54 protein-coding genes and 3 pseudogenes (1 of these 57 cut by a window edge) are annotated in these 55,417 nt (G+C 70.0%); 20 read left to right on the top strand and 37 right to left on the bottom strand.

The genetic code is table 11. From position 1 onward, the window contains the following. Positions 1-37: 37 nt before the first annotated feature. Positions 38-1,555, bottom strand: coding sequence for an RICIN domain-containing protein (locus ACIP93_RS19430; protein ID WP_401760558.1), 1,518 nt, complete (start codon positions 1,553-1,555; stop codon positions 38-40). 363 nt (positions 1,556-1,918) lie between these two features. Next, a complete protein-coding gene (locus ACIP93_RS19425; protein WP_401760556.1) occupies positions 1,919-2,620 on the bottom strand; it encodes a hypothetical protein in 702 nt (233 codons plus the stop codon). A gap of 254 nt (positions 2,621-2,874) precedes the next feature. On the opposite strand from ACIP93_RS19425, the gene ACIP93_RS19420 reads away from it, so the two are divergent. Together ACIP93_RS19420 and ACIP93_RS19415 are read left to right on the top strand one after the other, a co-directional pair. Further along, positions 2,875-3,318, top strand: coding sequence for a hypothetical protein (locus tag ACIP93_RS19420; RefSeq protein WP_401760554.1), 444 nt, complete (start codon positions 2,875-2,877; stop codon positions 3,316-3,318). Positions 3,319-3,577: 259 nt separating this feature from the next. After that, positions 3,578-3,799: a hypothetical protein gene (locus ACIP93_RS19415; protein ID WP_401760553.1), complete on the top strand. Its 222-nt coding sequence runs from the start codon at positions 3,578-3,580 to the stop codon at positions 3,797-3,799. Between the two features lie 247 nt (positions 3,800-4,046). Here the strand turns inward: ACIP93_RS19415 and ACIP93_RS19410 are convergent. Beyond that, positions 4,047-4,166 (bottom strand): annotated as a pseudogene (locus tag ACIP93_RS19410) (transcriptional regulator); the annotation flags it as partial. A 72-nt stretch (positions 4,167-4,238) separates the two neighbouring features. Here ACIP93_RS19410 and ACIP93_RS19405 point away from each other — a divergent pair. Then, positions 4,239-4,460, top strand: coding sequence for a hypothetical protein (locus ACIP93_RS19405; RefSeq protein WP_401760551.1), 222 nt, complete (start codon positions 4,239-4,241; stop codon positions 4,458-4,460). Positions 4,461-4,594: 134 nt separating this feature from the next. Here the strand turns inward: ACIP93_RS19405 and ACIP93_RS19400 are convergent, their stop codons facing one another. Beyond that, a complete protein-coding gene (locus ACIP93_RS19400) occupies positions 4,595-5,185 on the bottom strand; it encodes a lytic polysaccharide monooxygenase auxiliary activity family 9 protein (protein WP_345219807.1) in 591 nt (196 codons plus the stop codon). Between the two features lie 210 nt (positions 5,186-5,395). Here ACIP93_RS19400 and ACIP93_RS19395 point away from each other — a divergent pair, with 210 nt between their 5' ends. Next, positions 5,396-5,860 carry a transposase gene (locus tag ACIP93_RS19395; RefSeq protein WP_401760549.1) on the top strand — a complete coding sequence of 155 codons (465 nt, stop codon included), beginning with the start codon at positions 5,396-5,398 and terminating at the stop codon, positions 5,858-5,860. A gap of 114 nt (positions 5,861-5,974) precedes the next feature. Here the strand turns inward: ACIP93_RS19395 and ACIP93_RS19390 are convergent. Next, positions 5,975-7,183: pseudogene (locus ACIP93_RS19390) on the bottom strand (IS701 family transposase). 354 nt (positions 7,184-7,537) lie between these two features. Between ACIP93_RS19390 and ACIP93_RS19385 the strand changes: the two are divergent. Both ACIP93_RS19385 and ACIP93_RS19380 read left to right on the top strand, forming a co-directional pair. Next, positions 7,538-7,618: a tryptorubin family RiPP precursor gene (locus tag ACIP93_RS19385; protein WP_380837501.1), complete on the top strand. Its 81-nt coding sequence runs from the start codon at positions 7,538-7,540 to the stop codon at positions 7,616-7,618. Positions 7,619-7,709: 91 nt separating this feature from the next. Further along, the gene (locus ACIP93_RS19380; protein ID WP_401760547.1) at positions 7,710-8,888 is read left to right on the top strand and encodes a cytochrome P450; all 1,179 of its coding nucleotides are present in this window, start codon (positions 7,710-7,712) and stop codon (positions 8,886-8,888) included. Positions 8,889-8,965: 77 nt separating this feature from the next. Here ACIP93_RS19380 and ACIP93_RS19375 read toward each other — a convergent pair whose 3' ends face one another. Genes ACIP93_RS19375 through ACIP93_RS19355 form a run of 5 tightly spaced genes read right to left on the bottom strand, consistent with a single transcriptional unit; the run spans position 8,966 to position 12,905 of the window. Then, positions 8,966-9,334, bottom strand: coding sequence for an EamA family transporter (locus ACIP93_RS19375; protein WP_401760544.1), 369 nt, complete (start codon positions 9,332-9,334; stop codon positions 8,966-8,968). A 55-nt stretch (positions 9,335-9,389) separates the two neighbouring features. Continuing rightward, positions 9,390-10,610, bottom strand: a complete 1,221-nt coding sequence (locus ACIP93_RS19370) for an ABC transporter permease (protein WP_401760541.1) — start codon at positions 10,608-10,610, stop codon at positions 9,390-9,392. Beyond that, positions 10,610-11,344, bottom strand: coding sequence for an ABC transporter ATP-binding protein (locus tag ACIP93_RS19365; RefSeq protein WP_345219803.1), 735 nt, complete (start codon positions 11,342-11,344; stop codon positions 10,610-10,612). The genes ACIP93_RS19370 and ACIP93_RS19365 overlap by 1 nt, the downstream gene beginning before the upstream one ends. Then, complete coding sequence (locus ACIP93_RS19360) at positions 11,341-12,399, bottom strand: peptidoglycan-binding protein (protein ID WP_401760538.1); 1,059 nt, start codon at positions 12,397-12,399, stop codon at positions 11,341-11,343. Before ACIP93_RS19360 ends, ACIP93_RS19365 begins: the two co-directional genes overlap by 4 nt. Beyond that, the gene (locus tag ACIP93_RS19355) at positions 12,396-12,905 is read right to left on the bottom strand and encodes a hypothetical protein (protein ID WP_401760536.1); all 510 of its coding nucleotides are present in this window, start codon (positions 12,903-12,905) and stop codon (positions 12,396-12,398) included. The genes ACIP93_RS19360 and ACIP93_RS19355 overlap by 4 nt, the downstream gene beginning before the upstream one ends. Before the next feature lie 87 nt (positions 12,906-12,992). Here ACIP93_RS19355 and ACIP93_RS19350 point away from each other — a divergent pair, with 87 nt between their 5' ends. From ACIP93_RS19350 to ACIP93_RS19305, 10 genes and pseudogenes are all read left to right on the top strand, one after another. Further along, a complete protein-coding gene (locus ACIP93_RS19350) occupies positions 12,993-13,661 on the top strand; it encodes a response regulator transcription factor (RefSeq protein ID WP_401760533.1) in 669 nt (222 codons plus the stop codon). Positions 13,662-13,702: 41 nt separating this feature from the next. Next, entirely contained in the window at positions 13,703-14,944 is a 1,242-nt protein-coding gene (locus ACIP93_RS19345) for an ATP-binding protein (protein ID WP_401760632.1), read from the top strand. Positions 14,945-15,080: 136 nt separating this feature from the next. Then, positions 15,081-15,898, top strand: a protein-coding gene (locus ACIP93_RS19340) for an IS5 family transposase (RefSeq protein WP_401760530.1) whose coding sequence is annotated in 2 segments (ribosomal slippage) — positions 15,081-15,423 and positions 15,423-15,898 — 819 coding nt in all. Because the reading frame shifts where the segments join, the coding sequence is not laid out codon by codon here. Between the two features lie 281 nt (positions 15,899-16,179). After that, positions 16,180-17,457, top strand: a complete 1,278-nt coding sequence (locus ACIP93_RS19335; protein ID WP_401760527.1) for a radical SAM protein — start codon at positions 16,180-16,182, stop codon at positions 17,455-17,457. Further along, positions 17,454-18,374, top strand: coding sequence for a phosphotransferase family protein (locus ACIP93_RS19330; protein ID WP_401760524.1), 921 nt, complete (start codon positions 17,454-17,456; stop codon positions 18,372-18,374). The genes ACIP93_RS19335 and ACIP93_RS19330 overlap by 4 nt, the downstream gene beginning before the upstream one ends. Then, positions 18,353-19,453, top strand: a complete 1,101-nt coding sequence (locus ACIP93_RS19325; RefSeq protein ID WP_401760521.1) for a GNAT family N-acetyltransferase — start codon at positions 18,353-18,355, stop codon at positions 19,451-19,453. Before ACIP93_RS19330 ends, ACIP93_RS19325 begins: the two co-directional genes overlap by 22 nt. After that, a complete protein-coding gene (locus ACIP93_RS19320; protein WP_401760519.1) occupies positions 19,450-20,676 on the top strand; it encodes an MFS transporter in 1,227 nt (408 codons plus the stop codon). The genes ACIP93_RS19325 and ACIP93_RS19320 overlap by 4 nt, the downstream gene beginning before the upstream one ends. A 31-nt stretch (positions 20,677-20,707) precedes the next feature. After that, positions 20,708-21,928, top strand: a complete 1,221-nt coding sequence (locus tag ACIP93_RS19315; protein WP_401760517.1) for a hypothetical protein — start codon at positions 20,708-20,710, stop codon at positions 21,926-21,928. A gap of 11 nt (positions 21,929-21,939) precedes the next feature. Beyond that, a complete protein-coding gene (locus ACIP93_RS19310) occupies positions 21,940-22,620 on the top strand; it encodes an HAD family hydrolase (RefSeq protein ID WP_401760515.1) in 681 nt (226 codons plus the stop codon). A gap of 132 nt (positions 22,621-22,752) precedes the next feature. Beyond that, positions 22,753-23,305: pseudogene (locus tag ACIP93_RS19305) on the top strand (transposase family protein); the annotation flags it as partial. A gap of 1,231 nt (positions 23,306-24,536) precedes the next feature. Here ACIP93_RS19305 and ACIP93_RS19300 read toward each other — a convergent pair. From ACIP93_RS19300 to ACIP93_RS19265, 8 genes are all read right to left on the bottom strand, one after another. Next, positions 24,537-25,268: a restriction endonuclease gene (locus ACIP93_RS19300; RefSeq protein ID WP_401760512.1), complete on the bottom strand. Its 732-nt coding sequence runs from the start codon at positions 25,266-25,268 to the stop codon at positions 24,537-24,539. Next, entirely contained in the window at positions 25,265-25,474 is a 210-nt protein-coding gene (locus ACIP93_RS19295) for a hypothetical protein (RefSeq protein WP_345219868.1), read from the bottom strand. The genes ACIP93_RS19300 and ACIP93_RS19295 overlap by 4 nt, the downstream gene beginning before the upstream one ends. A 247-nt stretch (positions 25,475-25,721) precedes the next feature. Continuing rightward, positions 25,722-26,792, bottom strand: coding sequence for a medium chain dehydrogenase/reductase family protein (locus tag ACIP93_RS19290; protein ID WP_401760509.1), 1,071 nt, complete (start codon positions 26,790-26,792; stop codon positions 25,722-25,724). A 149-nt stretch (positions 26,793-26,941) separates the two neighbouring features. Further along, entirely contained in the window at positions 26,942-28,294 is a 1,353-nt protein-coding gene (locus tag ACIP93_RS19285; RefSeq protein WP_401760507.1) for a carotenoid oxygenase family protein, read from the bottom strand. 125 nt (positions 28,295-28,419) lie between these two features. After that, complete coding sequence (locus ACIP93_RS19280) at positions 28,420-28,983, bottom strand: TetR/AcrR family transcriptional regulator (RefSeq protein ID WP_345219770.1); 564 nt, start codon at positions 28,981-28,983, stop codon at positions 28,420-28,422. 855 nt (positions 28,984-29,838) lie between these two features. Then, on the bottom strand, positions 29,839-30,066 hold the full coding sequence (locus ACIP93_RS19275; RefSeq protein ID WP_401760504.1) for a hypothetical protein: 228 nt from the start codon (positions 30,064-30,066) through the stop codon (positions 29,839-29,841). Between the two features lie 222 nt (positions 30,067-30,288). Beyond that, positions 30,289-30,792: a peptidase inhibitor family I36 protein gene (locus tag ACIP93_RS19270; RefSeq protein ID WP_345219768.1), complete on the bottom strand. Its 504-nt coding sequence runs from the start codon at positions 30,790-30,792 to the stop codon at positions 30,289-30,291. 214 nt (positions 30,793-31,006) lie between these two features. Continuing rightward, a complete protein-coding gene (locus ACIP93_RS19265) occupies positions 31,007-31,585 on the bottom strand; it encodes an NIPSNAP family protein (RefSeq protein ID WP_401760501.1) in 579 nt (192 codons plus the stop codon). Positions 31,586-31,688: 103 nt separating this feature from the next. Between ACIP93_RS19265 and ACIP93_RS19260 the strand changes: the two genes are divergently transcribed. Continuing rightward, on the top strand, positions 31,689-32,618 hold the full coding sequence (locus ACIP93_RS19260) for a helix-turn-helix transcriptional regulator (RefSeq protein ID WP_401760498.1): 930 nt from the start codon (positions 31,689-31,691) through the stop codon (positions 32,616-32,618). Positions 32,619-32,695: 77 nt separating this feature from the next. Here ACIP93_RS19260 and ACIP93_RS19255 read toward each other — a convergent pair whose 3' ends face one another. Next, a complete protein-coding gene (locus tag ACIP93_RS19255) occupies positions 32,696-33,424 on the bottom strand; it encodes an ArsR/SmtB family transcription factor (RefSeq protein ID WP_401760495.1) in 729 nt (242 codons plus the stop codon). A gap of 56 nt (positions 33,425-33,480) precedes the next feature. Here ACIP93_RS19255 and ACIP93_RS19250 point away from each other — a divergent pair, with 56 nt between their 5' ends. Continuing rightward, the gene (locus tag ACIP93_RS19250; protein WP_401760492.1) at positions 33,481-34,167 is read left to right on the top strand and encodes a flavin reductase family protein; all 687 of its coding nucleotides are present in this window, start codon (positions 33,481-33,483) and stop codon (positions 34,165-34,167) included. Between the two features lie 67 nt (positions 34,168-34,234). Here the strand turns inward: ACIP93_RS19250 and ACIP93_RS19245 are convergent, their stop codons facing one another. Both ACIP93_RS19245 and ACIP93_RS19240 read right to left on the bottom strand, forming a co-directional pair. Then, on the bottom strand, positions 34,235-34,534 hold the full coding sequence (locus ACIP93_RS19245) for a replication initiation protein, RepL2 (RefSeq protein WP_401760630.1): 300 nt from the start codon (positions 34,532-34,534) through the stop codon (positions 34,235-34,237). A 164-nt stretch (positions 34,535-34,698) separates the two neighbouring features. Next, on the bottom strand, positions 34,699-35,076 hold the full coding sequence (locus tag ACIP93_RS19240; RefSeq protein WP_401760489.1) for a MarR family transcriptional regulator: 378 nt from the start codon (positions 35,074-35,076) through the stop codon (positions 34,699-34,701). Positions 35,077-35,502: 426 nt separating this feature from the next. Between ACIP93_RS19240 and ACIP93_RS19235 the strand changes: the two genes are divergently transcribed. After that, entirely contained in the window at positions 35,503-36,456 is a 954-nt protein-coding gene (locus ACIP93_RS19235; RefSeq protein WP_401760486.1) for an SDR family NAD(P)-dependent oxidoreductase, read from the top strand. Between the two features lie 395 nt (positions 36,457-36,851). On the opposite strand, the gene ACIP93_RS19230 is transcribed toward ACIP93_RS19235, so the two are convergent. The 9 genes from ACIP93_RS19230 to ACIP93_RS19190 form a co-directional block, all read right to left on the bottom strand. Beyond that, entirely contained in the window at positions 36,852-37,265 is a 414-nt protein-coding gene (locus tag ACIP93_RS19230; RefSeq protein WP_401760484.1) for a hypothetical protein, read from the bottom strand. A gap of 78 nt (positions 37,266-37,343) precedes the next feature. Beyond that, positions 37,344-37,868 (bottom strand): hypothetical protein, encoded by a 525-nt coding sequence (locus ACIP93_RS19225; protein ID WP_401760481.1) that lies wholly within the window; start codon positions 37,866-37,868, stop codon positions 37,344-37,346. A 342-nt stretch (positions 37,869-38,210) separates the two neighbouring features. Beyond that, complete coding sequence (tpg, locus tag ACIP93_RS19220; protein ID WP_401760479.1) at positions 38,211-38,540, bottom strand: telomere-protecting terminal protein Tpg; 330 nt, start codon at positions 38,538-38,540, stop codon at positions 38,211-38,213. A 500-nt stretch (positions 38,541-39,040) separates the two neighbouring features. Continuing rightward, on the bottom strand, positions 39,041-39,487 hold the full coding sequence (locus ACIP93_RS19215) for a hypothetical protein (RefSeq protein WP_401760476.1): 447 nt from the start codon (positions 39,485-39,487) through the stop codon (positions 39,041-39,043). An 831-nt stretch (positions 39,488-40,318) separates the two neighbouring features. Further along, positions 40,319-40,837, bottom strand: a complete 519-nt coding sequence (locus ACIP93_RS19210; RefSeq protein WP_401760473.1) for a pyridoxamine 5'-phosphate oxidase family protein — start codon at positions 40,835-40,837, stop codon at positions 40,319-40,321. A 10-nt stretch (positions 40,838-40,847) separates the two neighbouring features. Continuing rightward, positions 40,848-41,138 (bottom strand): Imm21 family immunity protein, encoded by a 291-nt coding sequence (locus ACIP93_RS19205; protein WP_401760629.1) that lies wholly within the window; start codon positions 41,136-41,138, stop codon positions 40,848-40,850. Positions 41,139-42,537: 1,399 nt separating this feature from the next. After that, the gene (locus ACIP93_RS19200) at positions 42,538-43,587 is read right to left on the bottom strand and encodes a fatty acid desaturase family protein (RefSeq protein ID WP_401760470.1); all 1,050 of its coding nucleotides are present in this window, start codon (positions 43,585-43,587) and stop codon (positions 42,538-42,540) included. Between the two features lie 861 nt (positions 43,588-44,448). Next, positions 44,449-45,594 carry a N(5)-(carboxyethyl)ornithine synthase gene (locus tag ACIP93_RS19195; RefSeq protein ID WP_401760467.1) on the bottom strand — a complete coding sequence of 382 codons (1,146 nt, stop codon included), beginning with the start codon at positions 45,592-45,594 and terminating at the stop codon, positions 44,449-44,451. Next, positions 45,591-45,983, bottom strand: coding sequence for a hypothetical protein (locus tag ACIP93_RS19190; RefSeq protein WP_345219752.1), 393 nt, complete (start codon positions 45,981-45,983; stop codon positions 45,591-45,593). Before ACIP93_RS19190 ends, ACIP93_RS19195 begins: the two co-directional genes overlap by 4 nt. A gap of 725 nt (positions 45,984-46,708) precedes the next feature. Between ACIP93_RS19190 and ACIP93_RS19185 the strand changes: the two genes are divergently transcribed. After that, positions 46,709-47,842 carry an FAD-dependent oxidoreductase gene (locus tag ACIP93_RS19185; protein ID WP_401760463.1) on the top strand — a complete coding sequence of 378 codons (1,134 nt, stop codon included), beginning with the start codon at positions 46,709-46,711 and terminating at the stop codon, positions 47,840-47,842. A gap of 421 nt (positions 47,843-48,263) precedes the next feature. On the opposite strand, the gene tpg (ACIP93_RS19180) is transcribed toward ACIP93_RS19185, so the two are convergent. From tpg (ACIP93_RS19180) to ACIP93_RS19150, 7 genes are all read right to left on the bottom strand, one after another. Then, positions 48,264-48,821 (bottom strand): telomere-protecting terminal protein Tpg, encoded by a 558-nt coding sequence (tpg, locus tag ACIP93_RS19180; protein WP_401760460.1) that lies wholly within the window; start codon positions 48,819-48,821, stop codon positions 48,264-48,266. Positions 48,822-48,824: 3 nt separating this feature from the next. Next, positions 48,825-51,017, bottom strand: coding sequence for a telomere-associated protein Tap (gene tap / locus ACIP93_RS19175; protein ID WP_401760457.1), 2,193 nt, complete (start codon positions 51,015-51,017; stop codon positions 48,825-48,827). A 777-nt stretch (positions 51,018-51,794) separates the two neighbouring features. After that, positions 51,795-52,370, bottom strand: coding sequence for a flavin reductase family protein (locus ACIP93_RS19170; protein WP_401760454.1), 576 nt, complete (start codon positions 52,368-52,370; stop codon positions 51,795-51,797). A gap of 74 nt (positions 52,371-52,444) precedes the next feature. Continuing rightward, positions 52,445-52,858, bottom strand: coding sequence for a hypothetical protein (locus ACIP93_RS19165; RefSeq protein ID WP_401760452.1), 414 nt, complete (start codon positions 52,856-52,858; stop codon positions 52,445-52,447). Further along, a complete protein-coding gene (locus ACIP93_RS19160; RefSeq protein WP_401760449.1) occupies positions 52,855-54,453 on the bottom strand; it encodes an AMP-binding protein in 1,599 nt (532 codons plus the stop codon). Before ACIP93_RS19160 ends, ACIP93_RS19165 begins: the two co-directional genes overlap by 4 nt. Further along, positions 54,450-55,349 (bottom strand): hypothetical protein, encoded by a 900-nt coding sequence (locus tag ACIP93_RS19155; protein WP_401760446.1) that lies wholly within the window; start codon positions 55,347-55,349, stop codon positions 54,450-54,452. The genes ACIP93_RS19160 and ACIP93_RS19155 overlap by 4 nt, the downstream gene beginning before the upstream one ends. Further along, positions 55,339-55,417: the final stretch of a 4'-phosphopantetheinyl transferase family protein gene (locus tag ACIP93_RS19150; protein WP_401760443.1), read on the bottom strand. 608 nt of this gene lie beyond the right edge of the window; 79 of the gene's 687 nt are visible here — the last part of the coding sequence; the start codon falls outside the window, past its right edge; the stop codon is at positions 55,339-55,341. The genes ACIP93_RS19155 and ACIP93_RS19150 overlap by 11 nt, the downstream gene beginning before the upstream one ends.

Genomic DNA, 55,417 nt, shown 5'->3' with positions numbered 1-55,417 from the left:
GGTCAGGGGCGACAACGCCCCTGACCCCTTCGTGCGTTCACACCGGCAGCAGCTGCCACTGGCGGTCGCGGTGGTCGCCCTGCGCCCCGTACTGCTTGATCACCGTGGGGGCGTTGGTGCCCACGCGAAGGAGCAGACCGCTGTTGCGGTTCGCGAGCTCATAGACCCGCGGGGCATCGGCAGCCGATCCCACCGGGATCAGCCTCCACTGCTGGTGCCCGGCCCCGCTGCCCTCGTAGGCACGCTGCGCGACCACCGCCCCCTCCACCGTCCCTCCGCCGACGACCTCCAGGACCTTGCCGCTGCGCAGGTTCTCGACCCGGTACACGACCTCGCCCTCGTCCTCGCCCGCCACGATCAGCCGCCACCGCTGGTGCGCCCGGGGAGAGGAAAGGGACTGGTGGACCTCGGCCCCGTCCTTGGTGGACTCACGCCAGACCCCCATCCGCAGCCCGCTGCGCACGTTGGCCCAGGAGACCACCGTGCCCGACTCGGGCAGCCCGGCCATCTTCGCCGACGCGACTTTGCGGACCCGGTGGTTGGCGCTGTCGGCGATGTAGAGGGTGCCGACGCAGTCCATGGCGAGCCCGGCCGGGGTGTGCAGCTTGGCCGAACTGGCCGGGCCGTCCTCGAAACTTGCCGTGCCCGTGCCCGCGACGGTACTGATCTTCCCGTCGGCCGTGATCCTCCTGATCCGGTGGTTCTTATGGTCGCAGATGTAGAGGGTGTCGGTGCTGTCCACCACCATCTGCCCCGGGAAGTGCAACTGGGCCGAGGCCGCCGGCTCGCCGTCACCGCCGAAGGCCGGGGCGCCCGTGCCGGCGACCGTAGCGATCTTCCCGTCGGCCGTCACCTTCCGAACCCGGTGGTTGAAGCTGTCGGCGATGTAGACGGTGCCGGTGCTGTCCACCGCCACCCCGAACGGACGGTTCAGCAAGGTTTCGGTGGCGAGCCTGCCGTCAGGGGTGAAGCCCTCGGTGCCCGTCCCGGCGACCGTAGCGATCTTCCCGTCGGCCGTCACCTTCCGGACCCGGTGGCCTGTGTATTCGGCGATGTAGAGGGTGCCGGTACTGTCCACCGCCAGTCCGAAGGGACCGTTCAGCAGGGCTTCGGTGGCGAGCCTGCCGTCAGGAGTGAAGCCCGCGGTGCCCGTCCCGGCGACCGTAGCGATCTTCCCGTCGGCCGTCACCTTCCTAACCCGGTGGTTCACCTGGTCAGCGATGTAGAGATTGCCCGCGCTATCCACCGCTACCCCGCGAGGGAGATTCAGCTGGGCCGCGACGGCACGATCCCCGCTTCCCCCGCGTCCCGCCACCCCCGTCCCCGCGACCGTAGCGATCTTCCCGTCGGTCGTCACCTTCCGGACCCGGTGGCCGCTGCTTTCGGAGATGTAAAGGGTCCCGTCCCGGTCCACCGCGACGCCGTACGGAAGATTCAGCTGAGCCGTGACGGCCGCCTCGCCGTCTCCCGTGCTCCCCGCAACCCCGGTCCCCGCAACCGTGCTGACACCGGGGTCGAAACTCCCGTCACCGGCTTCCGTCTGAGCAGTACTCATCGCCATCTCCTCACCGTTCACCGACAACCCCCTACAGGGGGCTGTCCGCTGATCTCACCAAGCCATGAGGGCGCCCCGGGCGGAAAGTCACTTCTGAGTGCCTTATTCGCACGCCGTTGACGAGGCGCGGACCTGGACCGGCTACCGCCCGGACGGTACCGGGGGGACGGACGGACGCCGCGAACCGTGTCGGTCCGTGCGCGCGGTACCGTCAGCCGTGCTGCCGGTACGGGGACGGGGCCAACAGCCTCTGCGTCACGTGCCACGCCCCGGTCGAGGCTGCCCGGAAGAAGCCGAGCCCCCGGCAGTAGCCCGCGCTGCGCCGCTGCTCCCCGGCGGCGCGCGCCCCGGGGTGGGCGGCGGTCACCGCTCCCGTGCGGCTTGGAGGGCGGTGCGGGCGGTGAGCGGCGGATACCCCAGACGTGCCGTGACGTCCTCGGCGGTGGTGTCCGGGTCGGTGGCCAGCAGCTCCGCGACGGCGTCCGCGCGGACGGCGGCGAGGGCCCTGGTCGCGGTGTTGTGGTGCACGCCGAGGGCCTCGGCGACGGCCTGGGCGGTCACGGCCGGGTCGGCGGCGAGCAGTGCGGCGGCGCGGGGACGGATCTCTTCGCGGGGCAGCAGGTCGCCGGTGCCGCGCGGCCGGCCTCCGCGCGCCCGTTTTCCCGCGTCTCCCGGCCGGGCCGCCTGCCACTTCTCGATCACGTCCCCAGGCCAGTGCTCCACTCCCCCCACCACCCGGCACGCAGCCCGCAGGTCCTGGTCCGCGCGGGCGTACTGGTCCCAGGAGCGGGGGGCCACGCCGAGGACGGCCGCGGCCTCCTGGCGGTCGAGGAGGTCGCCCGGGTCATCCGTCGTCGGAAGGGCGGGGACGGGTTTCCCGGCGGCCCACGCGTCTTGCTGCCGGGCGTCCCAGAGCAGGGTGCGCGCGCCCTCGCTGCTGACCGGCTTCGGCCGGCCGGGGGCCTGCGCCGCCTTCTTCGTCCGCCATGTCCCCAGCGTCATGCCCTCCCGCGCGGCAAAGTCGGCGGACGTGAGGACGTAGGGCTCGCGCCCGGAACGGATCATCAGACAACTTCGGATGTGGGAAGGGGGGTTCGCGAGGAAACCGCGCTCAGGAAAACAGTACGGCACATGCCTTATGCGCGGGGGTTCGTGGCACATTGTGTCCAGAGCAGCTCCCTGGTGGGTCGTCTTGGGAAGGCCGGCGCCCTATGCCACCCGCTTCGGCGGAATGGGTGCCGGCCGCTTTCGTCGCCGTACCACCGCCGCCCCCTTTGCAGGTCTGCAACCATGGGCGGCCGCGGCATGTCTTCACCGGCATGACAGCCACCCCGAAACGACGATCAGCCCCCGACGGCCGGGAGTTGCGACTGTGGAAGGTCGGCCGGACGCTGCTCCTAACCTTCACCGCCGCCGTGCTCGTCGCGGGCTCCATCTTCACCGTGCTGGTCGTGCTGCTCGACTTCCGGGCACTCGATACCGGCACCAAGCTCGATGCGAAGACGCTCTTCGACCTGGTGAAGCTCTCCTTCGGGGTGGTCGCAGGAGCCGGTGCGCTCGTCGCCCTGGTCGTCGCCTACCGCCGCCAGCGCGTCGACGAGGCCGGCGCCCACCGCGAGTCCACCCGCCTGCACACCGAACGCTTCTCGGCGGCCGTCGACAAACTCGGCTCCAACTCCCCCGCCGTACGCCTGGGCGGCATCCACGCCCTGTCCGGACTCGCCGACGACGCCCCGCCCCGAACTGTGCCAGACCTGTATTGACGTCCTGTGCGCCTACCTCCGCCTCCCCTACCCACCCGACCCCGGCGACCTGCCCGACCTCCAGCCCGACAACACCCCGCCCACCGAGGAACAGCGCGAAGCACACCAGGTCAAGCAGGACCGGTTCCGCGAACTGCGCGAAGTACGGCACACGATCCTGCGCCTCATCGGGGACCACTACCGCCTCCCCGCCGAGGACGATCGCCGCTCCTGGCAGGGCTACGATCTCAATCTCACCGGCGTCACCATCGACGGCCCCATGGATTTCACCGGTGCACAGTTCTCCGGCGGCACCGTGAACTTCACCCGTGTGCAGTTCTCCGGCGGCACCATGAACTTCACCCGTGTGCAGTTCTCCGGCGGCACCATGAACTTCCGCAATGCGCTGGGGGCGGTTCCCCATGGGCTTCTCGACTCCCTGGGCCTTCCCGTTCCCGCGACGGTCGTTCTTCCTGCTCGCTGGCAGCCCGGGGCCCCGTAGCACGAATTTCTGGGCGCGGAGTACGCGGCGGGGAAGGCCGGCACCCCTGTGCCACCCGCCCTCGGGCGGAACGGGCGCCGGCCGCTTTCGTCAGGTCCGGCAGGTCGCGTTGGCAGAGTCCGCGCTGTACGCGTACGGGCGGCGGGACGTGGCGGCGGGCGGCTGCGCGGCCCGGCGGGCGGCGAAGTTGTCCGGGGTGTTCTGGTGTCCGTGATCCGCTTCCCGGATCGGGGGATCGTGGTGCGGATCAGGCGGCGAAGCCCACGTTGGTCACGTACTCGTACTGACCCCAGTCGGAGCCGAGGTCGCCGATGACGTCGTCCCATGCCTCTTCAAGCTCGCTGTGGTCACTGGCGGCCCAGGAGCCGGATCAGTCCCAGCGGCTGTCGGGGACGAGACCCCGTCCGTCGGGCGCGAGACCCTCGAAGTTGTCCACGTCATGCACTTCCGCAACCCCGAAGAGGAGCCCAGGATCGGCTGGTTCCTCACCGCGCGGCAACGGACGGGCGAGCCCGCCAACTTGGAGCCTCACAAGTGCGCGGGCCCGTCCTGGTATCTCCCCGACCAGCTTCCCAACACCACTGTCCCGTACAGCGCGCTGGGCATCGCCCACTGCCTCAAGGGCGAACCGTTCTCCGTGCACGGCTGGCAGGAGCCGTGAGGGCACGGGAGACCGAGGGGGAAAGACCTCTGGCCCCGCACGAAGGCGTGCGGGGCCAGGGAGACGGGTGTTCCGCCGTGGCCCGGGGGGGCGGAGCCGGTGGGCGGACCTCCCCCGGCCCGGCCGGGTGGGTGTCAGAAGCGGACGTCGGAGCAGGCGTAGAAGGCGTTGCCGGTGTCGGCGATGGTCCACACGCCCAGGATGAGGTGGCGTCCGGTCTTCTGCGGCAGGACACCGGCGTGGGTGACAGTGGCGCCAGGCTGACGCCCACCGAAGGGCACCGTGAGGAACGGCTGCGGATCCAGGTCGGCCCTGGTCAGCGGCTTGGCCGGGTTCCAGCCGTCCTTGGTGATGTAGTAGCGGAAGTCGGTGGTGGCGTGGCGCGCGGTGATCCGCCAGACAAAGTTGTGGCTCTGGCCTGCGGTGAGGGTGGTGGCCGGCCAGTTCCCGCCCCGCGGGTCGTCCAGCTCGGAGAAGCGCCCGATGCCGCCCGAGCAGATGTGCCCGTCGGCGGGCCCGCGCGTGGGGAAGCCCTTGGACCCCTCCACGCTCGGCGGCTCCCACTGGATCTGCCCGCAGTTGCGGACGGTGCCGTTGCCGCACAGCTGCTGGCGGCTGACCGGCGAGTCGGTGTAGCCGTGGCTCGACGCGCTGCCGCTGGTGGCGAGCACGGCGGAACCGGCCAGGCCGAGGCCGAGAAGTAACGAAGTGAGCTTCCTGCGCATGGCGTGCTCCCGTGGTCCGAGGGTGCGGATGGGGGGGGCGGACGCACCCCTGCGACGCACTGCCGATGTAGCGGATGGACATGGATGCAGCGGATGCAGCGGGGCCGAGCAGCGGTGAGGCGGCAGGGCGGTGGCAGTGCGGAGAAGAACCGGAGGGCATACGTCCGACGCGGTCTAGACCAAGACTGAGGCTAGCCCCGGGACTTGAGCATGTCCATACCAATGACTATGCCGCTCGCGTTCCCCGCGTCAGACAACGTCAACGACTCCACCGTCTTCGACACGGTCATGGACGAGCTGCGGGTGCCCCGGACCGGTGCCGGGCGACCTCGCCGCAGGCCCGACGCGGACATCGCGGACAAGGCTTACTCGTCCCGGGCGATCCGCCAGGTCCTGCGCAGGCGAGGCATCCAGGCCGTGACCCCAGAACGGACCGACCAGAAGGCCAACCGCCTGCGGCGAGGGAAGGCCGGTGGCAGGCAGCCGGCCTTCGACCGCGAGCTCTACAAGGCACGCAACGTGGTCGAACGCTGCTTCAACCGTCTCAAGCAGTTCCGCGCGATCGCCACCCGATTCGACGAACTCGCCACCCGCTGCAAGGCCGGAGTCCATCTCGCCGCACTCATCCTCTGGCTCCGCGAACCCACCCAAGATCCTTTGTCAGACAGGCCCTAGTAGTGCTTTGTCAGGTGGTGTCGTAAGGCTGCCAGGTGGGTTGTCGGCAGGTGGGGCAGGTGCCGGTCCAGGTGGCGATGAGGTGCTGAAGGAGGTCCAGGGCCTGGCAGAGGGTCAGGCCCTGGCAGGGGCTTTTGGGCTGGTCCGCTGTTCGGTCAGGAACAGGTGGGCGGCGGTGACGAGGGTGACGTGGCGGTGCCGGCCGGTGAACGAGCGGCCCTCGAAATGGTCCAGGCCCAGGGCGGTCTTGAGCTCGCGATAGTCGTGCTCGATGCGCCAGCGTGCTTTCGCCAGGCGGACGAGGTCCTAGGCGGGAAGGTCGGCGGGCAGGTTCGAGATCCAGTACTTCACCGGCTCGCTCCCGCCTTCGGGCCACTGGGCGATCAGCCAGACCAATGGGATCGTGCCATCCTCACAGGGCTTGGGCCGGCGCCCGGCGAGCCTCACCCGCAGGAACACGAAGTGCGAACTCATCGCCGCCTTCGAGCCCTTGCGCCAGGTCACGGTTCGGCCGCCGCGACGGCCCACGGCCAGCACGTGATCTCGCAGGGGAACCGGGGTGGTGCGATAACGGGGCAGCGGCCGCGGTCCCAGACCGCCGTAAGCCGGCTGGTGAGGTGCGGCTTCCTCGCCATGGGCGGTCATCTCGCCCTTGGTCTGCAGGACGTAGGTCAGGCCGCGGTCTTCCAGGCTGCGGCGGAAGTCGGCGTTGGCACCGTAGCCGGTGTCCGCGACCACGACAGCGGGCCGCAGACCGGTGGCGGCGAGTTCGTCGAGCATGTCCAGGGCAAGCTGCCCCTTGGGCGGATGATGTTCCCTCTCGGGTATCCGGCAGGCCCGCCGACGGCCTGCGGCCTCGTCCCCGCCCCAGGCCGCGGGCAGGAACAATCGCAAGGACAGTGGGCACGAGGCGGTGTCGGACGCGGCGTGGACACTGACGCCGATCTGGCAGTTGCCGACCTTGCCCAGGGTGCCGGAGTACTGCCGGGCCACCCCGGGCGAACGACGGCCGTCCTTGGGGAAACCGGTGTCGTCCACCACCCACACCTGCGGCCGCACCGACGCCACCGCCCGCCAGGCCAGCCGGGACCGCACGTCCTGGACCGGCCACGTCGAGGACGTCATGAACTGCTGCAGCTGCTGGTGATCGACACCGAGCCGTTCCGCCATCGGCTGCATCGACTTCCTGCGGCCGTCCAGCAGCAGGCCCCGTAGATACACGGCACCCTCTTCGCGCTGGTCCCGACGCACCAACGGCGCGAACACCTCGGACGCGAACTCCTCCAGCCGACTCCGTACCGCCGCAAGCTCCTCAGCCCTCATACAGCCGGCGAACTACCAGACCCCCAACACGACAAGACCACATAACAAAGCACTACTAGACCGGCAGCGGGACTTCCTCCGCAGTCAGAGCCACCGTCAATAAACACACGCCGCCGTCCTCTTCACGCCTCTTCGGCGATTGATTCCGGCCAGCTTCCGCCGCCGTCGTTCCCCTTCGGTCATGAGTAGTAAAAAAGCGCCCGCACGGGGTTGATCAATTGCGGCATTGATCCTACGTTCGGAAATCGTTCAGCGACTCGCGGGACATTCATACGGCCAACGGCACACCACCCCCACAAGAGGTGCCCCTGTGCCCGGAACTGCCCCATATAAAGGGGCGAGAAGGAGCAGAGAATGAAGTTTCTGTTTGCCATCAAGAACGCCGTGTCCCATCAGAAGAGCCTGAAGGCCAGCGCTTGGTACATCTGGTACTAGAAGCGCTGCTCGGGTCCGCCCCCGTCGTCCAGCGGGGGCGGACCCGAGAGGCACCGTTCGCAGCCTCGTCCGGCCCTTCGGAGTCCTTCCCATGACGCAGCCCACGCCCGCCCGCCTCCCGTCCTCACACCCGGACCCCTCGCACCCCGCCGCTGCCCGGACCACCACGTTCGCGCCCCGGCTGGCCGCACTGCTGCGGGAACACCGGGGCAAGGACGTCTTCCGGCTGGAGCCCGACACCATCGGGGTCGCCGGTCACGAACTCGCCGACCGCATCCTGTCGGCCCGGCGCGCCACGGAGGTCGAGCGGCCCACTTTCAAGCCGCTCCAGGGGCGTTCCATCCCGCCGAGCGAGGCGGCCCTGGTGATGCGGACCGTCGGCCGCGACGTACGCGAGGCGCTGAAAAGGCCACGGCCCGGAAATATCGACCTCTCCGGCCCGTGGCCGCACACCGGGCATGTATTTCTGCGCGATCTGATATTGGGCGGGGACCCTTATCGGCTGCGTATTCTGATGAGCCGGAATCTCGAATTGACGACCAAACTCACCTGGTCCGTCATCGCGGCGGGCGCCGCCCTCCCCCGCCCCCTGAGGGCCCGCCCCGGCCACGAACTCACCGCGCTGGCCCGCCGGACCGCCGAGGCCGGGAACTACCAGGACCGCCGCTACGCGATGGGCATGTACCGGCGGGCCGCCGCACCGGTCTGCTTCACCGTCTCCACCCTCGTCGCGAACGCGCTGTGGCTGGGCTCGCCCTTCGACCCGTCCGTCCCGAACCGCAACATCCTGTATGAAGCCATGCGGCTGCTGCCGCCCTCGTGGAACATGCTGCGCAACGCCTCCCCCGAGTACCCCGAACTCGATCCGGCGATCGGCGCGGGCGACGACATCCTCGTCCTGCCGCTGCTCTCGCAGCGCGATCCGGCACTGTGGGAGCACCCAGACGAGTTCCGCCCCGAGCGCTGGGACGCGCTCGACCCGGACACCGCGCCCGGCTACCTCGCCTTCGGCCACGGCTCGGAACGCTGCTGGGGCCGCCACGCGGTGATGCCGCTCGCGGAACTCCTGCTCGACCTGCTGCGCAACGAGGGCCTCGCGGTCAGCCCGAAGCAGCGCTCGGCGAAGGTTCCCCTGGCGGGGCTCCTCGGGGTGGACGAGGTGCAAGTGACGCGGGAAGGGCACTGCCGCTCACGGTGTCGTCCACTCTCAAACGGTGGGCTCCACCGCGCTTTCTCCCCCTGTCGTTGTTCGAGAACGGGTGACGAGTAGGAGCGTCTGTCATCTGCCCCGGTGCAGTTCCCTCCTTGTGCCGCGAGGGCCCGGTGGCGGGACATTCGGCGGAGTGATCACCCCAAGGACAGGAGGACGATCGCGGCGCCCGCACTGAGCAAGCCCGCCATCTGCTTCCCGGTCACCTTCTCGTGCAGAAGCACCAGCCCCAGAACGGTAGGGATGGCCGGGTACAGGGAGGCCAGAACGACGACGATGGCGAGCATCTGCTGATGAGCGGCCAGGAGGTAGAGCGACAGGCCCAGTGCTGCATCCGCGCCGATGACGGCCGCCTGCATCAGCATTCCCGGCGGTTGCCGGAAATGAGAGGCGTGGCGCCAGGTGTGCGGCAGGAGGAGGAGCACTGCGGCGAGGCGGCCGGCAGCGACGGGCCACAGGCCGCTTGCCGGATCGGCCTGAGCAAGCCCGATGCACTGGACCGCCACGCCCACACTGGCGGTCAGACCGTCGACGGCCGCCCCTCCCCCGGCCGTACGGCCGTTAGGCCTGGAGCGCGAGCGTCGGGGACAGCCGGGAGGCCCGGACCGCCGGATAGAGCCCGGCCACCGTGCCGATCACCAGCGTCGCGCCGAAACCACCGCCCACCGCCCACGACGGAACCACCCAGGGCAGCGCGGCGACGTACGCGTAGGCGGCCGTCGCCGCCGCGCCCAGGGCGACGCCCGCCAGTCCGCCGAGGCCGGAGAGCATCAGGGACTCGGTCACGAACTGGATCCTGATCTGGCCCCGGGTCGCACCGAGGGAGCGGCGCAGACCGATCTCGTGGCGGCGTTCCAGAACCGAGATGATCATGGTGTTGGCGACGCCGACACCGCCCACCAGCAGCGCGATCGCACCGAGCCCGAGGAGCAGGGACGAGAAGGCCCCTTCGGTCGCGGCCTTGGCCCGAAGCGCCGAGGACGGGTCCCCGACCGCCACGTTGTGCGGGCTGCGCGGGTCGATGGTCGGGGCGAGCAGTTTCTGCACGGAGGCTACGGACGCGTCCGTGGACCGTTCGTAGACCGCCGTCGGGTGTCCGTCGAAACCGAGCAGTTGTTGTGCGGCTTCCCAGCCCACCAGAGCCGCGCGTTCGATCTCCGGTGCGAGCGGCAGCGGGCCCAGGATGCCGACAACGGTGAAGTACCGGTTGTCGATCCAGACCTGCTGTCCCGCCCCGGTGATGCCGAGCCGGGCTGCCGTCACATGGCCGAGTACGACGGAGGGATAACGGCCGTTGGCGGCGTTCAGCCAGGTGCCGGTGGCCGTGGCGCCGCGCAGCACGTCCAGCATCCCCTCGGTCGCGGCCTTCACCGCGATACCTCCGGTCTCGTCCTCGGGGATCTTCTGTGAGCGCCGGACGGAGTGCGGGAGGTCACCGGTCGCGCCGACGTCCTCGACGCCCGCGATCCGGCCGACCATGCCCACCGCATCCTTCGGCAGCCTGACCTTCTCACCGCTGAACATCCCTTCGCCCGGCTTGGCGACCAGCATGTTCGTGCCGAGCGCGTCGAGCTGCCGCAGCAACTGCGCCTGGCTGGAGGCCGAGATGCCGACCACCGCGATCATCGTGGCGATGCCGATCGCGATCCCGAGCGCGGAGAGCACCACCCGAACCGGGCGGCTGCGCAGTCCGGCCGAGCCGACATGCAGAACGTCCCGTGGCCCGAGCCGGGCAGCCCGCGGTGTTCTGCTCCCTCGGCGGGTCCTGTTCGCGCGTCCCATCAGGCAGCGACCTTTCCGAGCGCGGTGTCCGCCGCGATCCGGCCGTCGCGGATGCGGACCTGGCGGGGCAACCCCTGTGCGATCTGCGTGTCGTGGGTGATGACCGCGATCGTCGTGCCCTGTGCGTTGAGGTCGCGCAGCAGTTCCATCACCGTCTCACCGGACTTCGAGTCCAGCGCGCCGGTCGGCTCGTCGGCGAGCAGCAGGTCCGGTTCGCCGACCACCGCCCGGGCGATGGCGACCCGCTGCTTCTGCCCGCCGGACAGCTCGTGCGGCCGGTGCTTCATGCGGTCGGCGAGTCCGACCCGGGCGAGCGCGTCGGCGGCCAGCTCGCGCCGCCGGGCCCGGGGCAGCCCGGAGTACAGCAGCCCTTCGGCGACGTTCTCCAGCGCGCCGACCCCGGGCACCAGGTGGAAGGCCTGGAAGACGAAGCCGATGTGCCGGGCGCGCAGCGCCGACAGTCTTCGGTCCGCCAGTGCGGCCACGTCGTGGCCGGCGATCTCCACCGACCCGGTGGTGGGTTGGTCCAGGGTGCCGACGATGTGCAGCAGGGTGGACTTGCCGGAGCCGGACGGGCCGGCGATGGCGAGGAGTTCTCCCCGTTCGACGTGCAGGTCGATTCCGTCGAGGGCGCGTACCCCGCCCGCGTACTCCTTGGTGACCTTGCGGAGCCGTACGACCGCGGGCGGCGGGGCCGTCGCAGTGGCCGGGGGTGTGGTGGTCGTGGTGGTCATGCGGACGGCACCCCGACCTTCATGCCCTCGCGCAGCCCGTGGCCGCTGATCTCGACGCGCCCCTGCCCGAACATCCCGAGTTCGACCGCCACGTCCCTGGCCCGGCCGTTGTCCACGACCTGGATGCCGAAGCCGCCGCCCGGCAGGGCGAGCAGGGCGTTGACGGGCACGGACAGGACGTTCCTGCGCGTCTGGCCGGTGAGGTCGACGACGACCGGCGACTGGTCGACGCCCTTGATCTTGTCCGGGTCGTCGAAGGAGACCGTGATGTCGATCTTCGGGGTGCGGTCCTGCGGGTCGTCGCCCGCCGAGGCGGTCCGGCCCACCGACGACACCCTGCCCGGCGCTCGCGTGCCGTCCGGGAGTTCCACGGAGACCCGAGTGCCCGCCTTCGCCTGTTCCGCGTCCGCGACGGCGAGCTTGAACCGTACGACGCGCTCGGACCCCGTCACGGTGAGCACCGGGCGGCCGGGTCCCGTCTGGTCCCCGGCGGCGGCGTTCGCTTGCTTGACACGCACCGCGCCCGCCGCGAAGGCGATCGTGTCGGGCCCGAGGGTGCCGGTCTGCTTCATGTCGTGCGACTTCTGCCACCGTCTGACGGCGGCGGCGGTCTTCTCCGAGTACGCGTCGTCGACGGTGAAGCCGGTGTACCCGAGCGCGGCCAGGTTCTCCTCCACCTGCCGTACGTCCTTGCCCTCGGCGCCCGTCTTGAGCGTGCGGTACATGGGCTCGGGGCCGTACATCAGGCGGACCGGTCTGCCGTCGACCTCGTAGAGACGCCCGTCCCGTCCGACGTCGGAGCCCGCCGGGGCGAGCCAGTTGAGGGTCCCGGCCGCACCCGCGTTGATCTTCCGTTCGCCGCGGTGCCCGAGGGTGCCGTCCTGCCGGGAGCTGTCGCTGAGGTCGCCCCGGGTGATCGCGGTCGTCGCGGGCGGCAGCCCCGGGTCCGCCGCCGCGGGCTGCGGCTTCGGCGCGGTCAGGGCGGTGACGGCCGCGCCCGTCCCGGCGACGGCCACGATCACGGCCAGGGAGACGACGAGCTGGCGCCGGCTCATCGCGACACGCTCTCGCAGGCCTTGTTCGCCCTGTCGAACTTCTCCTTCTCCGCACCCTGGGGCATCGGCCGCGCCGCCGACACCGCGCCGCCGCCCTCGAACTTCGGGTCGGGCATGTCGACGCCGTTCTTCCGCATGCACTGGGCGTACGTGATCATCTTGTCCTTGTCGGCCTGGGTCAGCTCCTTGCCCATGCCGGCCCCGCCCTTGCTGCGGCAGGCCTTGAACGCCTTCTCCATTTTCTCCTTGGACATCCCGTCACCACCGATGGTCAGGCCCACGCCCTGCTCGCCCGGCTTGGGCTCGGGCACGTCCAGCCCCTGTTCACGCAGGCACTTGCGGTGCTCCAGCGCCTGATCGGCCTTCTTGCCCTCGTCGCTGGTCGTCCCGCTTCCGGCGACGGCCGTGCCGCCGTCGGTGGCGCAGGCGCTCATGAGCAGGCAGAGGGCGGTCAGGCCGGTCACGAGGGCCGGAGTGGTGTTGCGTGGAGTCGTTCGTGTCGTCATGGGCGCAGCGTGCCGGGGCGGGATGTTTCGTTTCTCTCAGCGGATGGGTTAACACCGACGAAAGCCCCCGTCGGGTACACAGGGCTCATGCGCGTACTGGTGGTGGAGGACGAGGCGTTCCTCGCCGAGATGATTGCCGAGGGGCTGCGCCGGGACGCGCTCGCCGTGGACGTCGCCGGTGACGGCCCGGAGGCACTGCGGAAACTGCGGTTCGGGGAGTACGACGTGCTCGTCCTGGACCGCGACCTCCCCGGAATGCACGGGGACGACGTGTGCCGCCGGGTCGTCGAGCAGCGGCTGCTCACGCGGATCCTGATGCTGACGGCGGCGGGAACGGTGCGCGACCGGGTCGACGGCCTCGGCCTGGGCGCCGACGACTACCTGGCCAAGCCGTTCGCGTACGACGAACTGCTCGCCCGCGTCCTGGCCCTCGGCCGGCGTGCCCGGCCGGCGTTGCCCCCCGTCCTGGAACGGGCCGGAATCGCCCTGGACACGGCCCGCCGCCAGGCCAGCCGCGACGGACGCCACCTGCACCTGTCCCGCAAGGAGTTCGCGGTCCTGGAGGCGCTGCTGCGCGCGGAGGGAGCCGTCGTGAGCGGCGAGGACCTCATCGAGCAGGTGTGGGAGGAGCACACCAGTTACCGCACGAGCGCGGTACGGGTGACCTTGAGCAAGCTCCGCGCCAAACTGGGTGAGCCACCGGTGGTCGAGACGGTGCCCGGCGAGGGCTACCGCATCACGCCGGGAACCTCGTGAACACCCGCGGTCTCCGGCGCCCAACGACCTTCAGGGGCACGCTGGGCGGTGAGCGGGCCAAGCTGACGGCGCTGTACGGCGGCTTGCTGCTCCTGGCCGGCGCACTGCTGACGGGGGTGGTGTACCTCCTGGTCAGGGAGGGTCTGTACGCCACGATCAGCGTGGCGGTCAACGGTGCCGTACCCGCGAAGCGGCTGAACGAGGCGCCCTCCGCCACACCCGCGCCGTTCGACTCCCCTCACCCGCTACCGACCTGGCAGGACGCCCAGCCCGCGAGTCCCGGCCCGCTGCCGCCCGGGGTGAGCCGCGGCATGGCGGTGACCAGCCGGGTGAGCGACGCGGTGGAGAACGCCGCACTGGAACGGCTGCTGACGGTGTCGCTGCTCGTTCTTCTCGTGTACGCCGTCCTCTCCGTCGTCCTCGCCTGGTGGGTGGCCGGCCGGGTGCTGCGGCCCGTCGCCGTGATCACCGAGACGGCCCGCCGGCTCTCCGGCGACGACCTGCTCGGGGCGCCGCCCCGGCACAGCCCCTGGGGCAGGATCGACCTGGACGCCCCGCCGGGAGAGCTGAAGAAGCTCGCCGACACCTTCGACTCCATGCTCGGCCGCATGGAACGGCTGGTGTCGGCGCAGCAACGGTTCGCCGCGAACGCCGCGCACGAGCTGCGCACCCCGGTCGCGGTGCAGCGGGCCGCCGCCGAGATCGGACTGGCCGGAACACCGGACCCGGAGCGGGTCGCCCGGATCCGTACGAAACTGATCGACGTCGCCGACACGAGCGAGAGGATCATCGAAGGGCTGCTGCTCCTGGCCTCCTCCGACCAGGGCCTGGCCGAACTCCGGCCCGTGACGGTGCACGAGGCGGCCCGCCGCACGGCGGACGAGCTGGCGGCCGAGGCCGCGGAACACGCGGTGACGGTCACGGTCGACGCACGACCGCTGACGGTGTCCGGAGACGCGGTGCTCCTGGACCAGCTCCTGCACAACCTGCTCGCGAACGCCGTACGTCACAACGTCCCCGGCGGCCGGGTGGCGGTCCGCACCGGGCCCGACGGCATCGAGGTGGCGAACACCGGCCCGGTGGTGCCGGACGCCACTGTCCCCCTCCTCTTCGAACCCTTCCGCCGCCTGACCGAGCGCACGCACGCCTCCGGGGAGGGCGCCGGCCTGGGCCTGTCGATCGTCGACTCCATCGCACGCGCCCACGGCGCGACGGCGACGGCCACGGCGAACACGGAGGGCGGGGGTCTGACAATCCGGGTGTGCTTCGACACGAACACCTGAAGGAGTACGTCCCCGGCCGACCTCCATCAGGCGGACTCGCCCAGCGGGTTAGTACTCCAGCAGCGGATCGTGTCCTGAGGTGCTGCTGGAGTACTAAGACCGTGTTCTATGTGTTCCGACGGCCGTTGAGCCGGTCATGGGGCGGGGTACGTGGAGTTGGATTGTTCCGGACGGGTTGTGGGAGATCGCGGAGCCGCTGATCCCGGCGTCGAGGGTGCGGCCGCAGGGTGGCGGGACGCAGGACACGCCTGATGAGACGCTGTTCGCGGCGATCATCTACGTGCTGGTCAGCGGCTGTGCCTGGCGATCGCTGCCGCCCTGCTTCGGGATGTCGAAGTCGACAGCCCATCGCCGGTTTCTGATCTGGTCGAGAGCCGGCGTATGGGGCCGGCTGCACGAGGAGATCCTGCACCGGCTCGACGACGTCGGCCTCCTCGACCTCTCCCGTGCAGTCCTCGACTCCGCCCACGTCCGGGCTGAAAAGGGGGCGAACTCACAGGTCCAAGCCCCGTGGACCGGGGTAAGCAGGGTTCCAAGATGCACGTCCTGTCGGACGCGAACGGGCTGCCCCTCCTCGTCGGCATCTCGGCCGCCAACACCCACGACAGCCAAGCGCTGAAGCCGATGGTGCTCGGTCACCAAACGAGACACGATCCCCGCCGCGGCCGTCACTTCAAGCCCCAACGCCTCCACGCAGACAAGGCTTACGACATACCTGAACTGCGAAAATGGCTACGCGGCAAGCGAATCGGCGTCCGCATCGCCCGTGAGGGCAACGAGTCATCAGAGCGGCTCGGCCGCCGTCGGTGGGTGATCGAGCGGACCATGTCATGGCTGACCGGCTACCGCCGGCTCAACCACCGCTACGAGCGCCATCTCCGCAACTACCTGGCCTTTCTCGGCCTCGCCGCCGCCATCTGCTGCTACAAGCGACTCGTCCGCCGGACCACATAGGACACGGTCTAAGCCAGGCAGTCCTGGAGGCTCTCACCCGGCCCGCGACCGCTCAGCCCGTCAGGCTCGTCTGGGATGCCGTCTCAGCGAACTTCTGCGCGACTTCGACCCCGCAGAAGTCGTAGCGGCTGCCGCAAAACGCTGGCGCAACGAGACACCGGAACCCTGATGTGTGCACTCCCCGTTGATTCCTCTGGCCACACCTACGCCATTGCTCTGGTTGTGACCCATAGCTAGCATGACCTGTCCGTGTCCAGCGTGTGATCGGCGGGGGGGAAACCATGTCCGTGCCCATCCCAACAGTCGGCATCAGAAGAGGAATTCTCCCTTCCGGTGAGAGGGCAGTGTCCCGAGCCGTCCTGGTCCAGTTCAGCGACCTCTTGCTGACCGAGGACAGCACCATGAGGGACTACTACAGGCGTTCATACGCCCGCATGCGTGGCTACTACATGCCACAACACTTCATGGAAATCCCATACTGGATACCCATCGTCGCCTCCATGCTCCCCGACGAGCATTTCCGCAAAGAGCTTATGGTCGTCGACGATCTCGACGTCGCGCACAGCAGGCTCGCGGAGGCGGCCGAGGGTGACGTGTTCTTCTTCTCGGCGCTGGACGCCAATGTGGAGCAGCTGCTCCATCTGGCCTCCACTGGCGCGACGATGGTCGTCGGGGGCTATGTCGACCCGGAGGTGTTCCTGGGGCACCCCCACGTGAGCTTTCTCCACGACGTCGCGAACCTGCCCGACTTTCTGCCCGGGGCACGCCCTCGGACCACGCTCGACTACCGGCTCTTCGACGGGCTCCAGTGCATTCCTCGGTTCAGCATGAGCAGCGGATGCTCGTTCCGCTGCAACTTCTGCACTGTCCCCACACAGGTCGTTCCTGCCGACCCCGCAGGCTACGAGGCAGAGATAGCCGCCTTCGCGCCCCTGGACTTCCGGCTCGCCTTCATCGACGACAAGTCGTTCGGCGATCCGGCGGCGAACAACTGGCAGGACCTGGGAAAGGTCCGGGACATTTTCGCCGCCCTTCATCACGGATTCGAGGGGTTCATCATCCAGACCCCTCCGTCCCTGGCGGCCAGGCCCGGGTTCCTCGCAGACTGCCGTGACATGGGCGTGCGCTACGTCGAGTTCGGGGTCGAGACCGCGCACGACGGTCTCCTCAAATACCTCCGCAAGCCATTTCGCACCAAGCACCTCTACAAGGCGAGCGAAACCATCCGTGAGTTAGGGCTCTATGTGATCCCCAACTTCATCATGGGTATACCTGGGGACGACTACAAAGGAACGGTTCAATGGGTCAGGGAATTCGTGGACATCATGCCCGCCGTCAACATCAACTGGCTCGCCGCGCACTACGGCAATGAACGCGGGCATCTCGACCTGCCCGTCGAGACGTTCGGAGACCGGGACCAGAACACCGTCACCAAGAGCTGGCTCGACCAGGAGGAGATCGCCGCCGGGCTGGGCGCGGTCCAGGAGATATACGCCGTCACGGAGGCGTACTGGCGCGACCGCGCGACCTACCCGGGGGAACAGGTGTCGGCACAGTGACGACAGAGAAGGCCACGGCCCGGACCACCGTTCTGGAAGCGGAAGTCGGCCGCGCCCTCGGTGACCCAGGCATCCGCGTCGCTCCATGGCGGGAAGGAGTGGACTACTTCGCCGACCTCGCCCGTCACCCCGACGGCAGGATCGCCGGGGTCGTGCGCTCCCCCCGCCACGAGGTCCTGCAGACCGACTACGAGGGCGCCGTCGACTTCGCCGACGTACTCGCCAAGGAGGTGAACGTCCTCGGACTGCTGGGCGTGGCGGGCGTACCGGCTCCTCACGTCCTTGACTGGCGGCGGCGCGATGCCCCGGACGGCATCTCCTGGATGCTGTGCGAGCACATCGAACACCAGCCGACGGAGGAGCTGAACGAGGACCAGCAACAGGAGCTGGGAGGCATCACCCGTGCGATCCACTCCATCCGCCCGGGCAGGACGGTGGGGCGCCCGCCGGGACCATGGCCGTCCTACGTTCTCGGGCGCCTCACCGACCGGCTGCGCGCCGCCGAGAAGTACTGCCCTGGGCTCTCCACCGACACGGTGCTGTCCCGGTGCGCGGCCGATGTGCCCGCTGACGCGGACCGGACGGGAGCCCTGCTGCACCTCGACCTGCGGGCGCCCAACATCTGCGTGCGGCAGGGGAGCATCGCGGCGGTCATCGACGTCGCCAACGCGATCACCGGCGACCCCTGGCTCGAGCTCGCACGGATCCGCTTCTGCGGGCTTTTCACCGAGGCATTCCGGGCCGGGTACGGGCTCGACGACGCCGACGTCGAACACCACCGAAGGATCCTGGACTTCTACGAACTGGACATCGCGGCGCTGCTGACCGTCGTGGCGGTAGAGGAAATCGATGACCAGGAACTGCTGGCATCGTCCCGAGAACGTCTGGAGCACCTGTGCGCGCAGATCGTTCGCTGAGGCCACCGCTCTGCGCCGCCCAGACGTTCCCGTCCTTCGACCAGGCCCCGACGCAGGAGCTGGCTCTCGCCAGAACGCTCTACTCCAGCGCCGCCTGGTTCAGGCTCCTGGAACGGCACGGGCACGAGTACACCTATGCGTTGCTGCGTCAGGACCGTGATCTGGCGCTTTGCGCCGTCACCGAGGGAACCGGTACACAGGCACGCCGCTACCACCCGGAGTTCCTCCTCGCGGATCACGTCCCCGCCAAGGACTGCGTCGTCATCGGACCACGTACGGGATACCGCAACGAACTGCTCTTCGGCGCGAGCCCCCTCGCGGCCGACGCCCTCATCGCCGGACTCCAGGACGTCGCACAGGGGCGTACGGTCCTTCTGCCGTACCTCTGCGGCGTCGACGCCGCACGGTTCACCGCCGCGGGGCACCCGGCGGGGCTGGTGGCGTGGGAGGCATGGCTCGACGTCCCCGACCGCGGATTCGACGGCTACCTCGACTCGGTCGGCCACAGCCGCAGGCGCCAGATCAGGGCGGACCTGAGGCAGGTCACCGACAACGGTCTGCGCTTCGAGACCGCCCCCCTGGACCGGAACGCGCCGCTTGACGAGATCGCACGTCTCCTTGTTCTCCACGAGAAGAAGTACGACCCCTCCTACGCCCGCCCGCCCGCCGATTTCCTTCCCTACCTCGCCCTGTGCGCGCAGATACCCGGCGCCCACGTAATCCTCGCCCGCCTGAACGGGCGAGCCGTGGGATGCCATGTCATCTTCCACCACGCGGACGTGCTGTGGGTGCGTCTCTTCGGCGTCGACGAATCCCTGAGGGAAACGCGGAGTTCCTACTTCAGCCTCATGTTCTACGAACCTCTCAGGCTCGCCCACCGCCTCGGCGCCGCGGCGGTGCATCTGGGGATCGCCGCATCGGAGACGAAACTGCGGCGTGGAGCGCGCCTAGAACCCCTGTGGACCGTCGCGCTCGCCGGCGAGGGCACCCGAGGCCGGGCACGCCAAGGCCTGCGTGCACGCTCGATCGACCTCCCCGACCCGCTGCCCGCGTCGATGCGCCCTCCGGAGGCGCCGTGACGGTCACCGCCGAACAAGCCGGATACCGCGCCCTGTTCGCCGCCGGGCCCTTCCGCCGGTTCTTCGCCTCGCGCGCCGTCTCCCTGATCGGTGACGCCGTGGTTCCCACTGCGCTTGCCCTGGCCATGACTGAACTCGGCTATTCCTCGGGCTGGTTGGGGGGCATGCTGGCCGCGGCCATCCTCCCCAAGATCGTCTTTCTGGTCTTCGGTGGCATCGCCGCCGACCGCATGGCCAAGCGGCCCCTCATGGTCGCCTCGTCGATCGTCTGCGGATCGGCGCAGTTCATCACCGTGATCGTGCTGGTCAGCGGGGCCGACCCGTGGTGGGCCGTCCTCTGCCAGGGCGCCTACGGCATCTCGGTGGCCGCCGGTTACCCCGCCGCCTTCGGCTACCTGCCACACTGCGTCCCGGCTCAACACCTCAGACCCGCGAACGCGTTGATCGGTGCGTGGACCGGGGCGGCCGCGCTGCTCGGCCCCGTGATCACCGCCGTCTGCTTCGCCCTGGGGAACGCGGTCTGGGCTCTCGCGCTCGACGGCTTGTCCTTCCTGCTGGCGGCCGTACTCCTGTGGGGCCTGCCCCGCGGTGCCGCGGCGGTGGGGGAGGGCGTGGGGCAAGGTGTGTCCGCGATGCGCGAGGGCTGGCGCGCCATGCGGGGTCTTCCCTGGCTGCTGCGCATGACCCTCGTCGACAGCACCATTCTTCTGCTGGTGTCCGCGCCGTTCATGGTCCTTGGCCCAGGCCTGGTGACGCAGCGCATGTCGGCGAACGCCTGGGTGCTGCTCATGCTGCTCTTCGCGGCTGGTGAACTTCTCGGCAGCTTGGTCGCCGGCCGGGTGGCGCTGCCCCGGCCGGTCTTCACGGCCGCTCTGAGCCTGCTTGCCATGGGCCTTCCGCCGCTGCTTCTGGCCGCCGGGTCCGGGCTCGCCCCGCTGGCGGTTGTGCAGGTCCTCGCAGGAGCCTCAGTAGGGGCCTACAGCGTACTGGTCACGACGGCCGTCCAACGTTCCGTGCCCCAGGAGCACCTCTCCATGGTCGGCGCCCTGGCATCCGTCGGGTCCTTCGCCTTCCTTCCCGCCGGCTATGTGCTGGCGCCGCTGATCGCTTCGTGGACCGGGCCCACGCCAGTGCTCTGGGCGGCCGCGGCGTGGACCGCCGCGTCGGTCACCACATTGGCCACCGACCGTCGGCTGCGCGAGTTCCGGGGGCAGAACGCGTGAGCTTCGAGGGCGAAGGAGCACTGACGCACTGATGCGTGCGACGGCCTGGACGTCCTGGACGTCCATACGCGAAGCCATGGCGCACGGCGCCGACGTACAAGGCGGCGACAGCGGGCTGCACAGGTCGCTGCCATGGCTGGCGGCTGAGGAAGGCCGCGTCAGTCGCGACCAGTACTACCTCTGTGCGGGTGGAGCGCTCGCCAGCTGTTACCCCCTGCCGCACACCGCTGCCCACCGCACCTACGCGACCTGGGAGATCGTCTGTGGTTCCCCCGTGGAGGAGTTGATAAAGCAAACGGCTCAGCCGCGGCGCGAGTCCGCCGGGGCGGAGCTCGCCCACGTGCGCTCGCAACTGCCTGCCCCGGCGACGGACACGCTGGCCGTGGTCACGCCCGGTTGTGTGTTCTCCGGAGTGACCCTCAGCCCGGAGACGAGCGCCGACAGCCTGAACACCTTGGTCGACGGCGTGGAGGCGCAGGCCGGGGAGCTGGGGCTGCCGGTGGTCCAGTTCGGCAATCTCCGGGAGGACAACGCCGCGGAGCAAGCACTGCACCAGGTGCTGCGGGCCCGCGGTTACAGTGCCGTCACCGTGGGGGCGGACGCCGTCCTGGACACCTCCGCGTACGCGGACCTGGAGGCGTACTTCGGCAGCTTCCGCGCCCACCGCCGCAAAGTCCTTCGCAAGGAGCGCAGCCTCTTCGAAGGCGAACGTGCCACGGTCCGTGTCGAAGGCCCCGAGGGTCTGACAGAGGATCTCGCCGCACTCCAACTGGCCCGCTACCGTCGCTATGGCCATCAGGCCGACACCCGCGCGGTACAGGACCGCTTCACCCGCGCCGCCACCATCCCCGGGCTCAAGGTCCTGCGCGCCGACGCCGAGGAGACGTCGCCGTCCGCAGGTTCACCGACGTCGTCTCCTCTGGGGTTCATCGCCTTCTACGAGGACCACAGGACCCACAGAATTCTGACGCGTCTTGGTGCTTTCCGCGCGGGAAAGGCGGCCTACTTCAACATTGCCTATTACGAGCTGATCGCCCACGCCACCCAAGTGGGCGGTATGCGCATCCACTACGGTGACTCCACCTACCTGGCGAAGATCCTCCGGGGCTGCAGCCTGACCCGTCTCACCTCCTACTTCCGTGCCACCGACCCCTCGCTCCACCGCGCGCTCGCGCGTGCGGGACGGTTGCGAACTGCCCTGGAAGAACTGCAGCTCGGCCAGGCCGCCTCTGAAAGGGGGAAGCGCTGTTGAAGCCTGACGGTGTGTTGTTCGACGCTGCGGGAACCCTCTTCGACCTGACGCCGCCCATCCACGACGTCATCGCCTCGACTGCGGCGGATCACGGTCGTGTGTGCGCCACGGACCGCGTGGAACAGGCCCTCGGCCACGTGGGCAGCACCCTCGGGTGGCCTGATGATGCACCGGACTCCTTCAGCCGCGTACGCGAGTGGGCAGTCTTCGTGCGCAGGATCATCGAGGCGGCCGACCTGCACGCCTGCGAAACGGATCGACTGCGGATCGCCGAAGCGGCCGCCAAGACGATCCTGCAACCGGCGAACTACGCTGTGTTTCCCGATGTCGCACCCGTCATCGAGCGTCTCGCAGCCGAACGCATACCGGTGGCGATCGTCTCCAACTTCGACGACCTGCTCTTCGACATCCTCGGACACACCGGGCTCGACACGGTCTTCGACACCGTGCTGACCTCCTACCGCACAGGGATCAGCAAGCCGGACCCCCGCATCTTCCACCTCGCGGCCGAGGCCATCGGTAAAGACCCCACGACCCTTCACTACGTGGGCGATTCGGTCTACTCAGACATGGGCGGGGCTCGCGCGGCAGGACTGCACGGCATTCTCATCGACCGCGACGGCAAGCATCCCTCATACACGGGTGAGAAGATCGAGTCGCTGTCGGGCCTGCTCCTGCACTTGGTCCCCTAGGTGAATGAACGTTTTCAGAGTGGTCCCTGATCGGGTGACGGGGAGGTATGACGTTGGGGTACGCAACGGACAGGGCTCCCGTGCCGTTGAGGGAGGTGTTCGACATATCAACTCAGCAGCACAGGAGCCCTGTTGGCTCCATATCCTGCCGTACTCGACCTGCCTCACGCCTTGATCGAGTGGGTCACGATGCTCATCGTCACCCGCGAGGGTGACCGGCGGTGCAAACTCCCGCCGCATCGCCGCGCACTGGTCCGCACTCGTGTACCTGTGCCGTCATGACACCCTCGCCCGCATCGCAGCCGGCTTCGGGATATCCGTCGGCACTGCCCACGCCTATGTCACCGCGGTCACCGCCCTGCTCGCCGAGCAGGCACCGGGCCTGCTGAAGACGCTGCGGGTACACGCCTCGGACTTCGTCCTCCTGGACGGCACGCTCGCCGAGTGCGACCGCGTCGGCGACGGCCGGGCCGACTACTCCTCGAAACGCAAGCGGCACGGGGTGAACGTGCAGGCCGTAACCGATCCCAGCGGGGAGGTCCTCTGGCTGTCACCGGCCCTGCCGGGCCGAACCCACGGCCTGACAGCCGCCCGCACTCACAAGATCCTCCGGATCTGCGAGCGCCAGGGCGTCCCCATCCTCGCTGACATGGCCTACATCGGTGCCGGCGACTGGGTCACCACCGCCAGAGGCAACGCTGAAAAAGCTCAGTAACTGAACCACGCCAGCGCTGATGGGCGGACCGGAATCGTCAACGGCGGTGTTCCGGGTGACGAAGAAGTAGGGATTGGAGCTGTCGGGCCAGCGTTGGTGGCGCTGGAGCTCCCACGCTGTGGCCAGACGCAGGGTGAAGGCGCCGAGGTAGATGACATGACCATGCGTCCCACCCGGCGCAGGCGTAGCTGGCCCTTGCTGCGGTCGAGGTCGGTTCGCCGGAGGTGTGGTGTGCGGGCTGCCCGGGGAGGAGGGCATAGATGACCACGAGGTGGTCGCGCGGGTCGTCGAGGCGGTCCAGGAGACCGGCGATGCGGTCGGAGGGCAGCGCGGTGGGCACGGATCGGCTGCTGGCGAGGCAAACGTTGCGGGCCGGGTCTCGGAAGATGAGGCGTTCGCGTTTGAGGGCCCTGAAGAAGGAGCGCAGTGTGGTCTGCAGGCAGCGGGCCTGGTCGCCGTGGAGCGGGTCCAGGGCGTTCTCGATTCTCCAGGGCCGTCGACCCGGTGGTGTTCTCCCGGTCGGCCGGCGCGCAGGCCAGCATCCGGGCGTCCGTCACCCAGCGCATATCACCTGCCGCCACGCGGTGGCGCAGGTCGGCCAGGACATCACCCGCAGGTGCGGTCGGCCGGGCGAGGTGAGCGCGGCGCAGGAACTTCAGCAGGGCGGGGGCCCGGGGCGCTCACCGTGCCGCGTTCGAGGCAGAAGTGCAGCGGCAGGTACCAGCCGGTGAACAGCTCCCGGACCGCATGGGCCTGATGCACGTCGTACAGCCGGTCCTGTGCTGTTGCCTCGTACGGGACTCTGCCGTGCAGCAGGACCGCATTCGGGTGTCTCCGTGGTGACGGAACAAGGCGCCGTAGGCGGCCACATGGGCGGCGGCGTTCTCGGTCACCGTCATGACCGGGCGGGTGGCACCGCGCTCGGCTGCGGCGGCCAGCACCGTCACGTGCAGCCCGGCCCGCGGGTCCAGCGCCATTTCCTCCAGCCCGAGCGTCTTCAGGTTGACCCCGTGGCCGCGGGTGCGGGAGAGCACCAGCAGCGGGGGGACGTCGTGCGCGGTGTTCAGCAGGTGTGCCGGGGGCCGGGCACCGGCGGTGTGGACGTCGTCGCGGTGAGCAACGCGGGGTGTGCGGTGCGGTCGAAGAGCAGCAGGTCCCGCCGGGCCGCTGACCCGTCCGCGGCGATCGGCGTGCGCGGGGTTCAGGAGAGGGTGCCGGGTTTGCGCGGCCGGGGTACGGCGGGGAGCAGGTCCCACAGGGGGCGGGAGCCGGCGGCCCAGGCGGCGAGGGTATGGCGGTCGATGACGTGGAGCCGTTGCTGCCGGGCGAAGGTCACCGCGGGTGCGGTCACCCGTCCGTTGGTCACGATGACCGCCACGTCGGCGTGGTGGACCGGGCGGGCGGTGCCGTTGAGGACCTGGAGGTCGGGGGTGCCGACGGCGGATCCGGCGAGGCCGTCGCGGCGGTGTTTGCACTGGATGACCCACCGCCGGCCGTAGGGGTCGGTGGCCTTCACGTCGGCGCCCTGGTCCCCGCCGCCGCCCACCCGTACCGCGTCCCGGCACCCGTCGCGGAACATCAGGTCCCGGACCGCGTCCTCGAAGCGGGAGTGGTGCAGCGCGTCCAGCTGGGGCATCGCGTACCGCAGCGCCTGCGCCCGTACGGCGTCCCAGCGGGCCCGCTGCCGCCGCTGGTACAGCCAGCAGCCGCCGGCTCCCGCCGCCGCCACTCCCAGGACGACGAGAACCCACCAGTTCGCCAGGAGCCAGTTGACGGCCGGCACCACCAGGCCTACGCCCACGAGCCCGGCCACCACGACAGCGGCCAGGTGGTCGTTCTCCTGCTGCCGCCGCTTGCTGGACGTGCGCGGCCGCGGCCGTGAACCGGCCCGTCGTTTGCTTGCCGGCCGTCGGCGGCGGGCGGGGGAGCTCACTGGGCGCTCTGTGTGACGGACTGCGCGAGCTGCTTCAGGAAGTCCCCGATGCCCTGCCCGACCGGGGTGGGCGCGATCAGGATGCCCAGGGCCAGCACGATCAGAGCGGTGTTCCGTTCCTCGACCCGGCTGCGGGCCTGGGTGCGCCGTCTGAGCCGGAAGAACACGACGACAGCAAGCAGCACCGCAAGGTTGATGGTCAGAATCAACCGGCCCTCCCCCACAACCGCCCGTCTTGACCCCCTCTGTCTAGCGAGACAAGGCAGATCGTGACGGTGAGTTGTTGAGAAATGGCACAAAGTCATCTGCGGGGCGTCTCAATTCCTCCCCTCGAATGACAGAGCCCCTGCCTCGCGCGGCGTCCGCCGGACCGCGCAGGGAGGGGCGTGTCTGCCGGGCCCGGAGGCCGGCCATATGTGACGGGGAGTTCGCGGTCATGGGCTGTCGCGCGCCTTACGGCACCAGGACGACCTTGCCGACCACCGTGCCGGACTCGGCCATCTCTACGGCCTTGGCGACGTCGGCGAGGGGGATGCGGGCGGCGACCTGAGGGGTGAGACTGCCGTCGGCCAGGAGCGCGAAGACCTGCGTCAGGTCGGCGTGCAACTTGGCCCGGAAGGTGTCGAGTCGGCGCCGACCGGCCCAGATGTTGTAGAAGTGGGCGCTCTTGCAGTTCGGAGCTGCGTTCCACCACATCAGGCGGGCGAACAGTTTGAGGACGGGGGCCTTCGACGAGCCCTGGACGTCCCGGGTGGAAGCGGTGCCGTAGGAGACGAGCGTGCCCTTGGGGGCGAGCAGCCGGTAAGAGGTCACGATGCCCTCACCGCCCACGTGGTCGAAGACCGCGTCGTACCCCTTGGGGGCCAGGGCGCGCAGCTGCTCGTGCAGGCCGGGGTCCCGGTAGTCGAGGGGGGTGGCGCCCAGCGTGCGGACGGCGTCGTGGTGCTTGGGCGATGCGGTGCCCACGACCTTGGCGCCGGCGATGCGGGCGAGCTGGACGAGGGTGGAGCCCACGCCGCCGTTCGCGCCCAGCACCAGGACGGTGTCGCCGGCGCGGACCTCGGCCAGGCGGTGGAGCATCTGGTAGGCGGTGATGCCGTTGACCACGAAGGTCTCGGCGTCGGCGGAGTCCACCGGCTCGGGCACCTCGGTGAGGTCGCCGACGTCGACGCTGACATGGCTGGCCCAGGCGCCGGTCTTGGTCAGTACCGCGAAGCGCCGCCCCAGCACGCGGCCCGGCACGCCCTCGCCGGCGTCGACGGCCCGCCCGACGAGGTCGTAACCGGGCACGAAGGGGAAGGGCGGCTGGTCGTAGTACTTGCCGCGCCGCATCTGCTGCTCGGCGAAGGAGACCCCGGCGGCCTCCATCGCCAGCACCACCTGCCCGGGGCCGGCGGGACGGGCGGGCCGGGTTCGGACCTGGATGCCGTCCGCCTCGACGATGCCGGGCAGCACCGCCTCGGTGACGGTGGACGAAGCCGCCGGGGAGCCGGCGGCGGAAACGCGGGCGTGGGAGTCGTACACGGGATTGCTCCTCAATTTCGGATGGGCCGGCGTCCGGCGACGGCGGTACGGTGGGGCATCGGCAGGGCAATGGCCCGCAAGGGCCGGCAGCGGGGTAGCCGAGCTGACAGGTGGCCGTCCGTCCGGGCGGCGAGGGCCGGGAGGCGTTCTCAGAGGGCGGAGTCGGGGATCCACGAGCCGTGGATCATCGCGGGCACCCGGCGGGGGAGGTGGATGGTGGCGACCGGCGGCGGGGTGAGGTCCGACGCGTCCAGGACGAGCATCCTGGAGGCGTCGGCGTTCAGGTCGCTCACGACCGTCAGGAGGTATCCCTCGTCCTCACCGGTGGCGCCGTCCGCCTGGACGAACACCGCTTCGCTGGGCAGCTGGCCGGTGCCGAAAGGCAGCATCTGCCGGGTGCCGGCGGCGCGGTCGTACTTCACCAGGGTGTGGTTGCCGATCCCGAGGTCGTCGGGGAAGGACAGGGCGTACTGGTAGCGGTGCTCGCTGCCGGTGAAGCTGTCATTGATGGTGGGGAACTCCACCGTCAGGTCGTCGGTCTGCTGCTCGTGGACGGTTCCTGCGGCAAGGTCGATGGTCCAGCGGCGGCTGCGGGAGCCGGAGTTCGGCTCAGCGCCGCGATCGGGTGCACCGACCCACCAGTTCCACGAGCGCTGCCAGCCCTCGCGGCCCACTGTGGGGCCCTCGACAACGATCCGTCCGAAGGCGTCCTCGTAGGCGTTGGCGAAGTGCATGCCGTACCCCTGGCCGATCTCGAACCAGCGGACCTTCGCCGCGCCACCCGCACCGCGCGGCATGACGCCGATCCGCGAGGCCTGGGCATCGCTCCAGCCGTAGGGGATCCCGGAGTGCTCGGTGGGGTCGAAGGCGACCGAGCCCTCCAGGAAGATCACATGGTGTGCGGTGATCGCGAAGTCGTGCTTCAGTGCGGCGCTCGCGCCGGGGACCTCCTGGCTGTCGAGCGCCTGGCCGTCAGGGGAGGCGACGTGGTGGATCAAGTACGGGGGGAAGGGGGAGGAAGCGAAGAAGTGCAGTTCGCCAGTGGCCGGGTCCTCCTTGGGGTGGGCGGTCATGGCGGAGGTGAGCTTGCCGCCGAAGTCGTGAGCGCCCACCGTCTCCAGGTCGGCCGTCAGCTCGAAGGGCAGGGCCGTCTCCGACAGGGCCAGCAGGCGGCCGCCGTGCTCGATGACGTGCGTACCGGCCGTGCTCACCCGCAGGTCCGGTCCCCGGTCGGTCATGTACGGGGCGCCCTCCAGGGCGGGGGTGCGGACCCACCGGTTGCGGTACCACTCGGCTCGGCCCTCCTTCAGGCGGATGCCGTGCACCATGCCGCTGCCCTTGAACCAGTGGGAGGGGGTGATACCGGGCTTGGGGTTGTGACTGTTGCGGATCAGACGGCCGGTCAGCTCCGGCGGCAGGTTCCCCTCCACGGTCAGTTCGGTCGCGGTGATCTCGTCGGCGACAGGGGCGTAGTGACCGGTCAGATAGGGCTTGCTGGCCATGACGAACCTCAATCTCGGTAGAGAGGATCAATAATCAAGTGTGTGTGGTCAGACACTCAATGCCAGGGCGAAAAAGAAGGCGGCCGCAGGATCCGCAGATGCGCGGCCGCCTTCCGGGAGGCGGTTCAGTAGTGCATGATCCCCGCCGTCAGGGTGCGGGTCCAGGGCGCGGAGATCGCCCCGGCGTCGATGGAGACCAGCAGGTGGCAGAGCATGCCGACGGCGAAGAACTCCTGCACCTGCGCCTCGCTGCCGCCCGAGGCGCTGCGCACGTACTCGACGCTGCGGGCGTACCCCGCCCGCACCGCCTCCCGCACGGCCGGCTCGGAGACCGCGGCCGCTTGGGCGTGCAGCTGGACCAGCATCAGATCGTTGTCGCTGATCAGACGGGCGTACGCGTCACCCATCGAAGCGAGCACTTCCTCGGGTGAACTGCTCTCGGCTTTTGCCGCACCGCTCTCGAGGGCGGCACGCACCTTCACGAAGCAGTGCTCGACGACCGCGGTGAACAGGGCTTCCTTGTTCGGGAAGAGGCGGTAGACGTACGCCTGCGAGATGCCCGCCGCCTTGGCCACCTCTGTGGTGGTGGTCCCGAAGTACCCCCGGGCCGCGAAAGCCCCGATGGCGGTACGCAGCACCGTCTCCCTGCGCTCTTCGGCTGTGGACAGTTGGCGTCGTTCCGTCTTCATGTGAGTACTCAATCACTCACTCTTTTTTGTGTCAAGCGTGCTTCTGCGGTGCCGGGCAGAGGCGCCGGGCCCGGCTTCTGCCGGGGTGCGCCGGATGCAGGCCGTCTACAGGCGCAGCCCCAGTCGCAGCAGACGGAAGCGCTCCTCGCGTACAGGGGGCGGACCTCCCTGCCGGCCGGTGTCCGGTCCTGGCGACGTGTGGACCCTCCCGCTCTCTCCAGGGGTGGAGGGCCACTGCCCCGGTCATCTGCTGTCCGGCAGAAGAACCGCCGGTCGGCCTTCACCCGCGAGGGGCAGCGTCTCAAAGGGTGGGGTGACGTGTTCGGCGCGAGGAGGGGCTGGCCGTGCAGGCCACTGAGGCGTTCACGAAGGCGTACCGGCTGCCGCCAAAGACACAGCGTCCTGACGCCGGGCCCGGCCTGCCGACTCCCGCTCATATCGGCTCGGTGACCGGCTACCACTCCTGCATGCCGGGGCAGCCGCGTCGGGTCCGGCTGGAACGAGCGCTTCTCTTTGCGTTCCCGGTCTCCTCCAATCCAGCCTCCGTGGCCAGGTCCACGGGCGCGCCCGCAGTGAAGACGAGGCGTAGCCGCTGGTCGATCGCGGTGCCGGCGTTGCCGGCCTCCGTGGCGACGCCGGGCCCGGGCAGCAGAGGGTGATCGATTTGGTGCTGGGCGCGGAAGGACTCGCGCAGCGGCCGTGGGCCGGCTGACAGTTCGCGGCCCAGGAACCGGCGCAGGCGAGACTGCTCTGCCGGACCTGAACCGCTGCCCGGCGGGCTGCATGATCACCCGGACGAGTCCCAGTTGCAGCATCGGCATCGCGCTGTCGTCCTTCCGCTCATGGCCAAAGCAGTCAGCAGGGTGTCGCCAGCGGGGCGAGGACATCGGCCGCCTCGGTGTCCAACAGGCACGCGTCGGCGACTTCGAGCATCAGCTTCCCGAGCTGGTGGGTGTGAGCGGCGAGTTCGTCGGCGGCGCGGCGCAGCTCGGTGAGCGCGGGATCCGCCGGCGGTTCGGCGGGCGGCGGAGGCGGCGCGGTGCGAACATCGCGGGCGGCCTGGCGGACTGCGACGCGCATCATGTTGTTCAGTCGGCATTTCAGAGCTGCTCTGGGTGCGGCACGACTTGCACAGCAGGTTACGCCCGCTCCGTATCGGAGGGTGTCTTCGTGGCACTTGGTGCAAGGGATCGAATCGGCTGGGCCGGTAGCCCAGCTGTGAGGCGGCCGGCAGTCGGCATGCCTGCTGCCGGTCGTCACCCTGGTGGCGGACAGGCGGATCGCCCCGAGGACAGCGTCGAGCTCTCAGAGTCCCTTGGAGGCGTAGTCGTAGTCGTCGTTGTAGCGCACGTACTCCTTGGCGCCCTCGAAGGGCTCAAACCAGTCGGGCTGCCAGTCCTTGGCCGCCTTGAGGAAGTAGTTCCCCCGTTCGCAGTTGCCCCGGGCCTGGAACGAGGAGACCTTGTTCTTCCAGTACTTCGTGAAGTTGAACTTCTTGCACCGGTCCTTGGACCCGGTCCACGCCGCCATGGCACCGCGGAACCTGCTGTGCTCCCACACGCAGTAGTAGCCCACTGCGCAGGACTTCTTGGCGGCCGACATGACCACGCGCACCTGGCCGTTCTCCCAGGTGATCTCGTTGTCGCTCACCTTCGTGCCGTTCGGTACCACGGCCATGTACGCGTCTACCTTGGCCGAGGACAAGGACGAGGACGCGGCGGGTGCGGCCACGGCCGGGGCGGTCGTCAGTCCGCTGAGGAGCAGAGCGCCCGCGCCCAGGGCGATACCGGTCTTCTTCGGAGTCTTCATGGGTGTTCCGCTCTCCGTTCGTATCAGAGGGTTGCGGATGCGGACGAAGTTACAAGTGGCATCTCCGGTGCACGTCACCCAGCCGGTTGACTTTCCCCTCCGCCTCCTGCGGTAGAGATCTGCACACCAGGCCTACGACAGGGGTTTACCGGTCCTTCCGGCCCTCCTCACTGGGGAACTCTGGCCGTCCTGCGCAACCCGGTCACAGCACGTTTCACAAGCGTGCGCGGTGCGGTGAGGGGTTCCGAGGTTGCACGGGCTCCAATCGCAGCCGTCGGGTCGGCCAGGGTGCCGGCTGGGCCTGGCCGAACCAGATCCGGACGTCTTCCCCGGTCCGGACGGGCAGGCGGGGAAAGTCGTTCTCGGCGTGCTCGGTGCGGTGCAGCGCGTGGCCCGGGCCCAGGTTCCGGGCGGCGTACGCGTCGAAGCCGGCCGCGTCGGTCGGATGGCAGATGGTCACGAGCACCTCGCTCGCGCCCGGTTCCGGCACGAAGCCCGGGCCGCGCAGCAGCAGGACGTCGTCGCTGTCGATCATGGTGGCGTTGGCGGTGTCGCGGTGCTCCCGCCAGACCGGGCCGGTGTAGAACGCCTCCAGTGCGCGCCGGCGGTGCGCCATGTCGGGGAACGCGCGCAGCCAGACGAAGCGGTCCGGGTCGTCCAGGTCGCGGAACCGGCCGCCGACGGTGACGCCGACCGCCTGCTGGCCGGTCACGAACTCGCGCTCGAACAGGTCGATCAGCGTTTCTCGGGCGCCGGGATGCAGGGTGTACTGCCGGAGTTCGACGATGCTCATGCGGTGGCCGCCCGGTGTGTGAGGTCCGTGGTCCAGTTGTCGTCCATGTGCCGCAGGTTAGGGCCGGTCTGCTGACATCAACTGTCAGTGGATACTGGGCGGCATGCGTGCGAGCCGGCTGGTCACCCTGCTTCTGCTGCTCCAGAACCGGGGCCGGATGACGGCCCGGCAGTTGGCCGAGGAACTGGAGGTCTCCGTCCGGACGGTCTACCGGGACGTCGAGGCGCTCGGTGCTGCCGGTATCCCGCTGTACGGCGCCGCCGGGCACGCGGGCGGCTACCGGCTGGTCGACGGCTACCGGACCCGGCTCACCGGGCTGACCGTGGACGAGGCACGGGCCGCGTTCCTCGTCGCACTTCCCGATGCCGCTGCCGATCTCGGCCTCGGCGAGGCGCTCGTTACCGCCCGGCTCAAGTTGCGGGCCGCCCTTCCGGCGGGGCTGCGCGAGCACGCCGAGCGGATCCAGGAACGCTTCCTGCTCGACGCCCCCGGCTGGTACGGCGACGCCGACCGGGTGCCCCACCTGGCCGCGGTCGCCGCCGCGGTGTGGGCGCGGCGGGCGGTGGTACTGCGGTACCGGCGCTGGCGGGCGCCGGAGGAGATCGAGCGGCGGGTGGAGCCGTACGGGCTCGTCCTCAAGGCCGGCCGCTGGTACCTGGTCGCCGGCGGGCCGTCCGGGATCCGCACCTACCGAGTCGACCAGATCCTCGGAATCCGGCCGCTGGAAGAGGAGTTCGTCATTCCGGACGGATTCGACCTGACCGGGTACTGGAACGTCTGTCTGGCCGACTTCCGAGCGCGACTGCACACTGCGGACGCCCTGGTGCGGCTCACCCCGGAGGGCGCCCGCCTCCTCGGCGTGACACCCACGGGTGACGGCTGGACAGAGGCCCGCGTGCCCATCGAGTCGATCGACCACGCTCACCGAGACTTCCTGCGGCTGGGCGCCGATGTCGAGGTCCTGGCACCGGCCGAACTACGCAACCGCATCGCCCAGACGGCACGAGCCCTAGCCACCCGCTACGACGGATGACCTCTGAGCAGAAGGTTCTCCCGGCCTGGACACCAGCCGCCCGCGCACGCGTGTAGGACCCGATATGTCTCTTCACCTCATTTCTGCGAGAGGAGTTCATCGGACAGGTCGAGATGGCGGCGGAGTGCCTGTCGGCCGAGGTGGGTGACCGCGACGGCACGCGTGGTACCTATGGGAGTGATCCAGCCCGTGTCGAACGCGTGACGGCACAGGGCGGCGCCGACGGCGCCGGCCAGGTGGGGGCGGCGTTCGGTCCAGTCCAGGCATGACCGTACCGATGGTCGGCGCGTGCCGGTCGGGACGGTGACGCCGAGATCTTCGAGCCAGGTCGCTCCGGCGCTGGTGAGCCCGAGTCCGTGCTCCACGTCCAGCAGCCTTCGGTCGAGCATCGCATCGGTGATGGCGACTCCGACGGTCCCGGCGAGGTGGTCGTAGCAGGTACGGGCGTGAGCGAGGGCCTGACGGCGGCCTGACGCCGACAGGGAGCGGGGTGCCGGGGTGCGCTCGGGTGCCATGGAGGCGAGGCTCTCGATCAGCTCGGCTACGTGCGGACCGGCCAGACGCACGTAGCGGTGGCGGCCCTGCCGTTCCTCAGCCAGCAGGTGTCCGCGGACGAGCGCGTGCAGGTGCTCCGTCGCGGTCGAGGGCGCCACCCCCACGTGGCGCGCCAGTTCCGTCGCTGTCCAAGCCCGGCCGTCGAGCAGGGCCAGACAGAAACCCGCCCGTGTGCCATCGGCCAGAAGCTTTGCCACGGTAGCCAGGTCGGGGCCGGCTACATGTGCGCGCTGCGTGTCCATGCGGCCCATTGTCCCCTGTGACACTTCGGCCCCGACCGAAACAACCGCACCCTAGGTTTCTGGCCATGAACACGGCACCCCCCAGCACCCTGCCCGCACAGACAGTCGCCACCCACCTGGAGATCGAGCCGAGCATCCTGTACTTCGGGACGCCAGTGGTGCTCCTGTCGACAGAGAATCAGGACGGCTCGTTCAACCTTGCCCCGATATCATCCGCATGGGCCCTCGGGAAGACGGTTGTGATCGGACTGGGCCGTGAAGGGCAGACCGCGTACAACCTCGGCAGCCGCCCCGACCTGGTCATCAACCTGCCGGCCCCCGCCCAGTGGCCGGCCGTGGAGCGGCTGGCACCACTGACCGGCCGGGATCCAGTGCCCTCCAGCAAGCCCAAGGGCTGCCGCTTCGAACCCGACAAGTTCGCCGCCGCAGGCATGACCAGCGAGCCCTCCCACCGGGTCCGGCCGCCTCGCGTCGCCGGATGCCCCCTTCAACTGGAGGCCCGTGCCGAACGGGTACAGCCGGACGTCTCCGGGGACTTCGTCATCGTCGAGGCAGCCGTGTGCACAGTGCACGCCGACTCCCGGATCGTCGTTCCGGGCACCGACCACATCGACCCCGCCGCATGGAGCCCCCTCATTTACAACTTCCGCCACTACTTCGGACTCGGCTCGGAACTCGGCCACTCCTACCGCACCCAGACACCCCGCAGCCCCGAGGGGCCTGCCGCGGTCGCCGACACAGCACCCCACTGAGATCAGAGGCCTCGGTTAGCTCAGCTCATGTACGTGGAGTGGATGAGGGCGGTCCCCGGACCGTAACTCATCCACTCCACGTACATGAGGACGGTCCCGGAGAGGGTGGTGAGGCCGCCCGGCGCAGGGGGACGACGACGTCCTCGCCGGTGGACTTCTCGCTGAGCCGGTAGTAGCTGATGTGAGCGAGCCGGTCGGATTCCTCCAGCCATCCGGCTGCCACGACCTGGCGGCGGGTGCGGGAGAAGACGGTGGGCGACATGCCCACGAGGGCAGCGAGTGTCGCGCCGGTCTCTACGACGGCTCCCGCACGGTCGGTCGGGTGCATCGCGTAGAGCATGACGACCAGGCGCTGGTTGGCGGTCATGCCGACGGTGCGCTGGAGAACGTCCAGGAGCTTGCTCTTGTCCTCGTTGTCCCCTTGGCCTCCCACCGCGAAGGGGCTGTGCCGTCGAAGCCGGGGATGTCCGGCGGCCTGCATGTCTTGATCGCTTCCCGCTGTTCAATCCCGGTGCCGTGGAAGGCGATGCACTACGGGCTGATGCGGTAGAGCTTGTAGTTGCCGATCCTGCCTCGCTCAATCAGGATCCGCCGCTTCAGCAACTTCCGGTTGATCTTGCCGACCGCGTCACCCCTCATGCCGACCCGCTTGCCGATGTCGGCACCGGTGGCCCTCAGGGGTTCCATGCCCGCAGGAGAGATGCCGACCCACCACAGCACGAGGAACTTCTGGCCGGGGGTGAACTCCCGGCTTTCCGTGATGGCCTCGACGCGGGCCTTGTCGACCTGGATGTGATCGCCGGAGAAGGCATACGGCACATACGGGACGGCCTCGACTGTGTCGGCATCGAAGCCTGCGTACTCCCAACGGGCCCTCCGAGGAGGGGTATTGCCGTGACGTGAGGTCATGAGCCATGGCATCGTCTTCATTGGGCATCGGTTGCGCTGCGTAGCCGCACCTGGCGAGGTGCCACACTGTTGGGCGCGAGGCCGAAACCCTGGGGTCGGGTCCGTGATCCGGGGCCCGACTGGCAGCGTGACAGCGGGGTCGAGGGCGCGTGACACACGAGCGTGACAGTCACTGTCCCGTGCCACCGAACCTGGATCGATTGCCATCGAAGTTGGGCGGAGCGCATTTTGTGACACCGAAGTTGGACCGTCGCAGGTCAAGGACGATGCGCCGCTACCAGCGCAATGTCGGTGGGCTGTCGATGGAGAAAGGGGCCTGTCGGCGAGATGTAGGCGGCGTCAGGGACCGTGAGAACTGGGCCTGGCCGCCTGTGCATGCGCGGTCCCGCCCGTCTCCAGACCACTCCAACCTCCCGGGAGCCCGCCATGCCCTCCGTAACCCAGGTCCCGCAGTGGGACGTCCACCGGCTGCCCCGCTCCGAGGGAAGGTGCTTCCTGGTCACTGGCGGCAACGCGGGGATCGGGTACTTCGTCGCCGAGCAGCTCGCCGGCACCGGGGCCATGGTCGTTCTGGGCAGCCGCGACAAGGCGAAGGCCGCAGATGCGATCGCTTCCATCAGCTCGCGCGTCCCCGGTGCCAGGATGAAGCACTTGTCCCTGGACCTGGCCGATCTCACGTCGCTCAAAGCATCTGTGGACGCGCTCGGACTGGATCGCCTCGACGCCGTCGTCCACAACGCCGGCGTGGCGCTCGACCATCCACCGCGCCGCGAAACCACAGCCGGCCACGAGCTGATGTTCGCAACCAATCACCTGGGGCACTTCGCGCTGACCCACCACCTGACACCCCTGCTCACGGCAACCCCGGGGAGCCGAATCGTCACCACCGGCAGCTTCGCCGCCAAGACCGAACGCCTGGACCTCAACGATCTGCAGAGTACGCACGACTACCAGCCCAAGCGCGCCTATGCCCGGTCGAAGCTGGCCCAGATGCTCTTCGCTTTCGAACTTGACCGCCGCCTGCGTGCCGCTGGCAGCACGACACTGAGTGTGGTCGTCCATCCCGGCGGCGCGCTCGACGCCCTCACGCCTTCGCGCCCGCCATTGCATGTCCGGACCGCCGGCGAGCGGCTGCGCCATTTGCCGCTCGGCCTTCTCGTCCAGGGCAAGGACGCTGCCGCGTGGCCCGCCGTTCGGGCCGTGCTCGACCCGGGCGTCCGCGGCGGCCAGATGTGGAGCCCCCGACTGTTCGGGCTGCGCGGTACGCCCAGGATCGAACCCCTCTGGAACCACCTCACCGACACCACGACCGCAGCACGCCTTTGGGCGGCCAGCTGCAACCTGATCGGCGACGACCTGACGTTCGACGAGGTCCGGTAGGACTGAAGGCCCAGCGACCGAGCGCGGTGAAGTAGACGCCTGAAGGGCTGAGATCGGGCAAATATTCGAAATCGTGTGGCAAATGGTCAAGGTCTCGTGACCCAGGACAGTCGCTTCGGGGCCGGCAGAGCGCCGGGCCCACTTCGGCGAAGGATCACACAGTGCGCTGGCCTGCGGAGGTCCGTCTTCGGTGGCACAAACCACGCAGTGGTCCAGGTTCAGCGGTACAGGACAGTCGCCCTTGGTGATCAGCGAGTGGGGTGGGCGCGGGCGAGGAGCGCAGCGAGGTCGCCGGTTGTCCCGTCTCAACGCAGTTTGACCAGTCTCACCGAAGTTTGATCGCTGCACGGCTGGCTGTTGCGAGGATCAATGCCTGGCGAAGAGGAGTCACCGCTCTACCGGCCATCGGGGCTGGTCTCCCCCTCTCGCGCGGCGGCCGCCGCATCCAGCAAGAGCCAGCCGTCGACTTCCACTGCCCGCCGCTCCCCCGGTTGCCACCCCCGGGCGAGTGCCACATCGAGCAGGGCCCGGACGGCGCCCGGCTCGTGCAGGTTCAGGTCTGCGCCTTGGGTGAAGCCCACGTCCCCGGAGCCGAAGGGGGCTCCGCCCGGGAGGTACCGGCCGGGCCCGTCGGCAAAGGCAATGCGCAGTGAGCCGCTGGTGCCGGCCGGCTGCGGGAACAGGGTGAGGATTTGGCGGCAGTCCACCACCCGGCCCTCATGGTCCTTGCGATGGCTGTGACGCATCGTCCATATGTACACGCGCCCTTCGGCGACCAGCCGACGGGGCTTCTTCGGATGGCGAGGCATGCAGCCGAGGGTACGTGGCTCGATCCGCAACAGATCCCGAGCGCTGATCAAGCTTCGACGAGACGAACAGGGCGTTCGTCAAACTTCGGTGAGATCGGTCAAGGCCCGATGGGACGGGACACCGGTGGCTTCGGGTTCGGTGGTGGCGAGCCGGGCCGCGAACGCCAGCTGGTCCATGTCGACGCCGGGGACCAGGCGGACGAGTTCGGCGAGCAGCGCGGCGTGGGCAAGGGCCGGTGGTGGCAGGAGGTCTGCGGCGGCTTTACGGGCGGCCGGGTCGCGGTAGTGCCCGAGGTGCGCGGCCAGGGCGCGGGCGAGCCAGGCGTCGACGTCGGCCCGGACGTATCCGCCGGTTCGCCGGGTCGGCTCGTTGCGCGCGGCTTCGTCCCCGTCGGGGGGCTCGGTCTGCTCCAGGGCGGGGAGCTCGCGCAGTGCCTGGAGTTCGTCGGCGTGGGCGGTGATCCGCTGCGCCTCGCGTACGACGGCCTCACGGTCGGCGGCGGCCGCGGTTTCGGCGGCGAGCTCGGCCTGGACCACGTCGTCGGTGTCCGGGTCGTAGACGGTGCCCGAGGGCGCGGCGACGACTGGACCAGGCGTTCCCACTCGGCGGGCTCCGCCGGGCCGCGGACGTCGTCGGCCAAGTCCTCGTAGGGGGAGTCCTGCCGTGCGTCGAAGCGGGCGTCCTTGAGGGCCGCCGCGACGGTGCCGGCGTCCATGCCCTTCGCGCGGCGCCGTACGACGCGCCGCCCGATGCGGGCCGGATCGACCGGGTCCCGGGGCACAGCGACGCGCGGGGCGAGCGGTCCGCGGGTTCCGCTGCCGGGCGACCGCATCCTGGTCGTCTTCGGCCTCGCGTTTGTGGGACGGATTCTGAGCGGGTTGCCACCGGAGCGCGGTCGACGGCCCGCCGGATTGTTTTACAACAGGTGCGGAAATTTATCCGGGTCAGAGCCGGAAAGAAATTTTCGACACGGACGTGAAATCCGCGCGCAGGCCATCGGCCCGTGTGCCCCATTCTGTGAAATACGACTCCGTGATGGCTTCCGCGACGATCGGATGCAGATCCTCCGTCGCCCCGGCCTCCTGGAGATCCAGGATCTGCTTCATGCAGGTGGGTGAGATGTCCGTGGTGATCTGCCGCTCGCGGCCGTCGTCCGAGCTGCCCGTGCGGGTGAATCCGAAGGAGGCCGTCACCTCCACCGTCATCCCCCTGGAGGGGGACGCCTGAGTGCGCGCCTGCAGTCTGACCTGCGGTTGCCACTCGGATTCGGCCACTTCCACGAGGGCGGCCCAGAGACGCTTCTGCGGCTTCGTCAGCTTCCCGGCGAGGTAGCTGCTCCAGCGTCCGCCGCAAGGCGCCCAGGCGCCCCGCCACGGCTGCGGCGGGCCCACCCCCGCACTTGTGGAGGAGTTTCATACGTGCCTTTGCCGATTTCGGTGCGGGCCGGATGAAGAGCTTCCTGTGGGGTCCCGAATCGTGTGTCCTCGTCCGCGTGGCGATGTCCACCTGATGTCCATTTGGGCATGGCGACGGGATCCATGCCTCCAGTGCTGATACTTCGCCTCTTCGTGTACGGGACCCTTCCGGCTGCCATCGGTGCGTACGGACCGGGGCAGGCCCCAGCGGCCCACGGCCGTCCGGGCCGCCTGGCACAACGCGGGTGGGGGTCCGACGGGGACAGCGGAGCCGGCGACACCTCACCCGGGGGCGCCCGGCCGGACGCCCCAGAGGTTTTGGCGATCAGCGGTCCGGGCGATCCCGGCGGATCACCGGATCACTTGGCCTTCAAGTCACTCTTGATCATGGACACCGCGGAAGCCAGGATGCCGATGGCCCTCTGCACCTCGCGGATGCCCTCGTTGGTCCGGGGCTCGTCCTTCTGGTCGACCCCGGCGACACACGCGTTGCTTCCGTGCTCGAAGTCGGTAAGGGCTTCCGCCCAGAAACCCTTGGCCTTCTCGCTCGGAGGGGTACCGTACTTCTTCGCCTCGGTCACCGCTGCCAGCAGCTCCTGACAAGCGGTGCGCTTGTCGTCCATCACCTGCATGCTCGGCGTGTTGACGTGGCTCGAGCTGTCGGACAGCGCCTTGACCCTGTCGTCACCCCCCGAAGACCACCAGTCCTCCAACTCCTCGGCCGGGGTCGAGGAGCAGCCGACGAGCAGCACTCCGGTGGTGACGGCAGCGGTGGCGACAGTGAGCAAGCGGACGCCGAAACGCATGGAACCCCCTATGTTCGAATCCCATTGATGTTGCCAGGAACCACCTTGCCGGGCAGGGCCAACGCACGAACTGGCCACCGCAAGCGCTCCCGCTGCCCAGCGGCGGCCTCCTCCGGCCGACGAGGCCTTCTCGACGACATCGACGCGACCCGAACCACTTTCTCCGCGGCGTCCACAGCTTCTGCTGCCGGTACTTCGCCTATGGCGGGTGAGGAAGGGCGCGCTCGTCATCTGGTCAGTCAGTCGTAGCTATTCCTCTTACGCGAGCGATCCCTCACCAACGACGAACCCGATCCCTCACCAGCCAACGAACATGCGGCTCTGCAGCGGACCGTCCTCGTCTTCGGCGCCGGCTTCTTCGACCCGGGCGAGCAGCGCGCGGTCGGCCGGTCCAGCCCTCTGAGAGCAGAGCTCGCGTCGGGAGCGCCGAGGACGCAGCTCCCACGGGACAGAGTCCAGGCCCTGGCGGCGCCCGGTCCTCTGTGGATACGCGAGCGGGCCTCGGACCAGGTGGGTCCTGGTCTCGGGGTTGACGTGGCAGGTGACCGGGTCCGGGTGCGGCCATACGTCTGAGCGCTGTGCAGGGCCCGCCTCGGGGTGGACACCGGGCCTGCCAGCGCCGCCGTCCAACTCGACGAAGGAGGTACCCCCTGTTCGAACTCAGCGCAGCGGAGTTGAGAGCTTGGGGGCGGGGCAGCCTCAGGTCGCTGCTGTACCGGCGGGCGCTGCGCGAAGCTGTCGCCATAGCGCTGGTAGTACGCGGCGGCGCGCCGTTGACCGCCCTTGCACCCACGTATGCGCAGGTGCAGGCCCTTGTCGACGGACCCGGCGTCACGTGCCGGTGAGCTTGTCGAGGTCGGGGGCGTAGACGGTCATCCAGTGCGGGTTCAGCCGGTAGTAGACGACCTCGCGGTTCCAGTCGAAGGCTTCGTCGCCGTAGAAGTCTTTCAAGTAGGCGAGGAGTTCCTGCCAGTCGGCCGTGGACTCGGCGTCCTCGGGGTTCAGCTCCTCCACCGTGCCGTGGGTGAACACGCCAAGGTCTTCGCCGCGCATGTGCGCGACGCTGGCGGCGGGACGGGCCGCGAGATGACGGGCCTTGGCGGCGTTGCGCGCCGTACCGAAGTGCCACCGGCCGTGCAGGAAGTGCCCGTCGGCGCCGCTGATTCGCGGTTCGCCCTTTGCGGTCACCGTGGAGAGGGCGAGCGTGCACATGCCGGTGAGGACGCCGGTGAGCTGCGCCGCCGTGGTGGTGCGGCCCTCGACGATCGAGCGGAGGTGGGCGGTCGAGCTGGAGAGGGAGGAGTCGAGGAGGGACTGGAGCTTGTCGAGTTCTTCTGGGGTTTCGCGCATACGTCCATCGTCAGTCGTAAATCCGACACCCTCTGTCGTCATTGATGAAGCAGCGGTGAGATTGCTCCGTGCGGGTTGCGCTCGGTGCTGCGTGGAGGGCAACAGCGACCCACAGTCCGCTGTCCTCCCAAGCGGTGTCCTGATCGGCCGGAACCGCCTCGGCTGTCGTGAACACCTCGGCCTCGGAGTCCGCAGCCAGCCACCGCACGAACACCCGCTTCTCCGGCAGGAAGCACGTTGTCTGCCACCCTCCAAGAGCCTGTTCGGAAGTCAGAGCCGGGGCCCCCGGCCAACCACTCAAACTTCGGTGGCAATCGCTCAAAGTCCGATGACACAGGACAGCGGCGGGCGGCGAGTGCGTTGTCGAGGGTCTCGCCGATCTGGTCGTACAGCGGGGTGAGGGCGTCGGCCGCCTCGATGGCGGACAGGTACGCCGGGGGGGCGACTTCGAGCATCAGCTTCCCGAGCTGGTGGGTGCGGGCGGCGAGTTCGTCGACAATGCGGCGTGATTCGGTGAGCGCGGGATCCGCCGGCGGTTCGGCGGGTGGCGGAGGCGGCGCGGTGCGGACGTCGTGGACGGCCTGGCGGACTACGGCGCACACCGTGGGTTCGTCGAGGAGCTGGAGGGCGCTGTCGGCGGGTGATCAAAGGTCCGTGACGGTGTCCGTACGGTCGGAGACGGCGATCAGGGCCCGTTGGGAGAGGGCCGTAGTCGAGTGCGGCCGCGGTGGCCGGGGCGCTGTTTCGCGTACGGGACGGATCGGGGCCGGCGGCGATGGCGTCGTGGATCGTGGCCAGGGCATGGGCGACGTGGAGGAGGCGGTATGCCTGGGCGTGGGAGATGCCGAACTCCGCGCGGGAGTACGACTCTCAGCTGCTGTGCCCCAGGGGGAGCCATGCCTTGGCGACGGGCGCGGCGCGGACTCGGGCGGCGCGGACCGCCGGACGTCGTTGATCGCCTCGCTCAGCCCCCGCGTTGCGCCGCGGCCGGCTCCAGCACTTCGAGCGCTTCGGCCACCTTGCGCGCCGTCGCAGCAGCTGTGGCGGACGAAGGGCATGTGACGTGTTTCCACGTTGTCGGGCTCAGCACCCGCAGATGTCGAGCCGGCGATCTGCCATGGGTTCGCGGATACGTGTGGTGACCGGTCATCGGCCCTGCGGCTGGGAGGCGCCCTGGTCCTTGTCCGTGAAGTTCCTCCACCTCCATGAGGCCGGTCGGCTGCTCGCATCTCACCGAAGACGGCCAACAGACCACCGAACAGTGGGAGTCGCTCGGTAGGGCGGTCCATCGGGGCGGCTCCCCACACGGGGCACGGTCCGAAGAGGACAAGTCCGCGATAGGCAGATGCTCGGCGAACAGGTGGGAGGCGTACAAAGGGGCGAACGGCATGGTGATTCCTCCTGGGTCACGTCGAGGAGGGGGGCGGCCGATCCGCCGCCAGGCACACGGTCGCCGCGGCGGGGGTCGGCTTCGGCTCCTGGCTGTGGACGGTAATGCCCAGGAGCCGGTGGGTGCTGGTGGTTCTCGGCCGCCACGGCGGCAAGAGCCGGCGCGAGCTCCGGCCCGACACCCAGGACCAGGGCCTCATCACAGTCACTCATGCGGGGAGGCAGAGGAGAGAAGCATTGCTCGGCCGCCTTCGGATTCCCCGACGACAACGAGCAGTGTTTGATCAGTGCCCAATTCTGCGTGGAAGCGGTCACGAGGTCGCGGCGGACCGCTCCCGCAGTGGAAGGCCGGCCCGGTGCAGGCTCCTGAGCGCCTGACCGTACGAGGCGATGAGCGACGTCTCCAGGTACGCCACGCCGAGGCTCTCGCAGTACCGGCGGACCACCAGCTGTGCCCTGCGCAGGTTCGGCGAGGGCATGCTGGGGAACAGGTGGTGCTCGATCTGGTAGTTCAGCCCGCCGAGCGCCACGTCGGTGAACCAGTTGCCGCGCACGTTGCGCGAGGTCAGGACCTGGCGACGCAGGAAGTCCGGCCTGTCGTCACCGGTGAGCGTCGGCATGCCCTTGTGGTTCGGGGCGAAGATGGCCCCCAGGTAGACGCCGAACAGGCACTGGTGCACGACGAGGAAGAGCAGCGCCTTCCCCGGCGGGAGCACGAGGAACAGCGCCCCGAGGTAAGCCACGAAGTGCGTGACCAGCAGCGTGCCTTCAGTCCTGCGCTGCTTCAGCGAGCGGTCCGCCAGCGCCCGGATGCCCGCGACGTGCAGGTTGAAGCCTTCGAGGGTGAGCAGCGGGAAGAAGAGGTACGCCTGCACCCTGCCGAGCAGGCGGGGCACCCGGCCGGTCGCCGCCCTTGCCTGGGTCTGGCTCCAGACCAGGATGTCGGGGGCCACGTCCGGGTCGAGTTCCTCGTGGTTGGGGTTCGCGTGGTGGCGGCTGTGCTTGTCCTGCCACCAGCCGTACCCCATGCCGATGCCGACGTTGGCGGCCAGGCGTCCGAGCAGTGCGCTCGACGTGCTGCGACGGAAGACCTGGCGGTGGCCGACGTCATGTGCGACCAGCGCGACCTGTCCGAAGACCACGGCGAGGAAGGCGCCGACGGCGAGGGTCCACCAGCTGTCGCCGACGGCGACGAAGGCCAGCCAGCCAACCGCGTACGCGACGGCCACCAGGGCCATGCGCACGCCGTAGTAGAAGGGCCGTCGGCGCATCAGCCCGGCGTCCCTGATCTGGTGGGCGAGGCGTGCGAAGTCACTTCCGGTGCGGCGTTCGACGGGGGCGGTGTCTTGAACGATGGACATGATGTCTCGATTCCCGGCACCGGCCCGGTTCCGTATGCGCAGGGAAATCGACTGCGTGCGTGGGGCGCCGGGGCGGGACGGTCGAAGAAGTGGGGGGACCTGTCATGCCGAGGGCCAGGGCATCTTCCATCGACATTACACAGGCCCGCATAAGCACAGCGTTCTCACAGTCTCCGGGCCCCTTCAGCAAGCCCCAGTGCCGTCGGAACTCGTACACATCCCGGTCGGCCCGCGACTGCTTGCCGCCTCCCGAAGCGGTGTCGAAGTGCTGCCCGTTCTCGTGAACAGAGCCAGCAGCACCGGTAGCACCAGGTAAACCGGATCGTTCTGGTGCAGCAGAACGTCCGCGAGGACGACCGGCGTGCAGCAGGTGGCCGTGCGGCGCCGGCCGGGCCGGGACACTGCCCGTGCAGCACCCTTGTGCTACGCGGCCCATGCAAATGATGCGCTGCCCCTGCGACATCACCGTGCTGCAATCCGGCGCCCACCGCCAGGACCATGAGCAGCACGTCACCGTCGGCGGTCACCGCCCCGCTGCCCATCGAGGAGCAGCCCGCTGGAGACCACGGTGAGCAGCACGATCAGGAGCAGCGCCACCCCGTTGGCGCAGGCCCTCGCCTCGCACCTCACACCCTTACAGCGCGATGCGCCCACCTGAGGAAACGGGCTGTGAGCCGCCCAGGAGCAACTGGGATCGTCGGGTTACAGGATGTGGCGGATAGTGTCCTCTGCCATCGCACTTGGACGGCTTGTCACGGAAGTCGGATTGCCAAGGGCGGCCCGTCGCGGGAGATCGACCTCGCCCACGGCTCCGGTGGCGTAGGCACCGGCGCGCCCTTCGTCCGTCAAACCGCCGGAACCCTACGAGGCCGGGGCGTGCGGGTGGGCCGCGGCCCGGTGCTGGAAGGCGAGAATCTCCGGATTGCGCACCACGCCGTCGCGGATCTCGATCGCCTTTCTGATCGTGGCGTCAGCCTCCCACGCCTCGGGGCCCTCGAGGACCCTGCGCAAGTACGGCAGCACGGCCTCACTGATCTCCCAGGTGGCCGAATCCCACAGGAGCGACGGGCTGTGGTCGACGGCGTAGTAGTGGCAGCCGTCACCGACGAGGTACATCGGCGCGTCGAAGGTGGTCGGACGTGCCCATTCGAAGCCCATGCCCCTGTCGCACGACACGTCCACGAAGTACGTCCCCGGCCGGAAGAGGTCCAGCTCCTTCTCGGTGACGAACATCAGCGGCGTGCCGGTGTCCTGCCGTATGCAGTTGACGACGATGTCGAATCCGGCCAGGTACTCGGCGAGCGGCACCGGCCCGGCGGGGGTCAGGGCCTGGAGCCGGGACGGGTCGTCCGGCCGCTCCCGGAAGTGGCTCATCACCACGGACGACATCGGCGACGCGACCGCCACGGCGTCGCGCTGGGTGAGCACCGTGACGTCGGAGACGCCCATGGCGCCCAGGCCAGTCACCGCTCCGCGCGCCGTCGCGCCGAAACTGATGACCACCGCCCGCAGGCGCCGGCCGTAACTGCCCGTCGCACCACCGAGTTGCAGGGCGTGCAGGACGGAGCTGTAACCGGCCAGTTCGTTGTTCTTGTGGAAGACGTGCACGCTGAAGGCACCTGCCGCGGTCCAGTGGTTCATGGCCTCCCAGGCGATCATGGTCAGTCGTCGGTCGATGCCCATCTGGGTCAGCGCCGCGTCCTGCACGCAGTGCGGCCACCCCCACAGCACCTGGCCCGTGCGCATCGCCGCGACGTCCTCGTGCATCGGCTTGGGCAGCAGTAGTACGTCGCTGTCGGCCAGCAGTTGCTCGCGGGAACGCAGGCCGCCCACGAAGGGGCGCAGCGCCGCGTCGTCGAGGCCGAAACGCAGGCCGTAGCCCTGTTCGAGGAAGACGTGTGCGCGCACGTCGGGGTCGATGCGGTCCAGCTGGCGCGGATGCAGCGGCAGGCGGAACTCGTTCTCCTTGTGGCGGGAGGACAGCACGCCGAGGGTCATGAGGCTCACGCGTCGCGCCCCGTCGGGCCCGGCGTGTGCCCGTCCTGCGTGGGGCCGTCCGGCGTCCGGTCGGCCGGGGCGGGGTCGCCTTGCGTCCGGTCGGCCCGCGTCTGCTCGGCCTGCCGACGTACGCGCCCGGCCTCGTACCGGCGTACGCGCTCGGCCAGGGGCGGCCGGGGCTCGTCCAGACCGGCGGCGGACCCACTGGACATCCGGGCGCACACGCCCCGGCAGGCCAGGGCGGGCCCGTCGTGACCGTGGGCGACCACGACGGCGTCCGCGGTCGCCGCGGTGCGGTAGTCGGTGCCGCAGATGACGCAGGCCAGGCCGTGAAGCATCTCTTCGGTCGGCGCCGGACGTCCGCTGCGACGGCTGGAGATGGAGGATTGCGAGTACATCGGTCCCACGTCCTCGGGGGCCGGCGGGTCCCCGGGCTCGGCGTTCTCCGAGAGCGATGCCGAAAAGGGTGACGGCATGCGGTGTACGCCCGGTACTGCCACCGTACTCCGATGTGCGACGGGTCCGAACACCCGGCCCGGCAACGGCGATGAGGAGCCGCCTGGCACAGGGCTGGAAAAGCACCCCTGTGCCCTCGGGAGCCATGCGCCCGGGCCGGCCACGGCAGCCTCTCGTACGGGCCTGACGGACGGACGCGGTCCGGCGGACCGTCCGGCGGACCTGCCCCACCCTCTGGGGCGCCCCGGCCCCGCCCCTCGGGCGCCGCTGCCCTCCTCCCCAGCCGCCCGGCCGCGCGGACTCCGCCGTCTGCCGTCGCGGAGGCGGGCAGACCGATGCCGGGACGCCCACCCGGCCGGGACGCCCACCCGGCCGGCGCGGCTCACGCCGGGCAGCTCAGCGCCGCCGACACCAGAGTGCGGACGCCACGAGCGCCGGCCCGCCCGGCACCGCTTTCCAGAGCTGGCAGTCGAGACGTTTCGCCTCTGTGCTGTGTGTCGCTGACCAGCGGTGACCGGCGGCCTGTCGGTCATCCGTCGGCGATCTGCCCGAGGAGTCGGTGATCTGTCGGCGATCTGTCCGTGCGCACAGGCACATTGGAGCCCGTCCGCGCCGCCGATCGTCCGCCCGGCGGCCACGATCGTCCGAATCCGACAGGGAAGCCCCGATGACCACTGCCCCCACCCCGACCACCGACGTCACCATCATCGGCGCCGGGCTCGGCGGCCTCACGCTCGCCCGCGTCCTGCACCTCCACGGCATACCGGCCACGGTCTACGAGGCGGAGCCGTCACCCACCTCGCGGGCGCAGGGCGGAATGCTCGACATCCACGACTACAACGGCCAACTGGCCCTCGAAGCAGCCCGGCTGACGGACGAGTTCCGCGGCCTTGTCCTGGAGGGGCGCCAGGCCATGCGGTTCCTGGACCCCAACGGCACCGTCCTGCTCGACAAGGCCGACGACCCAACCGGCGGACGCCCGGAGATCCAGCGGGGCGACCTGCGGCAGATCCTGCTCGACTCGCTCCCGGCCGGCACCGTCCGGTGGGGCCGCAAGGTCACCGCCGCCCGTACCCTGCGCCGGGGCCACCACGAGGTGACGTTCGCCGACGGCAGCACCGTCGTGGCACGCCTGCTGGTCGGCGCGGACGGCGCGTGGTCCCGGGTGCGGCCGCTGGTCTCCGCCGCCACCCCCCAGTACATCGGCAAATCGGTCGTCGAGACCTACCTGTTCGACGCCGCCACCCGGCATCCGGCCGCCGCGAAGACGGTCGGCGGCGGATCGATGATCGCGCTCCAGCCGGGCCGGGAGATCTTCGCCCACCGGGAGAAGGGAGACACCCTGCACGTGTACATCGGGCTGCACGAACCGCAGGAATGGTTCGACACCGTCGACTTCACCGATGCCGCCGCGGCTGCCGGACGCATCGCCGCGGAGTTCGACGGCTGGGCGCCGGAGCTCACCGGACTTATCACCGAAAGCGACCTCGGGCCGTTCCTGCGCCCGCTGTACGCGCTGCCCGACCAGCACCGGTGGGAGCGGGTGCCGGGAGTGACCCTGCTCGGCGACGCCGCCCACCTCACGGCCCCCAACGGCGAGGGCGCCAACCTGGCGATGCTCGACGGCGCCGACCTCGCCCTCGCCCTCGCCACACACCGCGACGACCCGGAAACCGCCCTGCGGACATACGAACAGACCCTGTTCCCCCGCAGCGCCGAGGCCGCCGCGATGGAGGCCGGCGAAGGACTCGACCTCGACGGCCTCCGGCCGGACGGCAGCACCGGACTCGGTACCGGCTGACGGCACGGCCCCGGCGGCAGGCACCGCGCAACAGCCCCTGCCCTCCCAGGCGTGCCCGCGTGCTCGGCGAGCGCCCGGCAGACGCTCGCCACCGAGGAGGTCCGTCCCCTGCGCTTGCCGGTACAGGCACGCGGTGATGCGTTCCAGAGCTGCAGGAAGAGGGGTGTGATCAGAGATACCGCCTCAGCCAGTCGGGCATGCCCGGGTCGTCAAGTTCCCAGGACTGAGGGCGGCGTCCCCGCCGAGAAGATCCGCAGAGGGCTCGGGAAGTGGGAACCCCTCCTCGACAACGTGTGACTGAGCGCTTCGGCTTGCCAGGCATCCCCACGCGCGGATGCTCAGTTCGCCAACTCGACCGCTCATCCGGCAAGTGAAGTGCTCAGTCACCACAGGGACGCGGCGCTCGTGGCAGGCGCCTGGCCTACAGCTCGATGTCGAGCCGCTCCACGTCGGTGAACTCCACGCCCAGGCCGTGCGCGCGGCTGTTGTTGGCCCGGAAGTACATCCGGGCCAGGCCGTCGGCGGCGATCTGCCGGAGCTGGTCCTCGTTCTGGCCCTGCTCCCGTGCGGTGAACAGCTTGTCGGCGTACTCGGGCGGCAGGGCCTGGGTGATGTCCCGGATCCGGGCGTCGTCGGTCGTGCCGTCGGCGGCTTCGAAGCCGAAGCGGGCGCGGGTGGAGACGACCAGCCCGTCCGTGGACGCCGCCTTCTTCCTCGCCTTCGCGCGGATCTGCGGCTGCCACCTCTTCTTCACCTCGCGCTCCAGACGGCCGCGCAGGTCCTGGCGGGGCCGCTTGAGCTTGCCCGTCACGTACCGCTCCACGGTGCGCTGGGAGACCCCGAGCACCTGGGCGGCGGCCCTGGTGCCCTTGAGCTGCTTGACGAGGTACTTCATCTGCGCCTGGGCGCTCTGCGGGACGCGGCGGGTGAACGCCCCCTCCAGCGCGCGGTCCAGGCTGTCCCCGAGCAAGTCCACCACGGCCTACTCCCCTTCTCCGGCGCTCTGGTCGGTCTTGATGAGGTTGGAGATGTTGAAGACGCCGCGCTCCTCGAACTGGGCTTCCGCCCACAGGACGGTCTGCGTGCCCTGGTGCTTGACCATCCCGGGCGAGACCCCGAGCCGGAACGTGCCCGGCGCCGGCTTGCCCTCGGGCGTGGTCGGCAGAACGTCCAGCGGGGACGGCCCCGGCGAGGGATAGACGATCGCGTCGGTGCCGATCGCGACCGGGTACAGGTCGGCGGCGGCCGCCGTCTTCATCAGCTTGCGGTGCAGGCCGGTCCGCTGGCTCGCCAGCACGGCGGCCCGGATGTCCGGGCGCCACGTCCACCGGTCCAGCGCCGGGTAGGGCTCGTAGTACGGCACCTGGCCCCGGGACCGCTGGCGCAGCTTGCCGATCGCGCCCTTCGCCGTCGCCTTGATCGCGGTCTCCAGCAGCGCCATCGTCGGGTCGACCTGCTTGCGCCGCGCCATCGCGTCGAGGAACTCCTCGCCCTGGAGGTCGGTGGTGACGCCCATGTCGGCCATCGTCTCCACGTACGCGTCGCGCAGCCGCTTGTACCAGGAGTCCAGGTAGCGGCCGGTCTTCGTGCGCACGTACGCCTCGACCGGTGCGACGTCGAAGCCGAGCTCCACCGCGTAGGCGACCGTCGGGGTGGCGTACCAGGCCGGGCCCTCGGGGTGGTCCCCCTTCGGCGTGAACGGGGAGGGCAGCCGGGAGCCGTCGACCGTGCGGCCGTTGACCCGGGCGCGGGAGAGGTCGACGTGGGAGAGGTCGACCAGCCACGAGCCGGGCAGCGCCGGATCGAACCTCGGGTTGTTCTCCAGATGGGTCGGCCCGTTCAGCCCGACCACGAGGCCGTTCGCGGCCGCGGCGAACGACATGTTGATGTCGATGACGACCAGGTACGGGTTGGCGCACTCCTCATCGGTCAGCGGACGGCACCAGTCGTACGGCTCCTCCATCAGCATCTCTGCCGGGGTGCGCAGGTGGTGCCGGGCGAACCGGCCCTTGAGGATCGGGTGTTCGTCGGGGACCTCGCACGGCACGACGTCGTACTTGGCGGTGATCGCGTCGTCGTTGAACGCGGGCTTGAACTCGCCGGTGGCCGGGTCCTTCTCGGCGCGGGTCGGCGGGCGCAGCGCGGTCATCAGCTCCAGGCCGGTCGTCGCGGTGCTGCCGCGCGGCGTGATCACCCGGGCCGCGTACAGACCGAGGTACTGGACGAGGTCGGCCGGGTGCATCGTCGGCAGCCGCGGGTCGTCGCGCTTGTCCCACTCGCGGGGGTCCAACGCGTTCCAGGGCAGGACGCACAGCTGGACGCAGCGGCGCCGGGAGCCCTCGGGGTCGCGGTAGACGCGGGCCCACGGGCCGAAGCCGCGCCGGCTCATCTTGAGCCCGGCCCGTTCGATCTGCTTGACCACCTTGTGGCCGGACGGGAGCCGGCCCGCGTGCCGCTCCTGCTCCGACAGGGCGACCGGCAGGCCGTAGCGCTCCAGCGCGGACGCGGTGAGGACGAGGATCGGATCGGCGTCGCGGCCGTTGCGGTGCAGCCGGGCCTGCCCGAGCCGGGCCTCGCTCAGTGTCCAGTCGACCAGTGCCGCAATGCTCTTGGCGGGTACGTCCAGGGCCAGGCCCCCGACGCAGTACGCGGACACCTGCCCGTCCTGGCAGTCGATGACCGCGAGCGGGCCGTTCTCGAAGCGCGGGTCGACGGCGGCCGCCGACGCCGTGGTCTTCTTCGCCGCCGCCTTCTTCGCACCCGGGCGTCGTGACGGCGGGGCGGGCCTGGTGGTGGTGCTCGCCTCCTCCTTCGGGCGGGACGGCGGGGCGGCGGCCGCCGGGGCGGGTTCCGGTGCCGGACCGGTGAACGCCTCCGGGGCCACGGGGGCCGGGGCGGCGGCGGGAACGTCGGACGCCGGGGCGGGGAAGCGGGCGGCGAGGCCCTCCAGCAGCCGGGCGTACGCGGCGCGCTTCGGCGGCCGCGGTTCGGTCCGCCCGGTCTCCCAGTTCCCGACCGCCTCGCGGCGGGCGTCCAACGCCGTAGCGATCTGAGCCTGGCTCAGACCCGCAGCCTCCCGCAGGCGCTTGCGCTCCGCAGGCTCTGGCAGGTCGTCCTGCGCGACCTGCTCCAGCAGCGCGTCGACGGCGCTGAACAGCTCGTTCTCAGTGGACACAGAGGTCACCTCCGACAGGCACCATACTCCAATCGCGCGTGAATCGAACACTGGATCGCACGTAAATCGCACACCTGGTGAGGTTGTCATACGGGGGGCGGGCAAGGCGTGCAACAGACTGTTTTCGCAGGGCGGTTGAAACAGGAGGAGAAACAGGGAGTGCGTTTCACCGAGGCCGCGTAGTCAGGCCGTGCCGTAATCCGCCAAGTGCGGGGTTGGGAACGCCAGTTCTGTGGGTGGGCGAGCCGGAGCCCGGGGTGGGAGGGGGCCGGTGGCATCGGCTCGGCCTGCGCTCCGGAGCCCACGCGTGTGAGTGCTTCCGCGGACGAACTGACGGGCAGCTACTCGCCGCCTTCCCGGACGTGCCCGTCATCGTGGCCGGGGACCTCAACGTCATCGAGCGCGGCCACCAGCCCCCGCACAAGGTGTTCGGCGACCGGGAGTACGACTTCCACAACTCGTTCCGGGCCGTCGGCCTCACCGACGCCTTCACCCCGATGCAGTCGCCCCCTCCTGTTCGGGTGCAGCGGCAGCGGCTTCCGCCCCGATCACCTCTTCGTCTCCACACCCCACGCCGAGCGCGTCCTGGCCTGCGACTACCACCAGGAAGCCCGCGAAGCGGGGCTGACCGACCACGCGGTCATGACGCTGCGCCTCGCGGTTTCCCAGCCCCCGGCACCGGCTTCGTGAGGCGCGCGAACACGGCCGCCACAGCGGGTCCGCCAGCTCCGCCGAGGGCCGTGGCCGCGGCGTTCCGGCCACCGGGCCGCGTGGGCGTCACCCCGCGTCGGCCTCTCGGGAGCGTGCCGCGTACGGGTCGAGTCGGTGTGCGCGGTGGCGGTGGAGGACCAGGGGGCGGGCGTCCGCGTCGTGGAACGCCTCGGTGGGACTGCCCACCAGGAGGGTGTGGTCGCCCACCTCTATGGACCGTTCGACGGTGCAGGTGAACACGGCGGACGTGTGGGCCAGCACGGGCTGGCCGTCACGAACGGTGTGCGTGACGCCGTCGAAGCGTCGTAGGGGGTCTCCCTGGGCGAACCGGCGGTAGAGCTCCCGCTGTCGCCATGAGACGACGTTGACGGCGAAGCCGCCGGTGCGCAGGGCATGGAGCAGGGTGCGGCTGGTGGCCGCGAGCGACACCAGCAGGGAGGGCGGTTGGGCGGACAGCGAGATGACGGAGTTGACGGTGCAGCCCAGCGGGCCGTCCGGACCCTGGGTCGTGATGATGCTGACGCCGCTGGGGAGGTGGGTCATGGCGGCGCAGAAGGCGTCACGGTCGGCGCGCTGCCCCTGCTGGGGGCGGCTGCCGGAGGTCGATGACAAGGGCGTGGCAGTGGGGGTGGGAAGACCCATGGTGGCTCCTGGGAAAGTGAGTGTCGAAGGGGGCACGTCGTACACGGGACTCGGGACGTGGTGGAGGGCCGGGCTCAGTGCTTCCCGCACGGGCCATGTCCGCGTCTGGAGTCCGTCATGACTGCCGCGTCGACGACGACGTGTCCCGGGCGCTCCTGGCCGTGCTGCCGGACCGGTGGGCGGTCGGCGGAGCGTACGGACGCCGACTGCCGCCCGAGGCCGTCGGGGAGCGGGCCGGCCGGGAGCTGGCCGAGCACCGTGGCGGAGAGGGCCACGGGGGCGTGGTGCGGCGGTATTTCCGGCGGGGGTGTCGGAGCGTCGCGCCAGGGGGCGCGGTGGACGGTGAGGACGCCCGGTTCGGTCCGCGGCGGGGGTTCGCCGGGGTCGGCGCCCCGGACGGAGACGCAGCGGAGAGCCGGGCGGGCACGGGTGTCGTGGTCTTCGGCGGGACGGGTTCCGGCGAGGGCCGCGGGTGGATGGCGTGTCATCGGAGTCCCCGGCCCGCTGTCGCCGCGGGGACCTCGTGCAGCAGGGCGGCGAGGGCCGCTCGGTCCGTCTTGCCGTTGCCGTTCAGGGGCAGTTCGCGATGAATGTGGAGGAGGGCGGGGACCATGTAGGCGGGCAGCCGTTCGCGGAGTGCGGCCAGCAGCGTGCCGGAGTCGAGGGCGTCGCCCGTGCACACGCCGTGCAGTTCGGTGCCGCCGTGTGCGGTGGGAAGGGCGAGGACCACGGCGTCGTGCACGTCGGGCTGGTCGCGCAGCGCGGACTCGATCTCGCCGAGTTCGACCCGGTAGCCGTCGACCTTCACCTGGTGGTCGAGGCGGCCCAGGTGGAGGAGTCCGTCCCGGCCGACGGGGCGGACCCGGTCGCCGGTGCGGTACCACAGGGCCGCCGGGACCGTGCCCGAAGGGCCCGTCGCGGAACCGGACGCCGCGGCGGCGGGGTCCGCGGGACGATCGCCGTCCAGGTCCCAGAAGCGCCCCTCGTTGTCGGCGGGGTCCAGGTAGCCGGGGAATCGCTGGGGTCCCCGCACGCACAGTTCTCCCTCCTCCGCCGGCCTCCCCTCGGCGTCGAGGATCCGGTGTTCGAGGTGCGGGTAGACATGGCCGATCGGCACCGTTCCGTTGACGGTCGCGGGCCAGTGGTCCATGTAGGTGTCGAGCGTGAACTCCGAGCAGGTGATGGTCAGTTCGGTCGGGCCGTAGAAGTTCTCCAGCCGGGACGACGGCGCCGCCGCCTGCCATGCCCGGGCCTGCTGGAGGGTGAGCGGCTCCCCCGCGAAGAGGCTGTGCCGCAGTTCCGGCATGGCGCCGGGGCGCAGCGCCCGCATCCGGCGGGCGAAGGAGATCACTGACGGGACGGAGCACCAGTGGGTCAGGTGGCGGTCGTTGACGAACCGTACGGGTGCCAGGATCTCGTCCCGGCTCGGGACGACCAGGGTCGCGCCGCCGCCCCACGCGGCGAACATGTCGAACACGGAGACGTCGAAGGTGAGGTCGAAGGTCTGGGACAGGCGGGAGCCGGGTTCGATCTCGTAGCGGTCGATGACGTGGGCGAGGTACGGGGCGACGTTGTCATGGAGTACCGGCACGCCCTTGGGGGCGCCGGTGCTGCCGGAGGTGAACAGGACGTAGGCGGGCGCTCCCGGTTCCGCGGGGAGAGGCGGGCCCTGCGCGGAGCCGCCGGCCGCGTCGGCCAGGTCGAGCGACGGCACGGGCAGCTCGTGCGGTCCGCCGGTCCCGTCGGTCAGGATCAGGTCGAGCCCGGCGCGGAGGGCGACCGAGGCGTTGCGGGCGCCGGGCCATGCCGTGTTCAGCGGGACGACTGTGGCGCCGAGCCGTTGGACGGCCAGGTAACCGGCGTACGTGGCGGGGCTCCTGCCGCCCAGCAGACCGACGCGGCGCGGCGGGTCGGGGCGGGCCCGCAGGACGCCGTCCGCGACGCGGGCGCTGAAGTCCTCGAGTTCGCGGTAGGTGAGGGTCTGCCCGTCGGCTTCCAGGGCGGTGCGGTCGGGGTGGCGTGCGGCCGACGCCGCGAACCACGCGTGCAGGGTGCCGGGGCGGTCCCCGGTGCGGGGGGTCACCGGGCCGCTCCCGCAGGCGCGGCGGTGGGACGGAGAGCGGGCGCTTCGCCGCCTCCGGTCGCGGTGAGGATGCGCTCGAAGGCGGTGCGCACCAGTGAGGCGCGGGGCCTGCCGCGTGCCGCCGACTGGGCCGCGTAGCGCAGTGAGCGGGACAGCTCGCCCCAGGCGGCGGCGGTCGCGGGCTCGGCGCGGTGCAGGTACTGGTGGTGGCGCGCCGCGGCCCAGAGGTCCTCGGCGTAGCGGACCTGTGCCTGCGGGTCGGACGGCAGCAGGTCGCGGAGCAGGGCCAGCGAGGCGGCGGTGCCCCGGACCCAGTCGCCGGGGCGCGGATCGAAGCGGCCGGCGCCGTGCTCCAGCCAGCGGTGGTTCCCCGGGTCGGGCACCCAGGCGGGGCCACCGCCGAGGGCGTACACGTCACGCTGGTGCAGTGCGGTCTCCAGGCCCGGCAGCGGGGCCAGCAGTTCCCGCAGTCCGGCTTCTTCGACCCAGCCGCGGTGCGGTGACTGATGGCCTTCGGGCAGCAGGGCGTCGAAGTCGTCCACCACCAGCCAGCGGTCACCGTCGCGGGCGGCGAGGCGAAGCCAGTGCGGTACGTCGCGCACGAGGTGGGACGGGCTCCACGGCAGGTTGCGGCAGTTGGCCACGGCCAGGACGTCGCCCTGCCTGGCGAACTCGCCCCGGAGGGCGGACAGGGCGTCCTCCCAGCGGCGTGCGCCGCGGTAGCCGAAGTCGGGCGCCACCCGGTCGTGGTGGCTGAAGGCCATCAGGCCGTCGAGGCCGTCGCGACGGACGGAGAGGGTGAAACCGGTGGCCAGTTTCCGTTCGGCGGCGGGGTGGGTGAGACGAAGGTGTTCCTTGAGGTTGGTGGTGTAGCAGCTCAGTGCTTCAGCAGGCACGGGCGTCTCCAAAGGCGCAGCTCACGGGGTGGACACTGAGGTGACGCAGGGCGATCCAGGTGAGATCT

The organism is Streptomyces sp. NPDC088745 (assembly GCF_044751045.1).
In the GTDB taxonomy this organism is placed as follows: domain Bacteria; phylum Actinomycetota; class Actinomycetes; order Streptomycetales; family Streptomycetaceae; genus Streptomyces; species Streptomyces cremeus.
This window is presented reverse-complemented; position numbering and strand designations above follow the sequence as displayed.

Bases quoted from the DNA above. Each gene is read 5' to 3' on its own strand.
- ACIP93_RS19405 (WP_401760551.1), top strand. From the start codon at position 4,239: ATGCACTTCCGCAACCCCGAAGAGGAGCCCAGGATCGGCTGGTTCCTC.
- ACIP93_RS19420 (WP_401760554.1), top strand. From the start codon at position 2,875: ATGACAGCCACCCCGAAACGACGATCAGCCCCCGACGGCCGGGAGTTG.
- ACIP93_RS19430 (WP_401760558.1), bottom strand. From the start codon at position 1,555: ATGAGTACTGCTCAGACGGAAGCCGGTGACGGGAGTTTCGACCCCGGT.
- ACIP93_RS19210 (WP_401760473.1), bottom strand. From the start codon at position 40,837: ATGCGCGAAACCCCAGAAGAACTCGACAAGCTCCAGTCCCTCCTCGAC.
- ACIP93_RS19270 (WP_345219768.1), bottom strand. From the start codon at position 30,792: ATGAAGACTCCGAAGAAGACCGGTATCGCCCTGGGCGCGGGCGCTCTG.
- ACIP93_RS19385 (WP_380837501.1), top strand. From the start codon at position 7,538: ATGAAGTTTCTGTTTGCCATCAAGAACGCCGTGTCCCATCAGAAGAGC.
- ACIP93_RS19380 (WP_401760547.1), top strand. From the start codon at position 7,710: ATGACGCAGCCCACGCCCGCCCGCCTCCCGTCCTCACACCCGGACCCC.
- ACIP93_RS19265 (WP_401760501.1), bottom strand. From the start codon at position 31,585: ATGAGCATCGTCGAACTCCGGCAGTACACCCTGCATCCCGGCGCCCGA.
- ACIP93_RS19190 (WP_345219752.1), bottom strand. From the start codon at position 45,983: ATGTACTCGCAATCCTCCATCTCCAGCCGTCGCAGCGGACGTCCGGCG.
- ACIP93_RS19250 (WP_401760492.1), top strand. From the start codon at position 33,481: ATGAACACGGCACCCCCCAGCACCCTGCCCGCACAGACAGTCGCCACC.
- ACIP93_RS19260 (WP_401760498.1), top strand. From the start codon at position 31,689: ATGCGTGCGAGCCGGCTGGTCACCCTGCTTCTGCTGCTCCAGAACCGG.
- ACIP93_RS19285 (WP_401760507.1), bottom strand. From the start codon at position 28,294: ATGGCCAGCAAGCCCTATCTGACCGGTCACTACGCCCCTGTCGCCGAC.
- ACIP93_RS19365 (WP_345219803.1), bottom strand. From the start codon at position 11,344: ATGACCACCACGACCACCACACCCCCGGCCACTGCGACGGCCCCGCCG.
- ACIP93_RS19355 (WP_401760536.1), bottom strand. From the start codon at position 12,905: ATGACGACACGAACGACTCCACGCAACACCACTCCGGCCCTCGTGACC.
- ACIP93_RS19395 (WP_401760549.1), top strand. From the start codon at position 5,396: ATGTCCATACCAATGACTATGCCGCTCGCGTTCCCCGCGTCAGACAAC.
- ACIP93_RS19415 (WP_401760553.1), top strand. From the start codon at position 3,578: ATGGATTTCACCGGTGCACAGTTCTCCGGCGGCACCGTGAACTTCACC.
- ACIP93_RS19200 (WP_401760470.1), bottom strand. From the start codon at position 43,587: ATGTCCATCGTTCAAGACACCGCCCCCGTCGAACGCCGCACCGGAAGT.
- ACIP93_RS19360 (WP_401760538.1), bottom strand. From the start codon at position 12,399: ATGAGCCGGCGCCAGCTCGTCGTCTCCCTGGCCGTGATCGTGGCCGTC.
- ACIP93_RS19255 (WP_401760495.1), bottom strand. From the start codon at position 33,424: ATGGGCCGCATGGACACGCAGCGCGCACATGTAGCCGGCCCCGACCTG.
- ACIP93_RS19370 (WP_401760541.1), bottom strand. From the start codon at position 10,610: ATGGGACGCGCGAACAGGACCCGCCGAGGGAGCAGAACACCGCGGGCT.
- ACIP93_RS19280 (WP_345219770.1), bottom strand. From the start codon at position 28,983: ATGAAGACGGAACGACGCCAACTGTCCACAGCCGAAGAGCGCAGGGAG.
- ACIP93_RS19170 (WP_401760454.1), bottom strand. From the start codon at position 52,370: ATGGGTCTTCCCACCCCCACTGCCACGCCCTTGTCATCGACCTCCGGC.
- ACIP93_RS19350 (WP_401760533.1), top strand. From the start codon at position 12,993: ATGCGCGTACTGGTGGTGGAGGACGAGGCGTTCCTCGCCGAGATGATT.
- ACIP93_RS19245 (WP_401760630.1), bottom strand. From the start codon at position 34,534: ATGACCGCCAACCAGCGCCTGGTCGTCATGCTCTACGCGATGCACCCG.
- ACIP93_RS19400 (WP_345219807.1), bottom strand. From the start codon at position 5,185: ATGCGCAGGAAGCTCACTTCGTTACTTCTCGGCCTCGGCCTGGCCGGT.
- ACIP93_RS19425 (WP_401760556.1), bottom strand. From the start codon at position 2,620: ATGATCCGTTCCGGGCGCGAGCCCTACGTCCTCACGTCCGCCGACTTT.
- ACIP93_RS19240 (WP_401760489.1), bottom strand. From the start codon at position 35,076: ATGACCTCACGTCACGGCAATACCCCTCCTCGGAGGGCCCGTTGGGAG.
- ACIP93_RS19235 (WP_401760486.1), top strand. From the start codon at position 35,503: ATGCCCTCCGTAACCCAGGTCCCGCAGTGGGACGTCCACCGGCTGCCC.
- ACIP93_RS19215 (WP_401760476.1), bottom strand. From the start codon at position 39,487: ATGCGTTTCGGCGTCCGCTTGCTCACTGTCGCCACCGCTGCCGTCACC.
- ACIP93_RS19275 (WP_401760504.1), bottom strand. From the start codon at position 30,066: ATGATGCGCGTCGCAGTCCGCCAGGCCGCCCGCGATGTTCGCACCGCG.
- ACIP93_RS19165 (WP_401760452.1), bottom strand. From the start codon at position 52,858: ATGACACGCCATCCACCCGCGGCCCTCGCCGGAACCCGTCCCGCCGAA.
- ACIP93_RS19185 (WP_401760463.1), top strand. From the start codon at position 46,709: ATGACCACTGCCCCCACCCCGACCACCGACGTCACCATCATCGGCGCC.
- ACIP93_RS19230 (WP_401760484.1), bottom strand. From the start codon at position 37,265: ATGCCTCGCCATCCGAAGAAGCCCCGTCGGCTGGTCGCCGAAGGGCGC.
- ACIP93_RS19335 (WP_401760527.1), top strand. From the start codon at position 16,180: ATGTCCGTGCCCATCCCAACAGTCGGCATCAGAAGAGGAATTCTCCCT.
- ACIP93_RS19315 (WP_401760517.1), top strand. From the start codon at position 20,708: ATGCGTGCGACGGCCTGGACGTCCTGGACGTCCATACGCGAAGCCATG.